Here is a 57,230-nt window from a genome sequence, read left to right as displayed (position 1 = left end):
ACGACCCAGCGGTGGACTCCGAGGCCGGAGGCGTGTTCGGCGCCGCGTCGGGCGATGACCGGGGGATCTCGAGCCGGCGGACCTTGTCGCGGTAGACATCGTGGTCGTAGCCGCGGGCGGCGTAGACCCGGCGGGGGCGGCGCAGGGGTCGGCCGCTCCTGCCGCGGATCGGCGGAACGGCCTGGATCAGCGGGATCAGCTGGGTGACGTCATCGCGGTTCCCACCGGTCAGGGTCACCGCCAGAGCGATGCCGTGCGCCTCGACCATCACGAGGTGTTCACTGCCGGCCTTGCCCCGGTCCACTGGGGAGCTCGAGTGCCGACCTACCGAGCCGGGTTGACCAACGGCATCGAGCGCCTCGGGAAGCAAGGTCGCTACACACCTGGCCTTCGGCGCCTCATCCTCCCTGGGCTGTGATGTCGGTGATCTCCACGGACACATTCGTGCCCGCCGAAGCAGTGCTGATCATGGAAGGCGTGTAGTTCAGGCTCGTCCGGTCCGACAGCTCGGCTGTCTCGATGACCGGGCCGGACTCGTCACCGTGGATCTCGTAAGTGATCTCGTACACGGCGTCCGGGTCGATCCCCTCACTGTCCCCCAGGTAGGTGAGGTCCGGCTCGACCGTCACATTGCAGCCGGCCGTCCCGAAACACTGCCGCTTCGTGGTTCTCAGCTCGATGGTGAAGCTGTCGGCGGTCACCTCGTCGTACGACGGCGTGGGGGTCGGTGTCTCCGTGGGGGTCGGTGTCTCCGTGGCGGCCGCCTCCGTGGCGCCGCCCGTCGGCTTGGCGGCCGCGGTCGGCTTACTGCCGTAGCTGGAGTGCATGACGATCATTCCGGTGCCGATGACCGCCGCGATGACGGCGGCGGCTGAAGCCGCGATGATCAGGTTGGTGCGGGACTTCTTCACCGGTGGTGTCGGGCTGTACGACGGCATCGGCGGAGAGGTGGCGTCGGTCATGGTTCCCCCCAGGGGCAGTTGTTCGGTTCGAGGGTGGGCGGCCGGGAATCCGGGGTCGCACCTACTGCCAGCCGCCGGTGAAGTCGCTGCTGAGCTGGGCGTCGCAGATGTTGTAGCCGCCCGACGCGTGCCCGGACTTCGTTTGCCCGTCCACGGTCACGCTGCAGTTGATGTCCCCCGAACCCTGCAGCTGGGCGTTCAGCGTGTAGTACATCGCCCCCTTCTTGAGGGGCAGGGTGGCCTCGAACTTGCCGTTCTTGAACACGCCCTTGCGGGTGTCGCTGTCGGAGCCGTAGTTGATGTCGAGACCACCGAGCGCTCCGGCCGGGGCGGTACCCCAGACTTTGAAGACGACGGTCTTCGGGGCGCCGGCCTTCTTGCTGCCGGCCTTGGCACCGGCGGCCGTCTTATTGCCGGTCGTGGACTTCGAGGCGCTGCTGCTGGAGTCGTTCGAGCCACTGCCGCTGACGGCCGCGGCGGCGATGCCGAGGACGACGGCCACGCCGACGAGGCCGAGACAGCCGAGACCGATGACCTTCCCTGCGCCGGGTCCCTTTTTCGGCGGCTGCGGCTGAAACGGCGGCTGCCCGTACGGCTGCTGGCCGTGGGGAGCCTGGCCGTAGGGCTGTTGCGAGCCAGCCCATCCGGGATACTGCGGCTGCTGGTTACTCACGGTCCCCCCAAGGTGTCTGCTGTCGAGAGCAAGATGTGTGACATATGAGGATGGAGTGCGGTTGCCGCTTACCTGCTGGATTCACCCCATCGTGGTAAAGGGTCTTGACGAGGTAGCGGGATCTGCCCGAACGCGTGGACTGCTGGGGAGATGGCGCCCTCGACGCCGGTGCGGTGTCCGTTGCGGCGGCGCCAGTGACCAGTGGCCGGTGCCCATCGTGCCGGGAAGGACCCCTGGCAGCCTCGCCATCAGTCCTCGCCGGAACGGATTCAGCACACACGGGGACGGGAAGTCCCGTGAAGACGTGAGAACTACGGAGGGGTGTTTTCCCAGGCCAGACGCCACGTAGTCGACGTTTCCGCAGGTCACAGTCCCGCCCGGGGAAAACTCCTAAAGCGGGTGTCGCAGGTTCGAATCCTGCCGGGGGCACCGAGAAATACCTGGTCAGAGGCCCTTCCGTTCGGTGGACGGAAGGGCCTTCGCATGGGCGGGACACGTGTCGGGCAAGCGTTCGCCCCGCCGGGGGCGCGGGTGATGATCTTTGTGGTAGCTTCGGCGTCGCCGTGCACCACTGCGCATTCGAGGAGGTGAGACCGATCAACACTGTGACGCGTCGGGGCTCCCTCCTTTGCATGGTCTAGGGAGCGCCCGCACCAGGCATTCCCGAAAGGCTTGAAACGCTGATGCGCTTCACCTCCCAGACGTCGTCGGACGGCGTCACCGAGCAGTTCTTCACCCTCGACGAGATCCCCGGCGTGCTGTGGACGCCGGAAGGCGCCTCAGGCACTCGTCCCCTGATCCTGTTGGGCCACGGCGGCCGGCAGCACAAAACGGCCCCCGGCACCGTGTCCCGTGGGCGCCGCTACGCCGCCGAGGGTTTCGCGGTCGTCGCGATCGACGCGCCCAACCACGGAGACCGGCCCCAGGACGAGGAGTTCGGTCGGATCGCGGCCAGGATGCGGGCCGGCATGGCCGCCGGTGAGAATCCGGGCGCGCTGGTCGCCGGCATGCACGGCTATCTGGCCTCTCAGGCCGTCGCGGACTGGCAGGCGGTCCTGACCGCGGTCCAGCGCCTCGACCAGGTCGGTGTCGGCCCGGTGGGCTACTGCGGCATGTCGATGGGCTGCGGACTCGGCATCCCGCTCATCGCCGCCGAGCCCCGGATCCGCGCCGCGGTGCTGGGCCTGCTGGGTGTGCAGGGGCTGGCCGAGGACGCCGCGCGGATCACCGTGCCGGTGCAGTTCCTGGTCCAGTGGGACGACCAGATGGTCCCCCGGGACCAGAGCCTGGCGTTGTACGACGCCCTGGCCTCGGCCGAGAAGACCCTGCACGCCAACCCCGGCAAGCACGGGGATGTGCCGTCGTTCGAAGTGGACAGCTCGCTGCGGTTCTTCGCCCGGCACCTGAGCTGACACAGGATCGCATCGTCCGGCGCGCCGGCCGGAGTTCGTTCCCGGCCGGCGGCCGGCACCGGCCGGGAGCTCCTCGACCAGGCGCCGGTCGCGAAGTCACACCCTCCGTACGGCAACGCCGGCGGCCGTGATCGCGCCGGTCTCCTCCTCCGGCGCGGCTTCGTCGGTCACCAGGGCGTGCAGCGCGGAGGCGGGGGCGACGAAGGCGAGTGCGGTGCGGGACAGCTTCGTGGAATCCGCTACGGCGATGACGCGGCGGGCGGAGGCGATGGCTGCGCGCTTGACCGCCGCGTCGTCCAGGTCGAAGGCGGTCAGGCCGTCGGCCGCGGTGAGTCCGCAGCAGCCGATGACCGCTGTGTCGAAGCGGAGCGCGGCCAGCGATGCCTGGGTCAGCGGGCCGGTGAGGGCCAGTTCCCCCGATCGTGGACGGCCGCCGGGCACCAGCAGGGTCACATCCGGTGCTCCGGTCAGCGCGTTCACCGCGTGCAGGGAGAGGGGTGCGACGGTCAGGCGGCGGTGCCGCAGCGCACGGGCCACCTCCAGGCAGGTGGTGCCGCTGTCGAGGACGACGGATTCCCCGTCCGCGATCAGATCCACGACCTCGGCGGCGATGCGCCGCTTGACCTCCGCCCCTTCCTGCGCCCGCAGCGCGAAGGGCGGTTCCTCGCCCCGCAGCAGCAGGCTCCTGGCTCCTCCTCGGTAGCGCTCCAACACGCCCTGATCCGCGAGGACTTCCAGGTCGCGGCGGATGGTCATCTCCGAGGCGCCGGTGAGCGCGGCCAGTTCCGCGACGCCGACACGGCCCGCCTCCCGTACGGCCTCGGTGATCTGCCTGAGTCGTTCTGCACCAGCCATGCTCCGATTGAACATCCATCGCGTTCGTAATGCAATCTTTCGCTCATAATCTATGTTCGTTATGTTCGTAGCGTGGATCGAAACCTACGAGCCGGCCGGCTGGCCACCTTCGCGTACTTCACCCTGAACGGTTTCCTCATGGGGATGTGGATCGTCCATGTCCCGGTCATCGAGCACCGCGTGGGGATCGGCCATGCCTTGCTCGGCTGGCTCCTCCTGCTGCTGGGCGCGGGAGCCTTCGCGGGAATGCAGGCCACCGGACCGCTCACCGACCGTCTCGGGGCCCGTACCGTCGTACCGCTCGGCGCGGCGCTGTGCAGTGCCGCTGTCGTCCTGCCCGGCCTGGCCACGAACGCCTGGACGCTGGGGGCGGCACTCCTCGTGCTCGGCGTCGGCAACGGCTGCCTGGATGTCAGCATGAACGCCCATGCCGTCCAGGTCGAGCATGGTTACCGGCGGCCCGTCATGTCCGCCTTCCACGCGGCCTTCTCCATCGGCGGCGTCCTCGCCGCGCTGGTGGGCGCTCGCACGCTCAGCTGGAACTGGAGCCCGGCGACGACTCTGGGCGCGGTGGCACTCGCCGGTCTGGCCGTCACCGCGCTCGCAGCCCCCGCGCTCCTGCGCCCCGCCGACGCCCGCCGCCCCGGGGCCGCCGCTGCCCCTGTCGTGAACACCCGCCACAGAACGCCCCGGCACGTATGGGCCCTGGCCACCCTGGCGCTGATGATCATGCTGTGCGAAGGCGTGGCCAACGACTGGAGCGCACTCCATCTGCGCACTGTGCTGGACGCGCCGGCCTCCACCGCCGCCCTCGCCTACGGCGCCTTCGCCACGACGATGACCCTTGGCCGTCTGGTTGCCGACCGGGTGGCCGCGCGCGTAGGACCGGTGGCCGTTCTCCGGCACGGCGCGTCCGTCGCCGCGCTCGGTCTGACCGCGGCGGCCCTCTCCCCCTGGATCCCCTTGGCCCTGATCGGTTGGGCCGTGTTCGGGGCCGGGCTCTCGGGGTGCGTACCCCAGCTCTTCAGCGCCGCCGGCCATACCGACCAGGGTGCCGCCGGTACCAACGTCTCCCGTGTCGCCGGCCTCGGATATCTCGGCATGCTCGCCGGGCCCGCCGTCATCGGACCGCTGACCCACGTGCTGCCCCTGAACCTGACTTTCTTCCTCCCCGTGCTGTGCTGCGTCATCGCCGCCGCGGCGGCCGGCATCGTCCGGCCGTCACGTCATGCCCCGGCTCGCCCGGAGGCCGAGGCCGTCCGCCCCTGGTAGGTGACCTGGTAGACGCACGACGCCGTCTCATCCGACGTGTCGCCGCCCGACGTGCAGGCGGCTTCGACCATCGTTTTTGGCGAAAAGCTCCTCAGACCCTGATCCTGCGCCCCCGGTACAGCCGCCCCCGGACGTCCGTGAACCGCAGGTCCAGGCCTAGGCCGTCGCGTTCGGCGTGGAGGTGGAGGTGGGGTTCGGAGGAGTTGCCGCTGTTGCCCACCTCGCCGAGGAGTTCGCCCGGCTCGACGACGTCGCCCGGCTTCACCGTCACCGAACCCGGGCGCAGGTGCGCCAGTTTGATGATCTCCCTGCCCGTGTCGAGGAAGACGTGGTTGCCGTAGAGGGGTTGGTAGCGGATCTCGCCCGGGCGCTGGTCGGGGATCGTCGTGGCCGCCGAGATCACGCGGCCGTGGCAGGGGGAGCGGACGGGGCGGCCGTAGGCGGCGTAGGCGGTCAGGTCGCGGTCGGGGCGGGTGCGGGTGCCGTGCGGGCCGAGGCCGACCAGGTCGAGGGCGGCGCGCTGTTCCGGGACTTTGACGTGGTGGTTGAGGGGGCGGCCGCCGCCCTGGATGACGTACCAGGTTCCTTCCAGGGGGAAGAGGAGCGGCTGGGAGACCGGGGTGCGCCAGTGGTGGAGGCGGGCGGCGGCCAGCAGGCACACGGCTCCGGCCAGGAGGGCCAGGGCCGTGCCGAGGGCCACGCTGAAGTGGCCCGTCGGGAGGGTGGGCAGGCGGTAGGCCGAGGCGAGGGCGGTGAGGGCGGCCGCCTCGGCCGTACGGCGGCGGGCGCGGGCGTGCTGTGCGGGGGCGCCGTAGCCCTCGGCGAAGACGAAGAAGGCCGCCAGGGTGGCCGCGCCCGCGCACCAGGAGGTGCGGTCTGCGGCCGTCCAGAGCGTGAAGACGTTCCAGAGGGCCAGGACGAGGACATAGGTCAGCCAGACGACCGGCGTGCGGAGGGGGCTGCGGCGGGCTGGAGGGGCGTAGGGGGCTCCTTCGAGGAGCAGGCCCGTGATCTCCTGCCCGTCGGGCGTCTGCCGGGCCCAGGCGCGGACGCTGCCCCGCGGGCCGGTGACGATCAGGCCGTCGGGGCTGTCCGTGACGGTGACGGGGGTTCCGGTACGGGCGAGCGTGGCCTCGACGATCTCTTCCATACGGGATGCGCCGACCGCTTCCGCGACGGCCGGCGCGAGGCGGGCCCTCTCAGCCGGGTCCGCCGCGAGGAAACGGGTCAGGGTGGCCGCCTCCGGTGGCTGAGCGGAGGACGAGGGCGGCGCAGCCTCGGGTGTCGGATCGTGCATGTGGCCCCCCGGTCGCAGGTCTGGCGGTGGTCGCGGCCGCGCGGTGCTCCTCGCGGCCGACTGGAAGACGATCAGAGGCGGCGCGGGGTTCGTCTCCCGGCACGATGAGCCGGCGCCGGTCTCTCCACAGATCCGGTTTCTCCACAGATCCGGTTTCTTTACGGATCCCTGACACCCCCGGCGCATCCATCGGCGCCCTCCGTGATGTCATCCCCGTTGTCCGGAACCGGATGGAAGTCGCGTCGGAGAATGGAGTGCCATGGAAGGCACCGTCGTCGCAGTGGTCGTCGTGGCCGCGTTGCTCCTGCTCGTGCTGAAGAGCGGCATGCGCGTCGTCAACCAGGTGGAGCGCGGGGTGGTGTTCCGGTGGGGCAAGGCCCTGCCCAGCCACCGGCAGCCGGGCATCACGTTCCTCATCCCGTTCGCCGACCGGATGCGCAAGGTGAACGTGCAGGTCGTGACCATGCCGGTGCCCACCCAGGAGGGCATCACCAAGGACAACGTGTCGGTGAAGGTCGACGCCGTCGTCTACTTCCGGGTGACCGACCCCGTGCGGGCTGCCATCGAGGTGCAGGACTACCACTTCGCCGTCGGGCAGGTCGCCCAGTCCTCCCTGCGCTCCATCATCGGCAAGAGCGACCTGGACGATCTGCTGAGCGACCGGGAGCGGCTGCACGAGGGGCTGGCCCTGATGATCGACAGTCCTGCCGCCGGGTGGGGTATCCACATCGACCGCGTCGAGATCAAGGACGTACAGCTCCCCGAGTCGCTGAAGCGGTCCATGTCGCGTCAGGCCGAGGCGGAGCGGGAGCGGCGGGCCCGGGTCATCACCGCGGACGGCGAGTTCCAGGCGGCGCAGCAGCTCGCCAACGCCTCGCGGATCATGTCCGACACCCCCGAGGCCATGCAGCTGCGTCTGCTCCAGACCGTCGTCGAGGTCGCCGCCGAGAAGAACTCCACGCTCGTGATGCCCTTCCCGGTGGAGCTGCTGCGCTACTTCGACCGGGCGACCAAGAAGCTCGACCAGGAGGTCGAGAAGAACCAGATCGAGAAGAACCAGATCGAGAAGAGCGCGCGGGCGGCCGATGGGCTCAAGGCCGGGATCGAGCAGATCGCGGCCGTGGCCGACAAGTTCGCTCCGGTGGCCGAGCTGCCGGGCCCGGAGTCCGCTCCCGCCGAGCAGCAGTAGCCGGCCTCGGCATCGGCGGCCCCGAGGCCGTAACCCGATCCCGTGACCCGGGCCCGTCACCCTCCGGAGTTAGCATCCGCTCATGACGACTACTGATCAGAACGGCTCCGTGCTGGACACCGAGATCGGGGCCCTCAAGGGTGGCTCCGCGAATCTGGCGCAGTACGCCGGCAAGAGCGTGCTCATCGTGAACGTGGCCTCCAAGTGCGGCCTGACCCCGCAGTACACGGGCCTGGAGAAGCTGCAGGAGCGGTACGCCGAGCAGGGCTTCACCGTGCTCGGCGTGCCCTGCAACCAGTTCCTCGGGCAGGAGCCCGGCACCGCCGAGGAGATCGCCGAGTTCTGCTCGGCGACGTACGGCGTGACCTTCCCGCTGACCGAGAAGGTCGAGGTGAACGGGGAGGGCCGGCACGCGCTGTACGAGCGCCTGGTGGGCTTCGCCGACGCCGAGGGGCACAGCGGGGACATCCGCTGGAACTTCGAGAAGTTCCTGATCGGCCGCGACGGGCAGGTCGTCGCGCGCTTCTCGCCGCAGACCGAGCCGCAGTCCGCCGAGGTCGTGGCGGCCATCGAGAAGCAGCTGGGCTAGCCGGTTGACCTTGCCCCAGGGGCAGGGCTGAGCGTCCTTGTCACCGGGCGGGAAGGACCGCCCGGTGACGGAGGATGGCAATCGTGAACGAGGAGCTGCTGACCATCGGCGCGTTCGCCGCGCGGGCCCGGCTCTCGGCCAAGGCGCTGCGGCTGTACGACCGCCTCGGCCTGCTCGCCCCGGCACACGTCGACGAGGCCAGCGGTTACCGCTACTACCGCGCCGACCAGGTGGAACGCGCCCGTCTGGTGGCCCTGCTGCGGCAGCTGGACATGCCGCTCGCCCGGATCGCCGAGGTGGTCGGGGCGCGGGGAACCGAGGCCGCGGACCTGCTCGCCGCCTACTGGGCGGACGTGGAGACCCGGGTGGCCGGGCAGCGCACCCTCGCCGAGTACCTCCGTGGACGACTGTCGGGGAGGAGCTCCGAGATGTACGACAAGTTCGTGGTCGAGACGGTGGACGTGCCCGCGCAGGTGGTGATCACCGAGACCCGGCACACACTCGCGGACGAGCTGCCGGCCTGGATCGGTGGATCGCTGACCCGGCTGCTGGAGGCGGCGCGGGAGTGCGGGGGCGTGGCGGGTGCGCCGTTCGTCGTCTACCACTCCGAGGTGTCGATGGAGAGTGACGGGCCCGCCGAGTCCTGTGTTCCGGTGGCGGACGAGGCGGCGGCCCGGGCGTGGGTGGAGGCGCACGGGCGGACCTGGGCGACCCGGGTGCGGGTGGAGCCGGCGGCCCGGCTGGCCTACACCCGGATCACCAAGGCCCAGGTGGCCCATCCGCAGATCCTCGCCGCCTTCGAGGCGGTGGAGCAGTGGATGGGCGGGCAGGGCCTGGAGATGGCCGGTCCCTGCCGCGAGGTGTACTTCGCGGACTGGGACGCGGCCGGGCCCGGGGATCCGGTGTGCGATGTGGCGTTCCCGGTGAAGTAGCCCCGGGCCGGGCGTTGCCGAGCCCCCTCGGCAAGGACGGCGACTCGTCGAGAGGGCTCTGCGGGGTGACGCGTGTGCAGTTGTCGTCGGACGTGTCTGCGAGGGAACGTCAGGGAGGGCTCCCTACGCCTTGACCGAGGCCACGAAGGCGTTCCACGCGTTGGCGGGGAAGGCCAGGATCGGGCCCTCGGTCACCTTGGAGTCGCGTACGGCGAGCTCCGCGGCGGTGGGCGACTTGACCTCGACGCAGGCGCCGTTGCCCGCGGAATAGGAAGACTTCATCCACGTCTCCGAAGCGCCCTGAATCAGTGCCATGTCCACTCCTGTTGCGAGTTGCTGGTGGTGCGGTTCACGCCAACCTTGTTCGTCTGATTGGCGTGATCGACGCTACCGGGCAACCGCCTCTGCCGGAGTAGTCGTTCACTCAAGCGGATGGCATATTCCAGGTGGGCCTTCCGCTGAATCGTAACCACGGTGTACGATCCGGCACTTCCTGTGGAGCAGGGCTCAATCGGCGTAGGATTTCGCCACGTCGGAGATGTATTGCCGGGATTGCTCCACATTGAGGGACTGTGCCCGCAAGTGCTCGTACATCACGGCGTACTTCTGCACGTCCTGCGCCTTCTCCAGGTACAGGTCGCTGGTGACGCCCTCCAGGTAGACCACACTGGAGTCGGCCGCGTCCGTGAACTCCAGGATCGCGTACTGCCCGTTGAGCCCCGGGTGCGCGCCCACCTCGAAGGGCAGCACCTGCACGGTGACGTGCGGCAGCTGGGACATCTCGATCAGGTGCTCCAGCTGCTCGCGCATCACCAGCTTGCTGCCGACGACCCGTTTCAGCGCCGCCTCGTCCAGCACCACCCACAGCCGCAGGGGGTTGCTCTCGGCGGTGATACGTTCCTGTCGGCGCATGCGCACCTGGACGCGCTTCTCGATCTCCGCGGTCGACGTCTCCGGCAACGCGCCCTGCACCAGGGCCTCCGCGTAGGCGCGGGTCTGCAACAGACCGGTCACCAGCTGGGGTTCGTACACCCGCAGCGACTCGGCGTCGGTCTCCAGGCCGATGTACACGCTGTACGGGATGTCCCCGAACGTGTGCCACCAGCCCTGCTGCCGCGAGTCCCGGGCCATCTCCATCAGCGAATCGACGATCCGCTGGTCCTCGACCTCGTACACCCCGCACAGATCGCGCACGTCGCGCTGACTGATGCTTCTGCGGCCGTTCTCCAGCCGACTGATCTTCGACTGCGACACGAGCAGCCGCTCCGCCACCTCTTCGGCCGTCATGCCCTTGAGCTCTCGGAGCCTGCGCAGCTCCTGGCCCAGCCGGCGTCGTCTGACGGTGGGATTGACATTGGACGCCACGGGACGTGCACCTCCGGCTGCCTGCCTGTACCTAACACTTTCCGTATCTGCTGTTGAGCAGACTGCCACCAAGGTGCTTTCTACCGCTGGGAAACAGTGGATATGCGGCGCGTACGCGTCAGTTCGGGCACGGATTTACGGGTCCGAACGCGGTTGAGCGGGGTGGTGAGACCACGAGGGTCTCACCACCCCGCTCGAACCAGCGGCTCCCGAACCGGTTCTTGGGGACTGACAGTGCGGCTCAGTGGGCCACGGCGCGCGCCATGGACCCGCGGTGCGGCTGCATCGGAACCCCGCGTGCGGGTTCCGCCGCAGCCCTGGCTCCGGGCCCCGCCTGGCGGCCGGCCGTGGCCGGACCGCGCCGCGGCTGGGCCGCCGCGCCGTTCTGTACGTCCATCACGGCATGCGCGACCAGCCCGCCCATGGGGTCGTGCCGGATCAGATCCCGCAACCGGGAACGCGAGGAGCGGCCCTCGTTCCCCGGATACAGATGCTTGCCGAGTCCGACGGCGTGCGCCAGGGCGGCGAGCGCCGCGGTCCGCGGGTCCGGCGGTACGCCGGTGCGGATCGCGGAATCCAGCCGGGCACGGATCTCCCGGCTGATCTCTGTGTCCGTCGCCTGGTAGCGAGTCGTCGGCAGCACCCCGCACATCTGTCCCGGTACGGCGGCAACCATGCCGCACCGTTCGAGATGCGAGAGGTAGATCTGACGCAGCCCCAGCCGGGGCCCGCCGATCCAGTGGACGGCGCGTACGGGAGCGCCACGCCTTCGCAGCAACTCCAACGCACTGTCCAAAGTCGGATCTCCAGTCGGCCGTGGTACCACCACGGCGATACGATCCCCGTCTGGGGCTATCCGTCCGGCCAGCGCCAGCTCCACTAGCTGCGCTCCGGCCAGACCGAGGTCGAGCGACTGCGGCTGTGCAGTGGTACCCGTGGCCGGGTCCAATGCCAGCAGCAGAAGCTCCTCCGGAAGTGTTCTGCGGCTCCTGCCCATCCATGCCTCCCCGCGTGGATGACAGACAGGGTGACCCCTCTCACATTGGTCTGTCGAGGGTGCGTGACCGGTTCGTGAGGGAACCGGTAGGTATGTCGTTCTCGTCTACCACAGGGGCCAAGCCCTCACACAGGACACTGGTACATGGTTCGGACAGGGCGCGCGCGTGGGCGTGCGGCGCACGAGGAGGCATCGGTGGCGGGCGAGTCCCCCGACAGGTCGAAGCAGCACGAGTCGTCGGCGGAACCGACGCCGGGGAGCGCGGGTACGGTTCCCGAGCCCCGCGATCCGCGCCTCGCGGTGTCCCGCGAAAAGGATTCCGCGAGCGCCGCGGTGGACACGGCGACGAAGGTCCTCTCGATCCGCGACGCGAAGCCTGCCGCCGACTCCGAGGACGACGACAGCGCCCTGCGCGAGGCAGTCTCGGCCTGGGTCCGCTCGGCCGACACCCCCGAAGACCCCGAGCAGGAGGCCGAGTCCGACCAGCCGGAGACGGCAGAGGCTGAGGCAGAGGCTGAGGCAGAGGCTGAGGCGGACACGGAGACCGAGCCGGAGTCGGAGGCCAAGGCGGAGCCTGACGCCGAGTCGGCCGAGGACGCGAGCGCGGAGGCAAAGGCCGACGCAGCGTCGGAGCCGGACGAGGACGACGACGCGGAGGCAAAGGCCGACGCAGGGGCGGAGCCGGCCGAGGGCGCGAGCGCGGACACGAAGGCTGACGCCGCGTCGGACGAGGACACCGAGGACGAGCCGAAGGCTGACGTCGCGCCCGAGGAAGCCGACGCAGACGCGAAGGCTGACACCGAGGACGCCGACGCAGACGCTGACGCCGAGGGCGAGGCAAAGCCCGCTGCCGAGGACAAGGCAGAGGCCGCCGACGAGGACCCGGAGGCCGCCGACGGCGAGGACACCCCACAGGGGCCACCCGCACCCGACAACGAGACCCGCACGGGTGGTGCGGGTGGGAACGAGACCGCCGACGGCGAAGCCGAGGCGAAGGACGCCGACAAGGACCCGCAAGCCGCCGCACCCGCCGAAGCGCCGCAGGCACCCCGCACGGGTGGGAACGCGGACGCCGAAGGCGAAGCCGAGGCGAAGGGGGTTGATCAGCCGACCACCCTCATCAAGGCCGTCCGCCCCAAGAAGCCCGCGGTGGACCAGCCCACCACCGCCCTCAAGCTCGGCGGCAGCAAGTTCGTCCCGCTGAAGACAGACACCACCGCCCCCACCACCGCCCTCCCCCAGGTCGGCCCCGAGCGCACCACCCAGCAGCCCCTCCCGCCCAAGCCCCCGCTGGACCTGCTGGCCGAGCTGACGAACACGCCCCGCCCCCCGGAGACCCCGGTCCGCACGCTCGTGCGCCGGGTCAAGATCTGGACCCCGCTGGCCCTCCTCCTGGCGGTCATCTTTGCGGTCGTACAGGCCGTCCGCCCGCTCCCCCAGCCCACCCTCGACCTCACCGCGAAGGACACCTACACCTTCGAGGGCGGCAAGGCCGACATCCCGTGGCCGTCCACCGGCCAGGCCGCCCTGGACGTCCAGGGCATCGGCACGTTCGGCTCCTCCGGCACCCAGAAGCCCGTACCGATCGCGAGCGTCGCGAAGGTCATGACGGCGTACCTGATCCTGCGCGAGCACCCGCTCAAGAGCGGCGAGGACGGCCCGAAGATCAAGATCGACAAGCCCGCCGAGGAGCAGTCGGACGCCGGCCAGGAGTCCACCGTCCCGGTCACCGCCGGTGACAAGATCTCCGAGCGCGAGGCCCTGGAGGCCATCCTCCTGCCCTCCGCCAACAACGTGGCCCGGCTGCTCGCCCGCTGGGACTCGGGTTCGGAGAAGGCGTTCGTGACGAAGATGAACGCCACCGCGAAGAAGCTCGGCATGACCAACACCACGTACACCGACCCCTCGGGCCTGACGGACTCGACGGTCAGCACGGCCGTGGACCAGGTCAAGCTGGCCAAGGCGGCGATGCAGCAGCCCGCCTTCCGCGAGGTCGCGGCGATGATGTCGTACGACGACTACAAGGGCGTCAACCACTCCAACTACAACCGCCTGGTCGGCCACAACAACGTCGTCGGCATCAAGACCGGCACCACCACCTCCGCCCTCGGCAACCTCGTCTTCGCGGCGAAGCAGGAGGTCGGTGGCGAGACGCGCACCATCATCGGCGCCGTGATGCGCCAGCCCGCCGGCGGCTTCGACAACACCATCATCAGCGGCGTCCTGGACGCGGGCGACAAGCTGATCCGGTCCGCGCAGGGCGCGCTGAAGTCCGCGACGATCCTGAAGAAGGGCGATGTCGTCGGGTACGTCGACGACGGGCTCGGCGGCCGTACGCCGGTCGTGGCGACGAAGGACGTCACGGCGGCCGGCTGGGCCGGTCTGAAGGTGAAGCTGTCCTTCACCTCGGATGTCGTACCGCACACCGCGAAGGCCGGCACCAAGGTCGGTTCGCTCACCGTGGGTGACGGTTCGGCCGGTGCGGTGACCGTGCCGGTGGCGCTGCAGAAGGCCCTGACCGAACCCGGCTTCACGGACAAGCTGACCCGCCTCGGCTGAGCCGTACGCCCGCTGCACCACTCCCCCACCCCGCCGACGGAGCCCCGCGGCGGGGTGCGTGCTAGCGTCACGAATCGGGGCAGGTCGCCGGTCCACGGGACGGGGCCGCGAACTGGACGAGAAGCGGCCGGTAACACCGAGGGACGCGGCCGAGAACAGAAGACGGGACACGGGGAGTGCCTTCAGGTGGCCACAACCGAGCCGACACGCGCGGACGACGCCGATCCGGACCCGGGATCCGGCCCACGAATACGCCTGTCCACGGCTGACACGGACAGTCATCACCAGGACCACACCGACAGCCACGGGGACAGCCGCGCGGACAGCCAGGCGTACGGCCGCACGGACGACCACACGGACGGCCGTGCAGACGACCACGCGGACGGCCGTACGACCGCGCCTCAGGGCCGGCTCGGCCGTCTCCTCGTCGCCGTCGAGCCCCTCCGGCAGCGGTTCCTGCTGCACCCCGTGCTGTCGTTCACCGCTCTGGCCGGCCTTCTGCACATCATCTGGTTCTTCACGTTCGCGAACAGTGGCGGCGATCTCGCGGCCCAGGACGCCTGGGCGGAGTTCGTCGGCCGGCACCCGGACTCGGCGTACAACCTCGCCTGGTACGGGGGCATGCACCCGGTGTCGTACAGCGTGGTGTCGCCGTATCTGATGTCGGTCCTCGGCGTCCGTACGACGATGATGATCGCCGGGACGGTCTCGGCGGGCCTGCTGACGCTGGTCCTCATCCGCAGCCGGGCGGTGAAGAACCCGCTGTGGGCCTCGCTCGCCGGGGTCTTCGCCTTCCTCTGCAACGCGGTGTCGGGCCGGGTGACCTTCGGGCTCGGCACGATGTTCGCGCTCGGCGCGGTCGCTGCCGTCTTCTGCTGGCCCTACCGGTGGCGGTACAAACGCTGGGCGAAGGCCCTGGTCGCCGCCCCCCTGGCGGCGCTCGCCACGATGTCCTCGCCGGTCGCGGGGCTGTTCGTGGGCCTGGTCGCGGCCGCGCTGTTCCTGCAGAAGCGGCGGCCCGGCGCGTGGGCGCTGGGGCTCGCACCCGCGGCGGTGGTCGGCGTCTCGGCGTGGCTGTTCCCGTTCTCCGGCACCCAGCCGATGACGATCGGCTCGGTGATACTGCCCCTGCTGTACGGCCTGCTGATCCTGTTCCTCGTCCCCAAGGAGTGGATCACGGTACGGCTGACGGCCGCCGTCTACAGCCTCGGCGTCGTCCTGGTGTGGCTGATCAGCTCGCAGATCGGCTCGAACATCTCGCGGCTGCCGATGCTGTTCGCGGGTGCGGCGCTGATCGCCGCGCTGCCCTACACGGTGCCGCGCTCGCGCAAGTGGTACGTGACCGTGCTGGCGTTCCTGGGCTCCGTCGGCTGGATCGGCTTCAAGTCGGTCGACGACATCATGCACACGACCCCGGCCGCCTCCTGGGCCCGTGAGCTGGCCCCGCTGGTCAACCAGTTGCAGAACGTCGGCGCGGAGAAGGGCAGGGTCGAGGTGGTCCCGGCGCGCTCGCACCGCGAGGCCTCCGCGCTCGCGCCCTACGTCAACCTGGCCCGCGGCTGGAACCGGCAGGCCGACATGGAGCGCAACCCGCTCTTCTACGACGACACGCTCAACTCGGCGAACTACCACGAGTGGCTGCAGCGGTGGGCCGTGCACTTCGTCGTGCTGCCGAAGGACAACCCGGACGGGGACGGCGGCGAGCGCGAGCGGCAGCTGCTGCGGCGCGGGATGCCGTATCTGAAGCAGATCTGGGGCGATGCCAACTGGCAGCTGTTCCGGGTGACCGATCCGGCGCCGCTCGCCGAGCCGAACGCGGTGGTGCAGCGGGCCGAGCAGGGCGAGATGACGCTGGACGTGCGCAAGGCGGGGCGGATCCTGATCAAGATCCCGTACTCGCCTTGGCTGAGCATCGTCGACGGGCAGGGCAAGAGCCTGAAGCCTCCCCAGAAAGCCTCGGGCGGGACGACGTACGACAACGTCAACGGGTGCCTGATGGAGACGCCGGAGGACTCCGAGGGCGACAAGTGGACGATGCTGGTGGCGCCGAAGGCCGGGACGTATCACTTGGCTGCGCCCTATCAGCTGCCGCGCGGTACGCCCTGCCCCGACGAGCTGAAGTGAGCCTCTGGGGGCTCCGCCACCAGACCCCCGTTTCCCACCCGCCCACCGGTCTCGGTCAGCTGCGAAGCTCTGTTACGTACCTGTCCGTGCCCGGGATCGTCGGGATGAACGGGGCCACCAGTTCCACCCGGCCCAACCCGGACTCGGTCACCTGCTCGTCCAGGTCCGTGAAACGTCCCTCCCAGCACTCCCTGGGGTCCGTCTCCAGGAACCACAGCAGGGTCAGGCGGGTGTCGACGCCCTCGACCTGCTTGACGTAGGTCATGCGGTCGCCGGGGAGGGGGGTCGGGCGGAAGAGCGTGACCATCGCGGCCGGGGAGCCTGTCAGGCGGCGGGGCAGATGGCGGGTGCGCAGCCACTCCAGCAGTTCGGCCCGCCGCTCCGCCGACTCCGCGTCGATCACCTCGACCACCAGCCCCGCGTACGGATGGTCGAGGGCGTGGAAGTCCCTCGGGCCCGCCGCGCCGTCCCGGTACACGGTCGCCTCGTGGTCCTGGAAGGCCGTGAAGACGTGGGTGCGGTCCTGATAGACGCGGGCGTCGCGGTTGAGGCGTTTGTTGATGGCGACCGTCCACTTCATGTGGTCGTCGTAGCGGCCGTCGGTGATCCAGTACGTGGAGATGTAGCAGCCGGCGGTGACGGGCTGGGCGATGGCCGACTTCTCCGGGTAGCGGAGCAGCTGCAGGTCCCGGGTGGCCACCCAGCGGCGGCCGGCGTACATCCAGGGCATGGCCATGGCGCCGGCGTAGTAGTGGTCGTCCTCGTACCAGCGGTTGTAGGCGTACTCGTGGCCGGGGTGCGGCTCGACCATGGTGATCAGGGCGTGGCCGGGGTGGACGCCGTACGGGCCCACGGCGGCCAGTTCGGCGTACACCTCGCTGCGTGTCTCCTCGGACATGAACGCTCCTCCCCTTCCGTCCTCCTCCGCTCGCCCATACTCTGACGCTCCGTCAGATAAAGCGCCAGGGTTCGGGAGGCTCCCATGTCGTTGCTCGCGGGCAGGACCGTCGTCGTCTCCGGGGTCGGGGCCGGGCTCGGCCATCAGGTGGCCGCCGCCGTCGTGCGGGACGGGGGGAACGCCGTCCTGGGCGCACGCACCGAGGCGAACCTCGCCAAGAGCGCGGCCGAGATCGATCCGGACGGCGGGCGCACGGCGTACCGGGCGACCGACATCACCGACGAGGGGCAGTGCGAGGCGCTGGCCGCACTGGCGCGGGAGCGCTTCGGCTCGGTCGACGCGGTGGTGCACGTGGCCGCCTGGGACTCCTACTTCGGCGGGGTCGAGGACGCGGACTTCGCGACCTGGCAGTCGGTCATCGACGTGAACCTGCTGGGGACGCTGCGGATGACGCGGGCGTGCCTGCCGGCCCTGAAGGCGGCGGGCGGCGGGTCCGTGGTCTTCGTCGGAACACAGTCGGCGGTCGCCGCGCCCTCGCAGGTGAAGCAGGCCGCGTACGCCGCGTCGAAGGGGGCGCTGACGAGTGCCATGTACTCGCTGGCACGGGAGCTGGGGCCCCATCGGATCCGGGTCAACACCGTGCTACCGGGGTGGATGTGGGGGCCGCCGGTCCAGGCGTACGTCCAGTTCACCGCGCACACCGAAGGGGTGCCGGAGGCGGAGGTGCTGGGGCGGCTGACGGAACGGATGGCGCTGCCGGAGCTGGCGACGGACGGGGACGTGGCCGACGCGGCGGTGTTCCTGGCCTCGGACCGGGCAAAGTCCATCACGGGACAGTCGTTGCTGGTCAACGCAGGTGAGCTGATGCGCTAGCGTTCACATGGATGAACGAAGGTCACCTCTCAGAACATTTTTACTTTGACTTGACCTTACGCTCGCTTGTCGTGTTCACGCGACCGCACCCACGATCGGGCACATGAACAGTCTCGACTGGGCCGTGCTGATCGGCTACTTCGGTGTGATGGTCGCGATCGGGCTCTGGTCGCACAAGCGCGTGGACAACGTCAGCGACTTCTTCACCGCCGGCGGCAAGATGCCCTGGTGGCTGTCCGGCATCTCGCACCACATGTCGGGCTACAGCGCGGTGATGTTCACGGGGTACGCGGGAATCGCCTACACCTACGGCGTCACCTCGTTCATCACCTGGTCCTTCCCGATCGCGCTCGGCATCGCCATCGGCTCCAAGCTGTTCGCGCCGCGCATCAACCGGCTGCGGTCCCGGCTGCATGTGGCCTCGCCGCTGGAGTACCTGAAGAACCGCTACAACCTGCCCACGCAGCAGGCGCTCGCCTGGTCGGGCATGCTGCTGAAGATCGTGGACGTGGGCGCCAAGTGGGCCGCGATCGCGACCCTGTTGTCGGTGTTCACGGGTGTGTCGCTGAACCAGGGCATCCTCATCACCGGCGCGATCACCGCCGTCTACTGCACGATCGGCGGCCTGTGGGCGGACGCGCTGACCGAACTCGGCCAGTTCGTCATCCAGTTGCTGGCCGGGGTCTCGATGTTCGTCGCGGTCGTGGTGAAGCTGAGCGACAAGAACATCGGCTTCCTCGGCGCCTGGGACGAGCCCGCGCTGCACGGCCACGGCAAGCCCCTGGTCGGCCCGTACGGCACCGTCTTCCTGCTCGCGTTCCTGTTCATCAAGCTCTTCGAGTACAACGGCGGCATGCTCAACCAGGCCCAGCGCTACATGGCGACGGGCAGCGCGCACGAGGCCGAGCGCTCGGCGCGGCTGTCGTCGATCCTGTGGCTGATCTGGCCGGTGGTTCTGTTCTTCCCGATGTGGATGTCCCCGCTCCTCGTCCACGCGCAGAAGCCGGACGGGTCCGACTCCTACGCGCTGATGACGGAACAGCTGCTGCCGCACGGCCTGTTGGGCCTGGTGATCGTCGGCTTCTTCTCGCACACGATGGCCATGTGCTCCTCCGACGCGAACGCGATCGCCGCGGTGTTCACCCGTGACGTGGCGCCGGTGCTGTCGGCGAGGGCGCGGGCGTGGGGTGAGCGGTCGGGCCTGATCGCGGCCCGGGTGACCACGGTCGTCTTCCTCGGTCTGTCCATGGCGGTGGCGACCCAGGTCAACTCCCCCGCCTTCAAGGACATCATCACGGTCGTCATCAAGTGGGTGGCCGGTCTGATGGGTCCGATCGCGATCCCGATGATGCTGGGTCTGCTCCGCCCGTTCCGCCGCTCCGGGCCGACGGCGGCGCTCACCAGCTGGGCGGCGGGTCTGCTGGCCTTCTGGCTGGTCAACTACCCCATCAACTGGAACGTCGACGGCGGAGTCCCGCTCCAGTACCAGGTCTCGATCCCGCTGGCGGTCTCCCTGGTCCTGTACATCCTGATCGGCTTCCTGAAGCCCGAGGACACCCCGGAGCGGCTGGCGATCATCGAGAAGGTCAACACGGACGGAGACGCTGCGCTGGCTGTGCCGGTGCCTGCGGGTGCGGGGGACGATGTGGTGGGGGCGCCGTAGGGGTTGCTGCGGGAGGTTGGGTGCGGGTGCGTGGGAACTGCCACCGGGCAAGTACTCAGCTCACGCGCGCGGGTAACGCGCCAGCCACCCCGGGGACGACCCCGCAGGTCCATGCAACGCAGGCCCCTGGGTCATCTCCATCGCGAAGTCGTCGGACAGTTCCAGAATCGTCGGCCGCCCTTCCAACTCGGCCAGCCAGGCCGGGGGAAGGGCGGTCTCACCGTGAAGGGCGCCCAGCAGCCCACCGGTCAACGCACCCGCCGCCGCCGACGGACCGCCCTGGTTGATCGCGAGGCACAGGCCGTGGCGTACGTCCTCCCCCACCAGCGCGCAGTAGACGGCCGCGGCCAGCAGACCGTCCGCCGTGCCGTCTCCGGCGAGTTCCTCCACCCGGGACGGGCCGGGCAGGCCCTGCCGTACCGCGCCGAGTGCGTGCTGGAGGGCGTCGGAGACGGGCTGGTGGCCGGGGCGGGCGGCGAGCAGGGCGAGGGCCCGCTGCACGGCGCCGTCCAGGCTCTCCCCGCGGGCGAGGGCGTGCACGATGACGGCGTACGCGCCCGCCGAGAGGTAGGCGATGGGGTGGCCGTGGGTCTGGGCGGCGCACTCCACGGCCAGCTGGATGACCAGTTGGGGTTCCCAGCCGACCAGGAGGCCGAAGGGGGCGGAGCGGGCCACGGCCTCAGGGCCCAGTTCGCCGGGGTTCTTCGGGATCTCCAGCGTGCCCATGGTCTCGTCGCCGAGGCCGACGAGCAGGGCCCGGGTCGGGTCCCGGCGGGCGTACAGCCACTCCTCGCGCGCCAGCCAGCCGTCGTCCTTGCGGCGCTCGTCCGGCCCCCAGTCCCGCTGGGTGGCCGCCCACCGCAGATACGCGCGGTGCACATCGGTCGGCGGATGCCAGGCGCCGGTGTCGCGGCGCACCTGGGCGCGGATCAGCCCGTCCACCGTGAAGAGGGTGAGCTGGGTGTGGTGGGTGACCGTACCGCGCCGCCCGTGGCCGAAGGCCAGGTCGAGCAGTCCTTCCCCGCCGTACACGGAACGGATCTCGTCCAGGGCGAGCGCGTCGGCAGGACCGCCGAGCGCGTCGCCGACGGCCACGCCGAGCAGGGTGCCGCGCACCCGGCTGCGGAAGTCCTGCTGCTCGGCGCGGCCCCAGACGGCAACGGATGTCGCACTCACTCAGACCTCCTCACGGCACCGTCCGTACGTACGACGCCCAGCACTGTAATCGACCTGGGACGGTCGGTTCACGGGGGCAAATCGGCACCGCCTGGTCATTCCCGCACAGCTGTGAGCGCTTCGACCCCGTCCAGAATCCGGTCGAGGCCGAAGTCGAGCGGGTCGGTGCCGGCCGGGTCGAAGGCGCCCTCGGCGACCGCCTTGGTGAGAGCCGGGAAGCGGTCGGCGTGCCGGGCCAGCAGGTCGCCGGTGAGCCGGTTCCACTCCCGGTCGTGTTCCTCGTCGTGGTCGCGGAGCTGCTGGGCCTGGTTGCGGACGAGCCCGACCAGGAGCAGGAACACCTGGTGCCGCTGCGCCCCGCCCAGTCCCGTCGGCTCCAGGGCGGCGAGCGCCGCGTCCAGCCAGCGCAGCTGCCGGGGCCCCATGACCTGGCGGCGCATCGCGGTGGCGGTGAGCAGCCAGGGATGGTCCGCGTAGACCCGCGCGCACTGCCTGGTCCATTCCCGCGCCCCCGCCCGCCAGTCGCCCTCCGGGACCCCCGACAGATCCGGCCCCTCGGCGAGCACGGCTTCCACCATCAGCTCGACGAGTTCGTTCTTCCCCGGGACGTACCGGTACAACGCCATGGCCGAGACCCCGAACCCGCCGGCCACCTTGCTCATGGAGACGGCGTCCAGCCCCTCCGCGTCGGCCAGCTCGACGGCTGCCGCGGCGATCCGCTGCGGGGACAGCTTCGGCTTGGGCCCGCGGGTGGGCTGCTCCTGCTCGCCCCACAGCAGCGCGAGGGTCGCCCGCGGGTCGCGCGGCTTGTCCTGCTCCTTGTTCCGGGCGGCCATCCGGCTCCTCCCCTTCGTCCCGGCGAAGCCCGTTGACTCCGCCCACCAACTGTATATACCGTAAACACAACTGCTGACGGCATAAACAGTTTAGGGGGAACACTCATGCTGCTCACCTACCGCGCCCTCAAGCGCGCGTCGCTGGCGAAGAAGTTGCGCATCACCACGCCGAACGGCATCGACGAGTCGTCGTACGTCCGCATCGGCGGCGTCGACCAGTGGATCTCCATCCGCGGCGAGGACCTGTCCAACCCGGTGATCCTGGAGATCCACGGCGGCCCCGGCGCCTCCAACCTGATCTTCATCCCGCGCACCCGCGCCTGGGAGCGGCACTTCACGATCGTGCGCTGGGACATGCGGGGCGCGGGCCGGACGTTCGCGGCGGGCGGCCCGGCCGGCCAGGGCGAGATGACGCTCGACCGCGTCTACCAGGACGCCCTCGAGGTGACCGAGTACGTCCGCGAGCGCCTGGGTGTCGCCAGGCTCCTCCTCCTCGCCAACAGCTTCGGCACGGTCACCGGCCTCCGCCTGGCCCGCAACCACCCCGAGCTGTACTCGGCGTACGTCGGCACCGACCAGAACGTCATCGACGGCGGCCGCGACACCTCGTCGTACGAGGCCCTGCTGGCCCGGCTGGAGAAGGCGGGCAAGAAGAAGGAGCTGGCGAAGACGGTGGCCATGGGCCCGGACCGGACGGCCTGGTCCGCGCCCGAGTGGGCGGACCACGCGAAGATCGTGACCACCACCGACCCGCTCACCTACGACACGATGAAGACGGTCGTGATCCGCTCCCTCTGGTTCTCCCCGTTCCACACCCTGCGGGGCCTGCGCACGTACCTGAAGGGCATGAGCTTCTCCGAACAACTGGGCCCGCAGGCGATGACGATCGACGAGCGCGCCGAGGGCACGTCCTTCCGCCTCCCCTTCTTCATCTTCCAGGGCGACACCGACGTCCTCACCCCACCGGAGCCGGCCCACCGCTTCTACGAGCAGGTCACGGCCCCCGTGAAGGACTTCGCCCTCATCAGGAACGCCAGCCACTTCGCGTCGTTCCGGCACCCGGACCAGTTCCTGGACCTGATGCTGAGCAAGGTGCGGCCGGTGGTCTCGGAATGAGTTCGGCCCAGACCTCGCCGCTCACTCCGCGTAACGCGCCCGCATCGCGTCCCGGGCCGCGACCACCCTCGCCAGCCGGGGCGCGAGCCTGGCCCGGTCGATGCCAGGGCTGTGGAGCAGGATGTCGAGGCAGTCGGCCAAGCTCGCCTTGTAAGGCCAGTCGTACAGGGTCAGCACGCGGTGCAGCCATGTGTCCAGTTCGGACCAGGCCTGAAGAGCCGCGCTGATCGCGGCCTCCATGGAGGCGTGTGCCTGCGGGGAGTAGGCATCCGGCTGCCGTGCCTCGTGGGCCAGTCTCATCCACAAAGGACGGGCGGCGGTCGTGCCCTCTTCCCCGCTCACCGCCAGGGCCAGGTGCCACAGGCCCCATAGCTTGTCGGTCGCCAGCTCCTCTTCGGCCGCCCGCCGGGCAAGGGACCAGTTCCCCATGAGCAGGTGTACGGCACATCGTGTCGCGGCCGTGTCCGCCTCGGCCAGCGCTCTGTCGAACCGGCCGCTCAACTGGTGCACATAGACCAACTGCCGGTTCGCCCAGGCGGGATCACCACCCAGCGTGACGTACCGCTCCAGGTCCACCCGTGCCTGTTCCAGCCGACCGACGCTCATGTCGCTCTGAATCTTGTTCGCCAGGGCCCACGCACCCTCGTAGTCCAGTTCCACCGCGCGGTAGGCGTCAGCGAGCGCTCTGTCGTACCTGCCTCGGCGGTGATACGCCTTGGAACGGTGCACCAGGGCCCATGGATAGTCCGGAGCGAGGCTCAGCGCGCGGTCCAGGTCCGCCAGCGCCTCCTCGTCGCGGCCCTGTTTGCCGTACAGGGCACCCCTGCTGGCATACACCGAGGCGTAGGCGTCGTCGACGTCGATGGCCCGCTGGTAGTCGGCGAGCGCCTCCCTCACGCGGCCGACGGCGCTGAGCGCGTCGCCCCGCTCGCACAGCACCCAAGGCGCCTCCGGGGTGAGGGTCACCGCCCGATCGAGGTCGGCGAGCTGCTGCTCGCGTTCACCACGTGACCGCCGAAGCCGGGCCCGGCGGACGAGGCCCCAGACGAAGTCCGGGTCGATCTCCAGCGCCCGGTCCAGATCCGCGAGCGCTGCGTCGTACCGGCCGAGCGTGTGGTGGGTGACACCCCGCGCGGCCCAGGCGCCCCGCAGCGTCGGGTCGAGTTCGATCGCCCGGTCCAGATCCCGCAGGGCGGCGTCGTAGCGCGCGCACATCCGGTGGTAGTCGCCGCGGGACGCGAGGTAGCGGGCGTTGTCGGGCTCCAGGCCGAGCACGTGGTCCAGGTCCGCGACAGCCCCTTCGAAGTCCCGCAGTTCGGCGCGGACGAAAGCACGGCCGTGGCGGGCGAAGATCAGCTCGGAGTCGAGGGCAACGGCCCGGTCGTACTCGGACACCGCACGCTCGTGCTCCTCGGCCACCCGGAATATGTTGCCCCGGACGGCGTGCGCGATGGCCCGGGACGTGGAGTCGAGGGCGGCACGGTCGAGCAGCAGGCCCAGCGCGGGGGCGGCGGTCGGGGCCTCAAGGGCGTGCAGCAGTTCCCGGCCCCAGCCCGTCACCGCCTCGGCGTGGGTGTCCGCTCCGGCCTCCACCAGCATCCGTGCCCAGCGGCGGGCCTCCTCCTCCCCCCGGCCGCAGGCCCGCACCACGCCCCCGAGCGCGAACGGCAGCGCGGCCCGCTCCCCCGCACACAGCCGGTGATACGCCTCGGCCAGCCGGAGTTCCCGCCACTCCTCGTCCGCCCAGGGATCGCCCAGGCCCCCCTCCCGCTCCGCCCGCCACCCCCCGAAGGTCTCCGCCAGCCGCCCGTGCCGTTCCGCCCACCGGCGCGGTGAGCGTCGGCGCTGCATGCGGAGCATCGGCGCCCGTACGACATCGTGGTACTGCACCCGCTCCCCGTGCTCGCTGACGAACGGCATCCCCCGCAGCCAGTCGTACAGGGCCTCGGCCTCCTCCTCGGCGCAGTCCACCACCGCCCGGAACACGTCCGCGTCCAGTCGCCGGGGCAGCGCGCAGGCCAGGGCCGCCGCCCGCCGGACCGCATCCGGCTCCCACTTCAGGAACCGCTCCACGGCCGTGGCGCTCGGGTCCCCCACGTCGTCCGGGTCGGCCGGGCGGGCCTCGGCGAGGGTGGAGACGAGGACGGGCAGGCCGCCGGTGAGGCGGAGCACCTCCTCCACCACCGGCTCGGCCACGACCCCCCTGTCCGCCAGCAGGCCCCGCGCCTCCGCCTCGGTGAACGGGCTGAGCGGTATGTCGGTCATGAAGTCCGCGAAGCCGCCCCAGCGGGCCGTGTCGAAGGGGCGTTGGCCGGCGGTGACGACGATGACGTCGGCGGGGAGGGCGCCGTAGCGGTCGGTGGTCATCAGCTCGTGCAGCCAGCCGTCCAGATACGGGCCGGTGCGCTCGTACGTGTCGAAGAACAGCACCAGCCACGGGACCGACGAGGTGATGTCCGACAGTTCGTCCAGCAGCCGGGGCGTCAGGACTCGCTCCGGTGCCAGCACCAGCTGCACGTCCTCCTGGTTGCGGAACCGCGCGCTCAGCCTCGCCTTCAAACGCGCTGCTCCCTCGGTGAGTTGGCCCGCGTCCACGGCTCCCACGAACGCGCCCGCCCCGGGGACCAGCGCCCCGAGGCCCGCCATGCCGAGCCGTACCGCAGTCGTGGCGAGCGGGGACGGGCCCTCGGGGGCAGGCTCCAGGGTCGCGACCTCGGCCTCCGCTTCATGCCGCCGGTCCCGGTACGCGGCGAGCATCTCCTCCAGCCTTTTCAACCGCCGCCCCTGCTTGGCGAGTTGGTGACTGATCGCCGCCATCGCCTCCGGCACGCTTCCCGCGCCCTCGTCGACGTACGCCGTCAGCGCCCCGCGCTCCCGCGCGAGCTGCTCCAACTCCCTGACCAGGAACGTCTTTCCGACACCGGCGTTGCCGTGCACATGGAACAGGAAGCGGTGGCGTTCATCCTCGGGCGGAAGGTCCAAGTTGGCCCGGAACGCCGCCCGTTCGTCGCTGCGCCCGACGAACCCCGCCCGCCTGCGCCGCCCGATCAGCTCCTGCATCGACGGCCGTGCCTGCGACATGCGCACACCCTCCCCGCGATCCCCCCTTCATTCTGGCTCAATGCGCGTGGGAGGAGGCGGCGTTCGTCGGGGAGAATCCAGCCATGACCACCACCCCCACACGCCACACGGGCCTCAGGCTCGCCGCCGGCGTCCTCACCGGCATACTCGCTCTCTACATCGCCCTCGTCGCCCTCGGGAACATCACCGACTTCGGGACGAACCAGCAGTTCGTGCGGCATGTGCTCGCGATGGACACGACCTTCAAGGACGACGACCTGATGTGGCGTGCGATCACCAGCACCGCGCTTCAGGACACCGCGTACGTCGCGATCATCGTGTGGGAGACCGTCGCCGCGCTCGTCCTGATCTGGGGCACCTGGCTGTGGGCGCGGCGGGACGTCGACCGTGCCCGGCGGTTCTCCACCTACGGGCTGCTGATGCTCGTCCTGCTCTTCGGTGCCGGGTTCATCGCCATCGGCGGTGAGTGGTTCTCCATGTGGCAGTCGAAGACCTGGAACGGGCTGGACGCGGCGACCCGGGTGTTCCTGCTCAGCGGGGTGGCGTTGATCGTCAACCAGCTGCCGGGCGGGAACGGGCAGCGGGACGCTAGCTGACGACGGCCACCCTCGTGCCCTGATCGCCGAAGGACCACAGGGCGGCACCGTCTTCCTTGTGCATGCGGATGCCGCCCAGCTTCTGGCCGTTCGAGGGCGGCGGTGAGGCGCCGTCGAGGGCGTTGGAGAAGGCCACGTTCACGCCGGACACCTTGGTGAAGTACATGACGTGCTCGATCTCGACGCCGTCCGAGCCCTTGAGGGACTGGGTGCGCAGGGTGATCGAGTAGCGGCCGGGCTGCGGGCTCACCGTGCCCGGCCACACCGTGAACGTGCGGCTCGCCTTGCCGGTGGCGTCCACCAGCCACACGCGCTTCTCGCCGAGGGAGTACACGATCCGGCGGCCCGTGCCGGACTCCTCCGGCAGCGCGGGCGGCCCCGACGGCTTCGGGGAGGCGGACGCGTGCGCGCCCGCCGACGCCGAGGGGGCCGGGCGGGCCACCGCGGCCGTGGGATGCGGCCCGTGGTCCGCCTGGACGGCCAGGGCGACGACAACCGCGATCGCCCCCGTCGTCAGACCGGAGACCCAGGCCCACGAGGGCAGTCGGGCAGCCACGGGTACGCATCTCCTCCGCTACGGGTCCCCCTTCTCAGCGCAGGGGTCGGATCATCGTACTCAGTCCAGGACCGGCAGCAGATCCGGCAGGTGGCCGTCGGAGGCCTCCGCCGCCCGCTGCCGCTCCTCGGACACCGGGCCGTAGAGCGTGGTGCGGGGCCGCGCCGGGCGGCCGACCGCCTCGGCCACCGCCACCAGGTCCCTGATCGACTTGTACGAGCCGTACGACGAGCCCGCCATGCGGGAGATCGTCTCCTCCATCAGGGTGCCGCCCAGGTCGTTCGCCCCGGAGCGGAGCATTTCCGCCGCACCTTCCGCGCCCAGTTTGACCCAACTTGTCTGGATGTTCGGGATGTAGGGGTGCAGCAGGAGCCTGGCCATCGCCGTCACCGCCCTGTTGTCCCGCGTGGACGGGCCGGGGCGGGCGATGCCCGCCAGGTACACCGGCGCGTTCGTGTGGATGAAGGGGAGCGTCACGAACTCCGTGAAGCCGCCCGTCCGCTGCTGGATCCCGGCCAGCGTGCGCAGGTGGCCCAGCCAGTGGCGGGGCTGGTCGACATGGCCGTACATCATCGTCGAGGAGGAACGGATGCCCAGCTCGTGGGCTGTCGTGATCACCTCGATCCAGGTGGCCGTGGGCAGCTTGCCCTTGGTCAGCACCCAGCGGACCTCGTCGTCCAGGATCTCCGCCGCCGTACCGGGGATGGAGTCCAGGCCCGCCTCCTTGGCGGCGGCCAGCCACTCCCGGATCGACATCCCCGTCCTGGTCGCGCCGTTCACCACCTCCATCGGGGAGAAGGCGTGCACATGCATGCCGGGGACGCGGTCCTTCACCGCCTTCGCGATGTCGAAGTACGCCGTCCCGGGCAGGTCGGGGTGGATGCCGCCCTGCATGCACACCTCGACCGCGCCCACGTCCCACGCCTGCTGGGCCCGGTCCGCCACCTGCTCCAGCGACAGGGTGTAGGCGTCCGCGTCCGTCCTGCGCTGCGCGAAGGCGCAGAAGCGGCAGCCCGTGTAACAGACGTTGGTGAAGTTGATGTTGCGGGTGACGATGTACGTCACGTCGTCGCCGACTGCCGACTTGCGTACGTCGTCCGCCACCCGGCACAGCGCGTCCAGCGCCGGGCCGTCCGCGTGGAACAGGGCCAGGGCCTCGGCGTCCGTCAGTTTCGTCGGGTCGTCTGCGGCCGTGCGCAGCGCCTGCCGTACGTCCGTGTCGATGCGCTCCGGCGCCATGCCGGGAGCCGCCGCCTCGCGCAGCGCCTCCCAGTCGCCGTACACCTCGTCGAAGTCGTCGCGCCGGTCGGCCGTACGGCCCTCGGTGTCGATCGTGCGGTGCAGGTCCGTGCGGCCGCTGGGCACGAAGGCCTCCTCCGGCTCCTGCCACGGGTGCCCCTCGACCACCGCGTCCGGGAGGGCGAGGCCGGTCTCCGGGTCGGCGAGCGCGTCCACGTGCGGGCGCAGGCGCGGATCCAGCCAGGGCTCACCGCGGCGGACGAACTCCGGGTACACACACAGGCGTTCGCGCAGCTCGAAGCCGGCGGCACGGGAACGCTCGGTGAGTTCCTCGATCATCGGCCAGGGGCGTTCCGGGTTGACGTGGTCGATGGTCAGCGGGGACACCCCGCCCCAGTCGTCGATGCCGGCGCCGATCAGCCGCTCGTACTCGTCGTCCACGAGGTTCGGCGGGGCCTGGAGACAGGCGCTCGGGCCCATGATGTGCCGGGCCACGGCCACCGTGGCGACCAGGTCGTCCAGTTCGGCGTCCGGCATGCCGCGCATCGCCGTGTCCGGCTTGGCGCGGAAGTTCTGGATGATCAGCTCCTGGATGCCGTGGTAGGCCCGGGAGACCTTGCGGAGGGCGAAGAGGGACTCCGCGCGCTCCTCGTACGTCTCACCGATGCCGATGAGCAGGCCGGAGGTGAAGGGCACCGAGGAACGGCCCGCGTCCTCCAGCACCCGCAGCCGTACGGCCGGTTCCTTGTCCGGGGAGCCGTAGTGCGGGCCGCCGGGCTCGGACCAGAGCCGGGTGGCCGTCGTCTCCAGCATCATGCCCATGGAGGGAGCCACCGGCTTCAGCCGCTGGAAGTCCGTCCACGACATCACGCCCGGGTTGAGGTGGGGCAGCAGGCCCGTCTCCTCCAGGATGCGGATCGAGATGGCGCGGACGTAGGCGATGGTGTCGTCGTAGCCGTGCGCGTCCAGCCACTCGCGCGCTTCCGGCCAGCGGTCCTCCGGCTTGTCGCCGAGGGTGATCAGGGCTTCCTTGCAACCGAGGGCCGCGCCCTTGCGCGCGACGTCGAGGACCTCGTCGGGGGACATGAACATCCCGTGGCCCGCGCGGCGCAGCTTGCCGGGGACGGTGACGAAGGTGCAGTAGTGACACTTGTCCCGGCACAGCCGGGTCAGGGGGATGAAGACGCTCTTCGAGTAGGTGATGACACCGGGCCGGCCCGCTGCCTGAAGGCCCGCGTCACGCACCCGGGCGGCGGACGCGGCGAGGTCGGTGAGGGCCTCGCCGCGCGCCTGGAGAAGCACCGCCGCCTCGGAGACGTCGAGGGCGACGCCGTCCCGGGCACGTTTGAGGGCGCGACGCATGGAGTTCTCGGTCGGGCCGGTCCCGGAGGTCGCGGAAGTCGTCATTCCTTGAGCATAAGCATGGGGCTCCGCCGGTTCAGCGGGGTCCTGGGGCGTGCGGTGCGTGGAACGGTGCGGGTGCGTTGTGGCTTGTCGCGCCCACGCGGCGGAGCCGCACATTGATACTGTCCCGCGCCCCTGGGTGGGCTTACGTTGGGGGTGTGACGACGTTGCGCGGCACCATCGCCCCCGGCTCACCGGATTACGTCTACCTGCCCTTCGAAGTTCCCCCTGGCATCCGCGAGTTGCACGTCTCTTACACCTACGACCGGCCCCCCGTCCCACCCGGCACCCCCGGCAACGCCCTGGACATCGGGCTCTTCGACCAGCGTGGCATCGAAGCGGGCTTCAGGGGCTGGTCGGGCGGTGCGCGTACGGAGTTCTTCGTGCGGGGTGATGAGGCGACGCCCGGGTATCTCCCCGGGCCGCTCGACCCCGGGACCTGGCACATCGTGCTGGGGCCGTACACGGTCGCGCCGCAGGGGCTGTCGTACGAGGTGACCGTCACGCTCGTCGAAGGGGAGCCGGGTGGGACGCCGCGGCCGGTGTATCCGGCCGACCGGGCGGTGGGCCGGGGCCGGGCCTGGTACCGGGGTGACTGTCATCTCCACTCCTGGCACTCCGACGGGCGCCGCACCCCGGCCGAGATCGGGGCGCTGGCCCGGGCGGCCGGGCTGGACTTCATCAACAGTTCCGAGCACAACACGACGTCCTCCCATGCCCACTGGGCCGACGTGGCGGGCGACGACCTGCTCGTGCTGCTGGGCGAGGAGGTCACCACGAGGAACGGCCATGTACTGGCCCTCGGGACCGAGCCGGGGACGTTCGTCGACTGGCGGTACCGGGCCCGGGACGGGCGCTTCGGGCGCTTCGCCCGCCGGATCCGGGAGGCCGGCGGGCTGGTCGTACCGGCCCATCCGCATGCCACGTGCGTCGGGTGCGGCTGGAAGTTCGGGTTCGGGGAGGCCGACGCGGTCGAGGTGTGGAACGGGCCGTACACGCCCGACGACGAGGTGACCCTGGCCGCCTGGGACGCCCAGCTCGTCGCGTCCGTGCGGGAGAGGGGGAAAGGGCGGCAGTGGCTTCCGGCCATGGGCAACAGCGACGCCCACCGCGACCCGGACGCGGTCGGTATGCCCCAGACGGTCGTCCTCGCCGAGGACCTCACGCGGGCGGCGATCCAGCAGGGCCTGCGCGCAGGGCGGTCGTACGTGGCCGAGTCGCGGCACGTGACGCTCTCTCTCAGCGTTGCCGGGGGCGACCGGGAGGCCGGCATCGGCGAGCGGCTGGCGGTGCCGGACGACACCCCGGTGACGGTCCGGCTGGAGGTCTCCGGCGCTCCGCGCTGCTCCGTCCGCTTCGTCACCGACCAGGGCACCCTGTTCACCAGCGAGCCGCTGCCGGTCTCCGGATCGGGCGTGGTCGAGTGGCGCACGACACCGGCGTACGCGGCCTACGTCCGGGCGGAGGTGCGCCACGAGACGGCCCTCGGCCCGGTGCCGGGGGCGATGGCCGCGTTCACCAACCCCGTCTTCCTCGGGGCTACTTGATCTGGGCGGCCGCCCACTCGGCCCACTCCCGGCGCATCGCGTTGAAGCGCAGGCCGTACTCCAGGGCGATGCGGCCGTAGACGGAGAGGTTGTCGTCGTCCCAGTCGATGGCCTCGTCGAGCTGTCTCAGCTGCTCGTGCTCGTGCGCGGACAGCTCGACCAGCTCGGTCAGATAGGCGCGGGCCTGCTCGGGGCGCAGCACGCCGAGGAAGAAGACGCGCAGGAGCAGGTCGCTGCGGGTGTTGCGCACGGGCTTGGTCTCGGTCAGCCAGTGGCGCAGCTCGGCCATCCCCGCGTCGGCGAGGGCGTACTCCTTGCGGCCGCGCGGTCCCTCGGCGGCCACCGTGATCAGCCCGGAGCCCGCCAGCTTGGTCAGCTCGGTGTAGATCTGGCTCTGCGTCGCCGGCCAGACGTTGGCCAGCGAGGTCTCGAACCGCTTCAGCAGGTCGTACCCGCTGGCGGGGCGCTCCGAGAGCAGGCCGAGCAGTGCGTGTCTGAGGCTCATGACCCCCACTCTACATTCCACTGTTGACATGTCGCGAGGTGACCTTCTACTTTTGACATGTCAGACCAGGAAGCAAGAGACCGTCAAGCACCAAAGACCGCCGACCACCAGAGACCACCGAGACAAGAGATCATCGGAAACGGGGAGTCCCATGTCGTACCTGCGCACGTTCCTGCCGTGGATCGTCTTCGCCGTCTTCCCCTCCGGGGACTGGCAGTGGGGCGCTCTGGCCGCCCTGCTGGTCGCCGTCGCGATCATCGCCAAGGAGAAGCAGTCCGGCACCGGATTTGACGCACTCATCATCGAATCCGGCTCGGCGGCCTTCTTCGCCGTCCTCGCGGCCATCGCCTTCGCCGACCCGCACTCGGGCGTGCACGACTACTCCGCGGCGCTCTCCTCCGGCACCCTCGCCGTCATCGCCGGCGTCTCGCTGGCCATCGGGCGGCCGTTCACCCTGGGCATCGCCAAGCGCAGCACCCCGCCCGAGTTCTGGGGTCTGAAGCCGTTCATCCGGACCAACGTCGTCATCACCGCCGTATGGACCGCCGCGTTCGTGGCGACCGCCGTCGCCCTCGCCCTGGTGGCCCACGCGGGGCACGCCCACTCGACCCCCGCCACGGTGATCCAGATCGCCGGCTTCGCCGTCCCGATGGTCTTCACCGTCCGCTACGTCGCCCACGTCCAGGCCAAGGCCGGACAGGTCGCCCGGTGAAGCACCTCAGCGGCAACTACGCCCCGGTCACCGAGGAACTCACCGCGCACGACCTGCCGGTGACCGGCACGATCCCGCCCGAGCTGGCCGGCTGGTACCTGCGCAACGGCCCGAACCCGGCCGACGCCGCCTCCGGGCACTGGTTCTTCGGCGACGGCATGGTGCACGGCGTCCGCCTCGACGGCGGGCGGGCCGTCTCCTACCGCAACCGCTGGGTACGCACCACCCGGTTCACCGACGGGACCCGGATGTACGACGACCAGGGCCGGCGGGACCTCACCTCCGGCCCGGCCAACACCCATGTGGTCCGGCACGCCGGCCGCACCCTCGCCCTGGTCGAGACGGCCCTGCCCTACGAGCTGACCCGCGACCTCGACACCCTGGGCCCCTACGACTTCGACGGCCGGCTGGGGACCGCGATGACCGCCCACCCGAAGACCTGCCCGGCCACCGGCGAACTGCACTTCTTCGGCTACGGCATGGCGGAGCCCACCCACCTCACCTACCACCGGGCCGACGCCAAGGGCGAGTTGGTGATCAGCAGGACCATCGAGGTGCCCGGTCCGACCATGCTGCACGACTTCGCGCTCACCGCCGAGCACGTCGTCTTCATGGACCTGCCCGTCGTCTTCGACCTCGAACTCGCCCTGACCGGCGGGACGATGCCCTACAGCTGGGACGACGGCTACGGCGCCCGGCTCGGCGTCCTGCGCCGCGACGACCCGTACGGCGCGGTCCGCTGGTTCGACGTGGACCCCTGCTACGTCTTCCACTCGCTCAACGCCCATGACGCCCCGGACGGCACCCTCGTGCTGCACGTCATGCGCTACCCGGAGATGTGGCGTCGCACCGCCGACGGCAGCTCCGCGCCACAGCGGGCCGTCCTGTGGAAGTGGACCATCGACCCGGCCACCGGCACGGTCCGCGAGGAGCAGATCGACGACCGTCCGGGCGAGTTCCCCCGCGTCGACGACCGCCTGACCGGCCTCGACTCCCTCCACGGGCACGTGACCTGCGGCACCTCACTGGTCCGCTACGACCTGACGACCGGTGCCGTCACCGCGCACGACTTCGGTCCCGGCCGCACCCCCGGGGAGGCCGCGTTCGCCCCGGCCGACGACGTGCCCGGCGGCCCCGGCTGGCTGCTGACGTACGTCCACGACGCCGCCACCGACCGCAGCGACCTGGTCGTCCTGGACGCCGGGGACCTGGCCGCCGACCCGGTCGCCACGGTCCACCTGCCGGCGCGGGTGCCGTTCGGCTTCCACGGCAACTGGCTGGCCGACCGGATCTAGGGGGTGCCGGGTGTGTCCTTGCCCAGGGTGCGGGCATCGCGGCGCAGGCCCAGGATTTCGGCGACCGTGTCCAGCCAGCGGGCGGTGCGTGCCTCGCCCTCCGGGGTGTCGGCGAGCTGCGCGGCCGTCTCCAGCCAGTCGCGCAGCAGTTCGGACGCCTCGCGGGAGGGCAGCGGCTCGGGCAGCTCAGCGGCGTAGCTCAGGCCGCCGGCGCGGACGATCTCGGCGACGTAGGCCACCGAACGCGGCACCACGCCGAGCCGGTCCAGGGTGACGGCGGCGGCGATGGCACCGTCACCGAACAGCACGGTGCGGAAGGCGTCCTGGGTGAGGCCGTAGCGGAGCAGCACGGCCACGTCCACGGTTGCGAGGATCTCGTCGTCGGTGCGGGATGCGGAGGGCATGGGGAACGCTTCCGGTTCTCGGGTGGGGCGGGTCAGCGGACCGTGATCGTGTAGACGAAAAACGCGGGCAGGTCGTCCGGTGTGCCGGTGGCCGTCGGGAACGGGCTCATCGTGGTCGTACCAGGGGCCGTCGCGTTCGGGAACGGAGCCGCCGACTCGGTGCCGCTGTGGCAGCTGGCCATGGGGCAGTGCAGGAGCTTCACCGTGGCCTTGCCGGACTTGAGCGCCGTGAAGTCGAAGTACTGGGTGCCGTCGCCGGAACCGATGGAGTCGCTGCCACCGCCCTCCTCCTCTTCCCGCTTGCCCCGGTACTTCAGGATGTTCGCGTCCGGCCGGGGCTCGGCCAGATACCAGTTCTGCCCGAGCGCGGGATTCGCCGGCACCTTCAGGGTGAACTCGTCCCCCGAGTCCACCGTGACGGCACGCTTCTCGGTGCCGTACTCGTCGGCTCCGCCCGCACCACCGCAGCCGGTCAGGACGAGGGCTCCGGCTGCCGCGGCGGCCAGGGAGGTCAGTACGGTGCGCATGTTCACGGTTGCTCAGCCCTGCTGGATGTAGACGGTGTCGACGTTGCCCTTGTGCGCGGCCGAGTAACGGTCGTCCGCGGCCGCGCTGAGGTCTCCGCTGATGAAGTCCTCTTCGCTGACCCAGGTGGTGACGCCCCAGGGGTTGTAGATCTGGAGCTTGTCCCCCTCCTGGCCGATGATCATCATGCTGTGACCGTGCCGGTCGTTGTTCTCGTCGTACCGCTCGATGTTGATGGGTACGGGCTTGCCCTCGGCGACGGACTTCTCGATGTCGGGCAGAACGTTGCGCCGGTCGTCCTCGCTGCCCATGCCCTGGGCCTCGTAGTGGTCGCCGGTGTGCGGGCTCAGCTCCTTGTTGGAGATCTCCTCCTGCCCTTCCTTGTCCATGCCGTCCGGATGCTCGTCCCACCACCAGCCGGCGTTGTCGCCGTCGCCCTCCTCGTGCATGCGGAGCTGTTCGTCGGTCAGGCGCTTGCGGAAGTGCTCCGGGTCGTCGTCCGTGCCGTCGGGGCCGCCGGTCAGCTCCAGGGCGTACACGGGGTCCACGATGGCACGCGCGGTGACCGTGGAGGAGGGCACGCAGGTCTCGCCGTCCTGGTCCCACAGCTTGCCCTTGAAGGCCTGCCTCTCCTGCCCCGTTGCCGACGGGCCGTTGGTCGTCGTGACCGGTGCCAGGTGCTGCTGCAGCCACACCGCGTCCTTGCCGTGGATCTTGCGCCCGAACGTCTCCACCTCGTCGACGGAGTAGCCCGCGGCGAGGGTCTTCATCAGGTACGCCTTCTCCTGCGGCGTCGAGGCGTCGAGCAGGAGCTTCTCCATCCGGGCCCGGTCGGCGGGCGAGAGCTTCTCCATGGCTCGGCCGGAGCGTTCGAGGTCGTTGGCGGTGAGGATCTCGTTCAGCTCGGGGTCGCCGCCCGTGTTGCTGGTGTCGGCCAGCATCAGCCGGTCGACCGCGGACAGCTCGTCGGTCTTCATCTTGCCGGCGCGGGCCTCGGCGGCCCACTTGTTCAGCTCGCGGGCGGCATGGCGTGCGGCGTCGTCGGCGGTGACGGCGGCGTCGTGGAGCAGCTTCACGCCGGCGCAGGCCACGGCGCGGGCCTTCAGCCGCTCCGACTCCTCCTCGTCGTCCTCGTGCAAGTCGTCGAAGAAACCGTCCTTGCCGCCCAGCATGCCGCGCGCCTCGCGCAGCTTGGCGCGGCCGTCGCCGTCGTCCTTCTGTGCGACCTTGAGCCAGTCGGCCAGGTTCAGCAGGGCGTTGCCGCCGCCCCGGAGCGCCTCGGACATCTGCACGGCGGACCGCGAGGCGGCGGAGATCGCGTCGGAGGCGAGGACGCTGGTGTCGCCGACCCACACGTCCGGCAGGCCCTTGCGGGCCACCTTGTCGACCCGCTCGGAGACGCCGAGGGCGTCGTCGGCCTGGCCCCGGTATTGCTTGCCCAGCGTCTCCAGGGTGGCCGGGTCGCCCACCGGGGCGGACACGGCGAGCGCGGAGTCGATCGCGTCGATCAGGTCGTTCTTGCTGTCGGCCGCGGCGATGTCGTCGCTCAGCCCGGCCAGCCGCTTGCGGCGGTCGGTGGTGGATTCCGTCATCGGGCGGTCCTCAGTAGCTCGCCAGGGCCGAGGGACGCTCGGCGTACGCGGGCATGGTGCTGACGGTGCCGTCGCCGACCCGGACACGGGCGGCCTGCGTCGAGACGAGGCCGTCGCTGCCGCCGTAGGCGCCCTTGGACGCACGGATCTTGTCCGCGAGTTCGTGCAGCGCGTCCGTGAGCGTCTTGGCGTCCGCCTCCCAGGCCGTGGCGTACGCATCGAACGCCGGCCCGGAGTCGGAACCCCCCCAGCACGTCCTGCATGTAGCAGGCTGTGGGGTCGATCGCCTTGGCGATCTTCCCGGCATCGGTGCCCGCGCCGTCCAGTTCGTTGGCCTGGCCAGTCATGCCGGACTTGACCTGGTAGCCGTCCGAAGACGCGCCCATCACTGCCCCCCGTTGCAGTCGATCACGATCGCGAGGGAGGCTAACACGCGCCAGTCGTACGCCTGTCCACGCACCACACGCCCTCCACAGAGCTGCCGCAGCACCCGCGCGAGGCATGCGGCCGGATACCGTTCCCAGAGGAGAGCAGGAGAGTCAGAGAGATGTCACGCAAGTCCGCCGACCTCAAGCACCGGATCGTCACCCGCTTCCAGCGCCATGTGGCCAACCCGCTCAACCGGCGTATTCCGGCCCAGACGATCCTGGAGACCACGGGCCGCACGTCCGGCCTGCCCCGGCCGACGCCGGTGGGCGGGCGCCGGGTCGGCGACTCCTTCTGGATCGTCTCGGAGTTCGGCTTCAAGTCGCAGTACGTCCGCAACATCCAGGCCGACCCGCACGTCCGCATCCGCATCCGCGGCCGCTGGCACCACGGCACCGCCCACCTCCTCCCCGAGGACGACGCCGTGACCCGCCTGCGCAGCCTGCCCCGCTTCAACAGCGCGGCGGTACGGGCGTTCGGCACGGACCTGCTGACGGTGCGGGTGGACCTGACGGACTGAGTCCTCGGCTCACCCCGGCCACACGATCGCCTGCACCTCGCTGTACGCGTGCAGGGCGTAGGAGCCCACGTCCCGGCCGACTCCGCTCTTCTTGAAGCCGCCGAAGGGCGCCTCCATGTTGCGGCCGACCGTGTTGACGCCGACACCGCCGGCCCGCAGTCGCCGGGCCACCCGGAAGGCCCGGGCCACGTCGCCCGACCAGACGTAGTCGATGAGGCCGTAGTCCGAGTCGTTCGCGAGGGCCACGCCCTCGTCCTCGTCGTCGAAGGGGATCACCGCCACCACCGGCCCGAAGATCTCCTCCCGGGCCACCCGCATGTCGTTCGCGCAGTCGGCCAGGAGGGTGGGGGTGATGTAGAAGCCCCGTTCCAGGGGCGGGCGTTCGCCGCCGACGACCACCGTCGCGCCTTCCTTGCGCCCCAGATCGACGTACGACTCCACGCGCGCCCGGTGCTCGGCGGAGATGAGCGGACCCACGACCGTGTCCGGCTCCCTGGGGTCGCCCACCTTCAACCGGCCCGCGTAAGCCGCGAGTTGCTCGACGAGGCGGTCGTACACACCCCGCTGGGCCAGCACCCGGGTCGGGGCGGTGCAGATCTGGCCGCTGTAGAAGGAGAACGTCGTACCGATCCCGGCCACGGCCGAGGCGAGGTCGGCATCGTCGAAGACGACCGCCGCCCCCTTTCCGCCCAGCTCCATCAGCTGGCGCTTCATGTCCCGCCCGCACACCTCGGCGATCCGCCGGCCGACGGCCGTGGACCCGGTGAAGCTCACCATGTCGACGTCGTCCGACTCCACCGCCGCCTCGCCCACGGCCACCGAGCGCCCGGAGACGACGTTCACGACCCCCGGCGGCACCCCGGCCGCCTCCAGGGCCTCCGCCATCCGGTAGACGGAAAGGGGGTCCTGCGGGGCCGGCTTCACGACCACCGTGTTGCCCATGGCCAGGGCCGGGGCGACCTTGCCTGCCGGGTTGGCCCACGGGTTGTTGTACGAGGTGATGCAGGTGACGACCCCGACGGGCTGCCGTACCGCCAGCGCGCCCATCACCCCCGCCTTCCCCATCGGCCCTGCCTCGTTGATCTGCGGGGCGATCGCCCACTCGGCGGGCTCCACCGTGGCGTACCGGCGGAAGCGGGCCGCGGCCACCCCGACCTGCATCGCCCGGGCCGTCCCCGTCGTCGCCCCGGTCTCGGCCCGCGCCAGCTCGGCGTACGGGACGAGCCGGCCGCGGATGATCTCCGCGGCCCGCGCGAGTATCGCCGCCCGCTCCTCCGGCTTCGTCCGCGACCACGCCCCGAACGCCTCCCGGGCCGCGGCACAGGCCGCGTGGACCTGCTCCTCCGAGGCCTCCGGCGCCTGCCCCACCGTCTCCTCGGTGGCCGGGTCGGTCACCGGGTAGTACCCGGCGTCCGGCTCCACCCACTCCCCGCCGGCGAACAGCCGCTGCCCCTCGCTCACCTGGTGCTCACCGTCCCGGTGTCCCGCCCGGACCGCAGCACCCGGCCCGGTACGGCCCCGCTCACCACGTCGTCCCGGATCGCCTCGACCCCGTTGACCCACACCGCCCGCACCCCGAGCGCCCTGGAGTCCAGCCGCGGACTGTCACCCGGCAGGTCGTGCACCAGGGTGGCCTGACCGGCGTCGATCCGCTCCGGGTCGAAGAGGACCAGGTCCGCATGCCAACCCTCCCGCACCCGACCCCGCTCCCGCAGCCCGAAGAGCCGCGCCGGGTCGTCGGTCAGCATCTTCACGGCCTGCTCCAGACCGACCAGCTTCCGGCCGCGCAGACAGTCCCCGAGGAACCGGGTGGTGTACGGCGCCCCGCACATCCGGTCCAGGTGCGCACCCGCGTCCGAGCCGCCGAGCAACACGTCCTCGTGCTGCCAGGTCTCGGCGCGCAGGGCCCAGGAGGCGGGGTCGTTGTCGGTGGGCATCGGCCACAGGACCGTACGGAGACCGTCGTTGGCGCAGATCTCCACCAGGCAGGTGAAGGCGTCCTGACCGCGCTCGGCCGCGATGTCCCGGACCACCCGTCCGGTCAGCCCGCGGTTGGCCTCGCTGTACGTGTCCCCGATGACGTACCGCCCGAAGTTCGCGAGCCGCCGGAAGACACCCGCCTCCTTCGACTCGGCCCGCCGCAGCATCTCCTTCCGGACGGCCGGGTCCCGCAGCCTGGCGATCCTCTCCGGCACCGGCAGACCGAGGATCGGCCCCCACCCGGGGATGAGGTTGAGGGCACAGAAGGTGCCCAGGGACATGTTCATCGGGGTCAGGATCGGCATGGTGAGCGCCACGACCCGCCCACCGGCCTTCCGCGCCCGCTCACTCGCGCCGAGCTGCCGCGGCACCCGCTCCGGGACGGCCGCGTCGACGGTGAGGACGTTCCAGTTGAGCGGCCGCCCCGCCGCCGCGCTCATCTCCACGAACAGATCGATCTCGGCATCGCTGAACTGGTCCAGACAGCCGGCGACGATCGCCTCGATCTGGGTGCCCTCGTGCTCCCCGACGGCCCGGGCCAGCGCCAGCAGCTCGTCCGGCCGCGCGTGCCGGGAGGCCACGGGCTGTCCGTCACCGTCGGAGTGCGTGCTGGACTGGGTGGTGGACAGCCCCCAGGCCCCCGCGTCCATGGCCTCGTGGAACAGCCGCAGCATCTGCTCCAGCTGCTCGGCGCTCGGCTGCCCGCCGATGGCCTCCGGCCCCATCACATACCGCCGGAGCGCACAGTGCCCCACCATGAACCCGGCGTTGACCGCGATCCGCCCCTCCAGGGCGTCCAGATACTCCCCGAAGCCGCTCCAGCTCCAGGGCGCCCCCTCCTCCAGTGCGACCAGGGACATGCCCTCCACCTTGGACATCATCCGGCGGGTGTAGTCGGCGTCCTCGGGCCGGTCGGGATGCAGCGGCGCGAGCGTGAAGCCGCAGTTCCCGGCCGCGACGGTCGTGACCCCGTGATTGAGCGAGGGCGTGGCGTACGGGTCCCAGAAGAGCTGGGCGTCGTAGTGGGTGTGGGGATCGACGAAGCCGGGGGCGAGGACGAGGCCGTGCGCGTCCTCGCTGGTGCGGGAACCTTCGGTGATCTCGCCGATGACGGCGATACGGCCGCCTCGTATGCCGACGTCGGCGGTGTAGGCGGGCGCGCCGGTGCCATCCACGACGGTGGCGCCCTTGATCAGGTGGTCCAACATGCCAGGAGCCCCCTCATACCGCCTGACGGAACCGCGACGTCCGATGCACCGGATCCGTGTCGATCTTCGGAATCACGTGCTCCCCGATCAGCCGAATCGTCTGCAGCGTCTCCTCCTTCGGCACCCCCACCGGCAACCCGAAGCTCAGCTGATCGGCGCCGGCCTGCTCCCACCGCTTGCACTGCCGCAGCACCTCGTCCGGATCCCCGCAGATCAGCAGCTCCTCCTCGATGAGCAGCTCCACGAACTCCGGCGTGTACTGGGGCAGCGTCTCCGGCCAGACAGGGAACCCCTCGGGCCGCGGGAACGTGTCGTGGTACCGAAAGACCAGCGAGGGCAGATAGTGCAGCCCACCGTTGACGGCGATCTCGATCGCCTCGGCGTGCGTGGGCGCGCAGATCGCCGTGGTCGTCACCATCACGTTGTCGTTCACGAAGTCCCCGACGGGCTCCGCGTTCACGACCGCCGTCTTGTACTGCTCCAGCACCCATTCCATGTCGGACACCTTCTGGATGCTGAAGCCGAGCACGCCGAGCCCCTTCTTCGCGGCCATGGCGTACGAGGGCGGCGACCCGGCCGCGTACCACATCGCCGGATGCGACTTCCCGTACGGCTTCGGCAGGACCTTCCTCGGCGGCAGCTGCCAGTGCTTGCCCTGGAAGCCCACGTACTCGTCCTGGAGCCACATCTTCGGGAACTCGGCGATGGTCTCCTCCCAGATCTCCTTCGTGTAGTTCATGTCGGTGATGCCGGGCAGGAAGCCGAGGATCTCGTGGCTGCCGGCGCCCCGCCCGCTGCCGAACTCGAAGCGCCCCTCGCTGAGGTGGTCCAGCATGGCGACCTTCTCGGCCACCTTCACCGGGTGGTTGACCTGGGCGAGCGGGTTGAAGATGCCCGATCCCAGATGAATCCGTTCCGTCGCGTGGGCGAGGTAGCCGAGGAAGACGTCGTTGGCGGAGAGGTGCGAGTACTCCTCGAGGAAGTGGTGCTCGGAGGCCCAGGCGTACTTGAAGCCGGACCTGTCCGCCTGGATGACGTACTCGGTCTCCTCCATCAGTGCCTTGTGCTCGGCCAGCGGGTCGGTCTCGGCTCGCTTGCCCACGTATCCCTGTACAAAGAGCCCGAATTCCACGGCGGTTCACCGTCCTCGGTTCATGGTTTCTGACACAGCGTCAGTTTTGTGCGACTGTTGCACCACCCGCACGGAGGGTCAATACCTGACGGTCAGTCAGATGACGCTGACCCCCGCCAGCCACCCCCCGTCGATCACGAACGGCTGCCCGGTGATGTACGAGGAGTCGTCCGAGGTGAGGAACAGGGCGAGCCGGGCCACCTCCTCCGGCTGACCGACCCGGCCGAGCGGCACGAGCTTGCGGTACAGCTCGTCCAGGGCCCGGCTCATCTCCTCCGGGTCCGCGTCCGGATCCAGCCGGGCCGGGTTCGACATCGCCGTGTCGATGGCGCCCGGACAGATGGCGTTGACCCGGATCCGCCGGCCCGCCAGCTCCAGCGCGGCCACCCGGGTCAGCCCGAGCACGGCGTGCTTGGTGGCCGCGTACGTGCCCACGGCCGCCATCCCGGTGAGCGCCGTGTAGGAGGCGGTGTTGACGATGGTCCCGCCGTCCGCCATCTCCGGCACGACGGCCTTCATGCCCAGGAAGCAGCCGACCTGGTTGACCTGCACGACCTGCATGAACTCGTCCAGCGGGGTGTCCACCAGCGCGTTGAAGCGCAGGATGCCCGCGTTGTTGACCAGCCCGTCGATGCGCCCGTACGCCTGCTTCACGGCCGTGACGGCCTCCCGCCACCCCTCCTCCGTGCCCACGTCGAGATGGACGTAGAGGGCCCCTATCTCCTTGGCGAGCGCCTCCCCCTGGTCGTCCAGCACATCGGCTACGACCACCCGCGCGCCCTCCGCCCGGAAGAGCCGCGCCTCCTGCTCGCCCTGTCCGCGTGCCGCCCCGGTGACGATGACGACCCGCCCGTCCAGCTTGCCCATGCCTGCTCCTCAGTCCAGCCGGGGCGCGACCTCCGCCCCGAACACGCCGATCTGGTCGATGAGTTCGCTGCGGCTCCGGCTGCGGAACCGCACCTGGATCTGGTGCACGCCCAGCGCGCGGTACGCCCGCAGCGACTCGGCGATCTCCTCCGGCGCGCCGGCGAGGGTGCGCCGCCCAAGGTGCCAGTCGGCGGGTCCGACGTACAGCGGCTCGGTGATGGCGCCGACGGTGAAGGGAGCCTCGATGCCCGCCTGTTCCCGCAGGGCCTTGAGGCGGTCGATCTGCGCGGGCAGCCGATCCCGTGGATCGCCCTGCGGCAGCCAGCCGTCCCCCTTCAGCGCGGCCCGGCGGACGGCCGCGGGCGAGGAGCCGCCGACCCAGATCGGCACATGTTCCTGCGTGGGCCGGGGCCGCTGCCCCAGGTCGGCGAAGTCGTACAGCTTGCCGTGGTGCTCGGGGAACTCCTCGGGCCCGAGGGCCGCCCGCAGCGCGTCGACGGCCTCGTCCAGCACGGCCCCGCGCCGCTCGAAGTCCACCTGGAGGACCTCGAACTCCTCGCGCACATGCCCCGCGCCCACGCCGAGGATCAGCCGCCCCCCGGAGAGGTGATCGAGGGTGGCGTACTGCTTGGCGCTGAGCAGGGGATGCCGAAGGCCCACGACGGCGACGTGGCTGAGCAGCCGGACCCGCTCGGTCACGGCGGCGAGATGGGCGAGGGTGGCGACCGGGTCGTACCAGACCGTGCTCATCGCCGGGGCCAGCCGGCGCGGGATGGCCACGTGGTCGCAGCAGGCGAGGTAGTCGAACCCGGCCCGGTCCACGGCCCGCGCGATCTCGACCAGGTCGGCGGGCCCGGCGGTGGCCTCCCAGCCCTCCGTGTAGAGGGTGCTCTGGGACTGCACGGGCAGCTGGATGCCGTAGGCGAGACTCACGCCGGCCCCTTCCACAGCCCGTCCGCCGTCAGCCCCAGCAGGTCGATGGCGTTCCCCCGCACGATCCGCTCGACCACGTCCGGCGACAGATGCCCCATCTGTGCCTCGCCGACCTCGCGGGACTTGGGCCAGGTGGAGTCGGAGTGGGGGTAGTCGGTCTCGTACAGGACGTTGCCGACGCCTATGGAGTCGAGGTTGCGGAGCCCGAAGGCGTCGTCGAAGAAGCAGCCGTAGACGTGGTCGGCGAAGGTCTCGGACGGGGGCCGGTGGACCTTGTCGGCGACGCCTCCCCAGCCGCGGTTCTCCTCCCACACCACGTCGGCGCGCTCCAGGATGTACGGGATCCAGCCGATCTGGCCCTCCGCGTACATCACCTTCAGGTTCGGATAACGCTCGAACTTGCCGCTCATCAGCCAGTCCACCATCGAGAAGCAGCAGTTGGCGAAGGTGATGGTGGAGCCGACGGCGGGCGGGGCGTCCTCGGAGGTGGAGGGCATCCGGCTGCTGGAGCCGATGTGCATCGCGACGACCGTGCCGGTCTCGTCGCAGGCCGCGAGGAGCGGATCCCAGTCGTCGCCGTGGATCGACGGCAGGCCCAGGTACGGGGGTATCTCGGAGAAGGCGACGGCCCGGACGCCACGGGCGGCGTTCCGCCGGACCTCCCGTGCGGCGAGGTGGGCGTCCCACAGGGGGATCAGCGTGAGCGGTATGAGCCGCCCCCGCGCCGCCGGCCCGCACCACTCCTCCACCATCCAGTCGTTGTAGGCGCGCACGCAGAGCAGGGCGAGGTCCCGGTCCCGGGCCTCGGTGAAGGTCTGCCCGCAGAAGCGGGGGAAGGTGGGGAAGCACAGGGCGGACTGGACGTGATTGACGTCCATGTCGGCGAGCCGCTGCGCGACGTCGTACGACCCCGCCCTCATCTGCTCGTACGTGATGACTTCGAGCTTGATCTCGTCCCTGTCGTACCCGACGGCGGTGTCGAGCCGGGTGAGGGGCCGGTGCAGATCCTCGTAGACCCACCAGTCGCCGATCGGACCGTCGTCCCCCGGTCGGCCCATGACGGGCTTGAACCGCCCGCCCAGGAAGGTCATTTCCTTCAGCGGGGCGCGGACTATGCGTGGCCCGGTGTCCAGGTACTTCTTCGGGAGCCGGTCCTGCCAGACGTTCGCGGGCTCCACGGTGTGGTCGTCGACGGAGATGATCCGAGGAAAATCGCTCCGGATGTGCTGGGTGCTCTGGGTCTCCATGGCGCTCACGGTAGCGCCGATCTGACGGTCCGTCAGCTAGTGAGGCGGCCCTACCGTGTGCGAAGACCATGTGAGGGCCTTGTGTACTCAGGTGTACCGGTCTGTGATCGGCGTCTCCCACGGCTGACGGAACCGCCCTGAACAAGGCAAACTGACGGGGTTGTTCGTGATGCCTAGGGGGGCGAACGCATGGACGGTGGGCCGCGAGTGCCTGAGCAGCGGCGTCCCGGCTCCGCGGCCAACGCGGAGCCGGCGGCGTTGCGCTTCGGCGTGCTCGGTCCGGTGCGGGCCTGGCGCGGCGGGGAGCCGCTGAACACCGGCTCCCCACAGCAACGCGCCCTGCTCGCCGCCCTGCTGCTGCGCGAGGGCCGTACGGCGACGGCGGCGGAGCTGATCGACGCCCTCTGGGGCAACGAGCCCCCGTCACAGGCGCTGGCGGCACTGCGGACGTACGCGTCCCGTCTCCGGAAGATCCTGGACCCCGGGGTCCTGGCGAGCGAGTCCGGCGGCTACGCGGTGCGTTCGCTGGGCGAGGGCGCCCTGGACCTGGCGGTGGCGCAGGACCTGGCGGCGGAGGCGGAGAAGTCCCGGAACGCCGGGGATCTGTGCCATGCGCGGGAGGTACTGAACCGCGCCCTGGCCCTGTGGGACGGCGAGCCCCTGGCCGGAGTCCCCGGCCCCTACGCCGACGCCCAACGAGTCCGCCTGGAGGAGTGGCGCCTCCAACTGCTTGAATCCCGCCTGGACATGGACCTGGAGCAGGGCTGCCACGCCGAGGCCGTCTCCGAACTGACGGCCCTGACGGCCGCGCACCCGCTCCGGGAGAGGTTCCGCGAGCTGCTGATGCTGGCCCTGTACCGCAGCGGCCGCCAGGCGGAGGCCCTCGCCGTGTACGCGGACACGCGGCGCCTGCTGGCGGAGGAGCTGGGCGTGGACCCGCGCCCCGGCCTACGGGAACTGCAGCAACGCATCCTCCAGGCGGACCCGGCCCTGGCGGAACCCTCCGCCCCGGCGGCCGAGCCCGCCGTGGTCCCGGTGCGCCCGGCCCAGCTCCCCGCCTCCGTCCCGGACTTCACGGGGCGTGCCGCTTTCGTGGGCGAGCTGAGCGAGGTGCTGGCGTCGGCGTCGGAGGCGTCGGCGGCGGGCCGGGTGATGGCGGTCTCGGCGCTGGCCGGGATCGGGGGCGTCGGCAAGACGACCCTGGCGGTCCACGTCGCCCACAGGGCGCGTCCCGCCTTCCCCGACGGGCAGCTGTACGTCGACCTGCAGGGGGCGGGGCCGCGCCCTGCCGAGCCGGAGACCGTCCTGGGCTCGTTCCTGAGGGCCCTGGGCACGGCGGACTCGGCGATCCCCGACTCGCTGGAGGAGCGCGCGGCCCTGTACCGCTCGGTCCTGGACGGCCGCCGGGTGCTCGTCCTGCTGGACAACGCGAAGGACGCGGCACAGGTACGGCCCCTGCTGCCCGGCACGGAGGGCTGTGCGGCCCTGGTGACGTCCCGGGTACGGATGGTCGACCTGGCCGGGGCCCACCTGGTGGACCTCGATGTCATGTCCCCCGACGAGGCCCTCGCCCTCTTCACGAAGATCGTGGGCGAGGAGCGGGTGGCGGCGGAGCGGGAGGCGGCGCTGGACGTGGTGGCGGCGTGCGGCTTCCTTCCCCTGGCGATCCGCATCGCGGCATCCCGCCTGGCGGCGCGGCGCACGTGGACGGTGTCGGTGCTGGCGGCGAAGCTCGCCGACGAACGGCGCCGACTGGACGAACTCCAGGCGGGCGACCTGGCGGTCAAGGCCACCTTCGAGCTGGGGTACGGGCAACTGGAGCCGGCCCAGGCTCGGGCGTTCCGCCTGCTGGGGTTGGCCGACGGCCCGGACATGTCCCTGGCTGCGGCCGCGGCGGTCCTGGATCTGCCCGCGGAGGAGACGGAGGACCTGCTGGAGTCCCTCGTCGACACGTCTCTGCTGGAGTCCGCGGCGCCGGGGCGCTACCGCTTCCATGACCTGGTCCGGCTCTACGCGCGCGCTTGCGCGGAGAGGGACGAGCAGGCGCCTGGTGAGCGGGAGGCTGCGATGTCTCGGTTGCTGGACTTTTATCTGGCTACGGCGGCGGGGGTTTATGCGATTGAGCGGCCGGGGGATCGGTTGGTGGATCATCTGGAGCCGACCGACTATCCGGGGTTGGTCTTCGAGGACCGGCATCGGGCTCGAGACTGGTTGTATGCCGAGGCGGTCTGCCTGCTTGCGTGCGTACGTCAGTCAACCCGGCCCGATCAGCTGAGGCGGGCCGTGGACCTGTTGTGGGCAGCCATCGACCTCGCCGAATCGGGAGCCAACTCCAAGGAGTACGAGGCAACCGGAACCGCCGTCCGAACGGCCGCACGGAGCCGCGGTGACGAGCGCGCCGAGGCCCGCGCCCTGGTCACGCTGGCCAACGGCCACCACATGTCCGGCCGCTTCGAACTGGCGGATCAAGAGGCCGCCGAGGCCGTGCGGCTGGCGGAAGTGGCGGACGATCCCCTTCCCCAGTGCTGGGCATCCAACATGCTCGGGGTCATCGCGCTGTACCAAAGCCGGTATGACGTCGGCGAGGGCCATCTGACGCGGGCCATAGAGAGTTTCCGTTCCTCTGGAGACCGGCCCGGTGAGGCCAGCGCCTTGTGCAACCTCTCGCGGATACACCTGGCAACGGGCCGTACCGTGAGCGCGGTGTCCCTGGCCCAGCAGGGGACGGACATGTACGACGACATGGGCCACGCCTTCAAGGGCGCCAACGGGCGCTATGCGCTGGGGCTCGCGCTCACCCAGAGCGGTCAGCTCGAACTGGCCGCCGAACGCCTGGAAGAGGCCCGCGACCTGTTCCGCGACAGCCGACAGCGGCTCTGGGAGGGCATGACCCTCTTCCGCCTCGCAGAGGTCGACCTCGCCGCCCGGCGTCTGGCGCAGGCCGCCACCAACGCGGAGTCGGCGCTGACCCTCCTCCGTGGAATCGGCGGCGAGTGGCGGCGCGGAAACGTACTCACGGCGCTCGGCCGGGCGTTGAGCGGCATCGGGCAGAGCGGTCGTGCTCAGGTCTGCCTGCAGGAGGCGCTGGCCATCTTCGAGGCGCTGGGTGCACCGGAAGCCGATGAGGTAAGGGCTCTGCTCAAGCCGCTCACGTTGGCCTGAGAGCGGGATCCTGCACGTTCATCGTTCGTTTATCGCCGGACGGCACTCTGAGTCGTGTCGTTCCGCCGCGTCGGGGGGCAGACGGGACGTCATATGGGCGCACCTTAAGGTGTACCGGCCCATAAGTGCCCGCTCGGTGGACTCGGGGGAGCTGCCGAGCGGGCCTTTCTGACCTATCGCACAGAGCATCAGGGGAGCAGTCATGAGCGACGCCAAGAAGACGACGCAGACGGAGACCTCGGCCACCGAGGTGACCACGCTGAACACGCACGCCACCAGCGAGCCGCTGAAGCCGACCACCCTGGCGGCGGGCGAGGACACCGGCGTGGCCACCCCGGACAACACCCACGCCACCGACGAGAAGGCCTGACCAGACCTTTAACCCGACGGGGATCGGCCGCGGCGGCGCGGAGGGGGAGCCGCCGCGGCCGAGGTGTGTCCAGGTCAGGCGTTGTCCACAGGGGAACGCCTTGGGGGACCTCGCCGAGGGCGGCGTGCTGCTCACCTCGCGGGCGCTGCGGGCCGGATGGTCTCGGGGCTCCCTCTTCCGAGCACTCGCCTCGGAGGGTTGGACCCAGGTCCGGTCCGGCGTCTGGGTCGAGCCTGGGAGCGCCGTCGACGTCACCTTACGGCCGCCCCCCTGTGGGGAGGGGTAGGGGCATGCCGGACCGTGACCGACGGGGCGGTCGGGCGGCGGGCCCGTGACCCGGTCGGCCAGTGGGGCGGTCAGCCCGTGGGGCCCATCGCCGGTCGGGCGGCGGCGATGTCCCATCTGCCCGCCCCATCCGGCTGCCCCACCAGCCCCATCCGGTTTCATCCGCCCCGCCCAAGCGCTCTGCCCCACCCCATCCATCCACCGGCCGCAAGCCGCCACCCCACCGCCACGCCCCACCCAACTTCCACGCCCCACCCCCCTCACCACCCCCGCAACTCCCCCTTCACCACCTTCCCGCTCGCGTTCCTCGGCAGCTCACCCACGAACTCCACCGCCCTCGGCACCTTGTAGTTCGCCATCTCCCTGCGGGACCAGGCGATCAGGTCGTCGGAGGTGAGTACCGACCCCGGTCTGCGCACGACGTACGCCTTGCCGACCTCGCCCAGTCGTGCGTCGGGTACGCCGATCACCGCCACGTCGGCCACATCCGGGTGGAGGGCGAGGAGTTGCTCTATCTCCGCCGGGTACGCGTTGAAGCCACCGACGATGAACATGTCCTTGAGGCGGTCCGTGATGCGGAGGTTGCCGGACGGGTCGAGGACACCGATGTCGCCGGTGCTCAGCCAGCCGTCCGGGGAGATCGCCTCCGCCGTCGCGGTCGGGTCCTCGTAGTAGCCGCGCATGATGTTGAAGCCCCGGGCCTGGACCTCCCCGGGTGTGCCGGGCGCCACCGGGGCGCCCCCCGCGTCGACCACCCTCACCTCCGTCCCGGGGATCGCCCGGCCGGAGGTGGAGGCGATCACCGTCGGGTCGTCGCCGCGCCGGCACATCGTCACGATGCCGCTCGCCTCCGAGAGGCCGTACGCCGTCAGCACCGTCCCCACGCCCAGTTCGCCGCGCAGGCGTTCCACCAGGCGCAACGGCACCACCGCCGCCCCGGTCACCACGAGCCTCAGCGCCGAGAGGTCGTGGGCGTCCCGGGCGGGGTGGTCCAGCAGGGACTGGTGGAGGGTCGGCGGGCCCGGCAGGACCGACACCCGTTCCGCCGCTATGTTCGCCAGCGCCGTGTCCACGTTGAACACCGGCTGCGGGATCATCGTCGCCCCGCGCATCAGGCACGCGATCACCCCGGCCTTGTAGCCGAAGGTGTGGAAGAAGGGGTTGATGATCAGGTAGCGGTCCGTGGTGCGCAGGCCGGCCAGGTCGGCCCAGATCTCGTACGCCGTCAGCGTCTGTTCGTGGGTGATCATCGCGCCCTTGGGGCGGCCCGTCGTGCCCGAGGTGAAGATGATGTCCGACAGACACCGGCCGTCCAGCTTGCCTGCCCGGTCCCGCACTTCGGTCTCCCCCACGCCCTCCCCTCCCGCCAGGAAGTCCTTCCAGGTGCGGAAGTCCTGGGGGGCGTCGTCCGACAGCACCACCACCTGTTCCAGTGCCGGCAGCCCGGGGAGCGGGTGGCCCGCACCATCGGGCGTCCCCGCCGCCCGACGCAGCGACGCCACGTACGACGTGCCGAGGAACGTGCCCGTCACGAACAGCAGCCTCGCCCCGCTGCGGCGCAGCACGTCCGCCGCCTCCGTGCCCTTGAAGCGGGTGTTGAGCGGGACCAGGACCGCGCCCGCCGACACCGCGCCCAGTGCCGCGACGATCCAGTCCAGGGAGTTGGGGGCCCAGACCGCCACCCGGTCGCCCACCCGCACGCCGCTCGCGATACAGGCCGCCGCCGCGCGCTCCACGCGGGCGCCCAGTTCCGCGTACGTGATCCTCGTGCGGCCCTCGACCACCGCCTCGGTGTCCGCGTACCGCTCGGCCGACCATCGCACCAGACCCGGGATGGTGCCCCAGTCACTCATAGCAGCCCCCTACGCCGTAGCTGACTGACCGTCAGATTAGCTGTAACCTGACGGACTGTCAGCAGAGGAAAGGTGGGTGCACCATGGCAGGAACGGGGCTGAAAGATGCCACCGCCATCGTCGGGATCGGGCAGACCTCCTTCGCCAAGCACCTGCCGGAGGATGAGAAGACCCTCGCCTGCCGGGCCGTGCTCGCCGCCCTCGACGACGCCGGGATCTCGCCCGGCGAGGTCGACGCCCTCGCCTCCTTCACCATGGAGGAGACCGACGAGGTGGAGCTGGCGAAGGCGGTCGGGTTCGGTGATCTCACCTTCTTCAGCAAGGTCGGGTACGGAGGGGGCGGCTCCTGCGCGACCGTCGCGCACCTCGCCGCCGCCATCGCCGCCGGGCAGGCCACCGTCGGGGTCGCCTGGCGGTCGCGGAAGCGTGGCAGCGGGCCCCGGCCCTGGACCAACACCGCCGTTCAGCTCCCCACCCCGGCCCAGTGGACCCGGCCCTTCGGGCTGCTCCGGCCCGCCGACGAGATCGCCATGCTCACCCGCCGCTACATGCACGAGTACGGCGCCACCCGCGATCACCTGTTCAATGTCGCCCTCGCCTGCCGGAACCGGGCCAACCAGAATCCCGCCGCCGTGATGTACGAGCGGCCACTGACCCGCGAGATGTACATGACCTCCCGGTGGATCAGCGAGCCCCTGTGCCTCTTCGACAACTGCCTGGAGACGGACGGGGCGTTGGCCTGCGTCGTCGTCAGCAGGGAGCGCGCCCGGGACTGCGCCAAGAAGCCCGTCTACGTGCACTCCGCCGCCCAGGGTCTGCCCGCCCAGCACCACGGCATGGTCAACTACTGGAACGACGACCCCCTCACCGGCCCGGCCTGGACCGCCGCCCGGCATCTGTGGAAGCACGCGGACTTCACGCCGGAGGATGTCGACGTGGCGCAGATCTACGACGCGTTCACGGCCCTGATACCGCTCTCGCTGGAGGGGTACGGGTTCTGCGGACGGGGCGAGGGCGGGGCCTTCACCGAGCAGGGCGCCCTGGAGATCGGGGGGCGGCTGCCCCTCAACACCGGGGGCGGTGGGCTCTCCGAGGCCTATGTGCACGGCTTCAACCTCATCAACGAAGGGGTGAAGCAGCTGCGCGGCACCAGTACCGCGCAGGTTCCGGGGGCCGCCACCTGTCTGGTCACCGCCGGGGAAGGTGTCCCCACCTCCGCGCTTCTCCTGAGGAGTTGAGACAGCCGTGCTGACCCCCGTCACCGACACCGACGGCGCCCCTTTCTGGGAGTACGCCGCCCGTGGCGAGCTGCGCGTCCAGGCCTGCGCCGACTGCGGCGAGCCCCGCTTCCCGCCCCGGCCCTGCTGCCCGCACTGCCAGTCCTTCGCGAGCGAGTGGCGGGCGGTCTCGGGGCGCGGGCGTGTGTGGTCGTACGTGGTGCCGCATCCGCCGCTGCTGCCCGAGTACGCGGAGCAGGCGCCGTACAACGTGGTCGTCGTGGAGCTGGAGGACGCGCCCCGGATTCGGCTGGTCGGGAATCTGGTCGCCCGGGCAGGGGCGCTTCTCGACTCCCTTGATCCGCAGCGCATCAGAATCGGCGCCCGGGTTCAGGTGGTCTTCTCCGACGGGCTTCCGCAGTGGGTGCCGGCGTGAACGCCGTCCGGCTCTCCGTCGACAAGGACACCGGCGTCGCCGTCGTCACCCTGAACCGGCCCGAGCGGCTCAACGCCGTCGATCTCGACATGGTCCGGGAACTCGCCGGAGTCTGGCGGGAGTTGCGGTTCGACGACTCCGTGCGGGCCGTTGTCCTGACGGGGGCCGGGGAGCGGGCCTTCTGTACCGGGATCGACCGGGACTTCGTGGTGCCGCAGCCCTCGTCGCCGTACATGCAGGACGATCCACTGCTCGGCATCGGGCCGAAGGCGAACGACCTGTGGAAGCCGGTCGTGGCCGCCGTGCGCGGGATGGCCTGCGGTGGGGCCTTCTATCTGCTGGGCGAGAGCGAGTTCGTCGTCGCGGACACCACGGCTTCCTTCTTCGATCCGCACACCACGTACGGCATGGTCAGCGCCTACGAGTCGGTGCTCATGGCCCAGCGGATGCCGTACGGGGAGGTGGCCCGGATGATGCTCATGGGCACCGCCGAGCGGATCTCCGCCCGGCGGGCCCACGAGATCGGGCTCGTGTCCGAACTGGCCGAGCCGGGCGGGGCGTTGGAGGCGGCCGTACGCTGTGCCGCCGTCATCGCCGGGTATCCGACGAAGGGCGTTCAGGGGACGGTACGGGCCCTGTGGGCGGCCAAGGACGCGGCGCGTGCGCAGGCGTTCGCGCAGGCGCCGCATCTCATCGCGCTCGGGAATCTGCCGGCCGAGCGGCAGGCGGAGCTGTTCGAGGGGCGGCCGCGGGAGTACCGGGTGCGTTAGGGCCTGACCTGGGCCTCAGGGTGCGCCTCGCAGTGGTCGACCTTCAGCAGGAGGCGCTCACCGACCGTCACTCGGGTGGTCGCCTTGCCCTTCGCGGGCACCGTGACCGTGTAGGAGGCGTTGTCGAGGATCTCGGTACCTTCGTCGTCGTAGAAGGTGACCCGGGCCTGGAACTCGGCCTCGCGGTTGTTCGGGTTCGTGATCTCGACCGTCGCATACGGCTTCTTCTCGGTCGCACAGCTGATCAGCTTCGCCGTCCCGTCCTCCAGCCGCTTGCTGCTACCACCGGAAGGGGTGGAGGTGGCCCGGCGGGTCGGGCGCCTGGTGTAGTAACCCCCGCTGGTGCCGCCACTCGTACTCGTACCGCTGCTGCCGTAGCTGTCGTCGTCCGAGTCGTCGTACGACCCGCTCCCCGACGTGGACGACGAGCTGTCGTGGTCCTGGTGGGAGCTGCTGCACCCGCCCCCGCCTCCGCTCCCGTGGCGGCTGTGGTGCCGGCCGGTCGAGAAGCCGGTGAGGCTGAGCACCACGAGGGTCAGTACGGCCGTGAACTTGAGTGCGCGCGTCCGTGTTTGCATGTGCATGCCATCACCTTAGCGACCGGTGGCACCACCTGGCGGGTGCTCGGTGCCGGGGGTAGCGTCAGGCGTGAGACGGCCGCCGTCTGGAGCCCTTCCGTGTAGCCGGTACGACGGCCGTCACTTCGGCGCGATTCAGGCGGTCCGCGCCGTCCCCGTCCCCTTCTCCGCGTCGAGCGCGTACACGCAGCGGTCCTTGCTGCACGCGTACACCACTCCGTCCTTGACGACCGGGGAGCCGGTGATCTCGCCGCCCGTGGCCAGCTTCCACCGGAGTCGGCCGTCGTCGGCCTTCAGGGTGTAGAGGAGATGGTCGGTGGAGCCGAAGTGGATGCGGCCCTCGGCCACCGCGGGGGCGCCCACGACGTCGCCGCCGGCCTGGAAGCGCCACTTGGGGGTGCCGGTGACCGCGTCCAGGGTGTACAGCCCCTTGCCGCTGCCGACGTGGACATGGCCGGCGGCGACCAGGACCGGCTCGATGGAGGAGCGGGCCTCGGTGGCGATGCGCCAGCGGTCGCGGCCGTCGGTGGCGTCCAGGGCGTAGACCGTGCCCAGGTAGTCGGCGAGGTAGATGCCGCCGCCGGTGACGGCCGGGCCCGGGGCGAAGGCGGGCGGGCAGAGGAAGACCGCCGGGGCCTCGAAGTGCCAGCGCACCATGCCGCTCGCCACGTCGATGGCGAGGACGCGGGTGCCGGCGGAGACGTAGACGTAGCCGTCGGGGGCCGGGGTGATGCGGACCGGGACGCCGCCGCAGGAGGCCGCGTCGCCGATGGGGTACGACCAGCGCTCCTCGCCGGTGCGGGCCTCCAGGGCGCGCAGCCGGGCGTCCTGCCAGACGTAGACGGTGCCGTCGTGGACGGCGGGGCCGGCCTCGGGGGACTCGAAGTCGGTCTGGCAGCCGGTGATCTCCCACAGCTTCTGACCGCCGGAGGCCTCCCAGGCCTGGACGCCGCCGCCGCGGGTGCCGGTGACGACCGTGCCCCGGTCGGCGTGCAGGGAGTACACCCAGGCGTCCGTGGACAGCCGCCACAGGTCGGCGCCCTCGCGGGCCTCCAGGGCGAACAGGGTGGGGCCGTCGGAGGCGTGGATACGGCCGTCCGCCACAGCCATCGACCAGGCGACGTCCCTCGTCTTGAAGCGGCGCCGGCCCGTGCCCACGTCCAGGGCGTGCACCTCGAAAGAGGTGACGTAGACGAGGTCGCCGTCGACGGACGGGGTGCCCCAGACGTCGTTGGACATCCGGAAGCGCCAGGGGCGCCAGCCGCTCGCGGTCTCCGGGGGCGCGGGCGGGGCGGGCGGTACGGCAGGGCCTACGGCAGAGTCTGTGCCGTTCACGCCGGGGCGGGGGCGGGACCAGCTGGCGACCAGGCCGGCCTCCGGCGGGGGCGCCTTGACGGCGGCGGCGCGGGCGTCGGCGACCCGGGGGCCGGGGCCGATGGGCACCTGGGCGCCGGCCAGCCGGACGGGGCCGGTGTCGGGTGCGCCCACCGCGCCCGCCGTACCCACCGCGCCGAACGGTGCGGGGGACGGGACGGCGGGGTCGTAGGAGGGTGGCGGGGGTACGGCCCCTCGGCCGCCGCTGCGGGGGCCGGCTGCGGTGGGGGCCGGCTTGGCGGCGGGGCGGCCGCCGCGGCGGGACTCGATGAGGGCGACGGCCTTCTCCGGCAGCCAGGCGGAGGCGGTTCCGCTGTCGTCGGAGCCGGAGCCGAAGAGGTGCGGGGCGAGCTGGGCCTGGAGGTCGGCAGGGCTGGGGCGGCCGGGGGCCTCCATCTGCATACAGACCTCGATGAGCGGGCGCAGCTCGTCGGGCAGCCCGGTGAGGTCCGGGCCCTCGCGCAGCAGCATGAAGACCGTCTCGACCGGGTTGGCGCCGTGGAAGGGCGGGTGGCCGGTGGCCGCGAAGACCAGCATGGAGCCGAGGGAGAAGACGTCGCTGGCGCCGGTGACGCTGCGGGAGTCCTTGGCCTGCTCGGGGGACATGTAGGCGGGGGTGCCGACGGCGACGTTCGTCATCGTCAGGCGGGTGTTCGAGACGCCGGAGGCGATGCCGAAGTCGATCACCCGGGGGCCGTCCTCGACCACCAGGACGTTGGAGGGCTTCAGGTCGCGGTGGACCAGCCCGGCACCGTGGATGGACTGCAGGGCCTCGGCCACGCCCGCCGCCAGCCAGCGCACCGCCTGGGCCGGGAGCGGCCCGCACTCGTTCACTATCTCCTCTAGGGAGGGTGCGGGGACGTAGGCCGTGGCGAGCCAGGGCACGGCGGCGCGCGGGTCGGCGTCGACGACGGCCGCCGTGTAGAAGCCGGAGACCGCCCGGGCCGCCTCCACCTCACGGGTGAAGCGGACCCGGAAGAGCTGGTCCTCGGCCAGCTCGGTGCGGACCGTCTTGATCGCCACGCGCCGGCCGGATGCCGAGCGTGCCAGATAGACCAGCCCCATGCCGCCGGCCCCCAGCCGGCCCAGCACCTCGAACGGCCCGATCCGCCGCGGATCGTGCTGCGTCAGCTGATCCACCACTTGCCTGCCACCTCCCCGTACGAGCCGCGCCACCCACATATGTACGCGACCGAAGTGCAGCGTCTCACCACCGCACCGCCATGGCGGCACGCACCCTGATTCTTCCTGGCCGGGCGGCTGGTTGCGAACCCGGTGATGAATCGGGGTGTCTCGTGCCGAATAGGGTCATTTCATCGCCGTAGTGCCTGCCTCGGCGCCTGCCTCACCGCTGCAGTACCGCGAACGACGCCCCCTGATTGTCGGTGACGACGGCCACTCGTCCGTACGACGTCTCGAAGGGTGGCACCTGGACCCGCCCGCCGAGCCGCTGTACGGCCCCGACGGCGTCGTCCAGGTGCGTGACCCGGAAGTGAGTGACGAAGTGCGGGGGCATCTCGACCGGGAAGACCTCGGAGACGTCCGCGCGGCCGAAGTCGGGCTCGGCGCCGGCACCGAACAGCGCGTCATGGAAGAGGGCGCCGTAGAAGGTGTTGGCGGCGGCGGTGTCGCGGGTGTACAGCTCGACCCAGACGAAGGTGTTCGGCTCGTGCCGCCGCCCGAAGCCGGGGTGGCTGCCCGCCTGCCACAGGCCGAACACCGCGCCCTGGGGGTCCGCGGCGAGGGCGGCGGTGCCGAGGTCGCCCACCGGGAAGGGGGCCATGACCACCTGCCCGCCGGCCTCGGCGATCCGCCGGCCGAGGGCCGCGGCGTCCGGGGTGGCGAAGGACACCGTCCAGACGGTGGGCATCCGGCCGTCCATCTTGGGGGCGAGCGAGGCGACGGGCTCGTCGTCCAGCAGGGCCCACACCGAGGAGCCCAGAGCCTCCTCGAAGGTCCACCCGAAAAGCTCACCGTAGAACCGCTTGCCCGCCTCGACGTCGGCAAGCTGGGCGTCCACCCAGCAGGGAACGCCCTCTCCGTACACCGATGCCCTGTTTTCGGCCATGTCGCCAAAGTAACCGCGCCGCGCGCACCCCGCAGACCAGCCACACCACCCCCGATGCACCCATGCACCCCATTTGCAGTCGGCCGAATCGCGCTCCGATCACCCCTCGGTAAGCTGACGGCATGACAGGACAAGTGCGTACCGTCGACGGCCGCGTGGCCGGCCGGCGTGGGCAGGCGACCCGGCAGAAGCTGCTCGACTGCCTCAGCGAGATGCTCAGCTCCTCCCCCTACCGGGACGTCAAGGTCATCGATGTCGCCCGGAAGGCGGGAACTTCGCCCGCGACCTTCTACCAGTACTTCCCGGACGTCGAAGGCGCCGTCCTGGAGATCGCCGAGCAAATGGCCGCCGAGGGCGCCGGGTTGACCGCGCTGCTGGAGGGGCGGAGCTGGGCCGGCAAGGCCGGGTGGCAGACCGCGCAGGAACTCGTGGACGGCTTCCTGGAGTTCTGGCGGAAGAACGACGCGATCCTGCGCGTGGTCGACCTCGGCGCCGCCGAGGGGGACAAACGGTTCTACAAGATCCGTATGAAGATCCTGAACTCGGTGAACAACTCCCTC

The 57,230-nt window shown here is 70.9% G+C and carries 49 protein-coding genes and 1 pseudogene (2 of these 50 cut by a window edge); 21 read left to right on the top strand and 29 right to left on the bottom strand.

Going from position 1 to position 57,230, the window contains the following annotated elements; translation table 11 throughout:
• The 3 genes and pseudogenes from CRP49_RS16465 to CRP49_RS16455 form a co-directional block, all read right to left on the bottom strand.
• Positions 1-310, bottom strand: a pseudogene (locus tag CRP49_RS16465) (transposase) (its annotated part extends 142 nt beyond the left edge of the window); the annotation flags it as partial.
• A gap of 88 nt (positions 311-398) precedes the next feature.
• Complete coding sequence (locus CRP49_RS16460) at positions 399-962, bottom strand: hypothetical protein (RefSeq protein ID WP_097254042.1); 564 nt, start codon at positions 960-962, stop codon at positions 399-401.
• Between the two features lie 61 nt (positions 963-1,023).
• On the bottom strand, positions 1,024-1,635 hold the full coding sequence (locus tag CRP49_RS16455) for a hypothetical protein (RefSeq protein WP_097254041.1): 612 nt from the start codon (positions 1,633-1,635) through the stop codon (positions 1,024-1,026).
• Positions 1,636-2,318: 683 nt separating this feature from the next.
• Here CRP49_RS16455 and CRP49_RS16450 point away from each other — a divergent pair.
• Entirely contained in the window at positions 2,319-3,047 is a 729-nt protein-coding gene (locus tag CRP49_RS16450; protein WP_097254040.1) for a dienelactone hydrolase family protein, read from the top strand.
• 96 nt (positions 3,048-3,143) lie between these two features.
• Here CRP49_RS16450 and CRP49_RS16445 read toward each other — a convergent pair whose 3' ends face one another.
• Positions 3,144-3,902, bottom strand: a complete 759-nt coding sequence (locus CRP49_RS16445) for a DeoR/GlpR family DNA-binding transcription regulator (protein ID WP_097254039.1) — start codon at positions 3,900-3,902, stop codon at positions 3,144-3,146.
• 72 nt (positions 3,903-3,974) lie between these two features.
• On the opposite strand from CRP49_RS16445, the gene CRP49_RS16440 reads away from it, so the two are divergent.
• The gene (locus CRP49_RS16440) at positions 3,975-5,174 is read left to right on the top strand and encodes an MFS transporter (protein ID WP_097254038.1); all 1,200 of its coding nucleotides are present in this window, start codon (positions 3,975-3,977) and stop codon (positions 5,172-5,174) included.
• A gap of 91 nt (positions 5,175-5,265) precedes the next feature.
• Here CRP49_RS16440 and CRP49_RS16435 read toward each other — a convergent pair whose 3' ends face one another.
• Positions 5,266-6,471: a M23 family metallopeptidase gene (locus tag CRP49_RS16435; RefSeq protein WP_179851643.1), complete on the bottom strand. Its 1,206-nt coding sequence runs from the start codon at positions 6,469-6,471 to the stop codon at positions 5,266-5,268.
• Between the two features lie 259 nt (positions 6,472-6,730).
• Here CRP49_RS16435 and CRP49_RS16430 point away from each other — a divergent pair, with 259 nt between their 5' ends.
• The 3 genes from CRP49_RS16430 (at position 6,731) to CRP49_RS16420 (ending at position 9,181) form a co-directional block, all read left to right on the top strand.
• Positions 6,731-7,660, top strand: coding sequence for a slipin family protein (locus CRP49_RS16430; protein ID WP_097254036.1), 930 nt, complete (start codon positions 6,731-6,733; stop codon positions 7,658-7,660).
• Between the two features lie 82 nt (positions 7,661-7,742).
• Entirely contained in the window at positions 7,743-8,249 is a 507-nt protein-coding gene (locus CRP49_RS16425) for a glutathione peroxidase (protein ID WP_097254035.1), read from the top strand.
• Positions 8,250-8,323: 74 nt separating this feature from the next.
• Positions 8,324-9,181, top strand: a complete 858-nt coding sequence (locus tag CRP49_RS16420) for a MerR family transcriptional regulator (protein WP_097254034.1) — start codon at positions 8,324-8,326, stop codon at positions 9,179-9,181.
• 123 nt (positions 9,182-9,304) lie between these two features.
• Here the strand turns inward: CRP49_RS16420 and CRP49_RS16415 are convergent, their stop codons facing one another.
• The 3 genes from CRP49_RS16415 to CRP49_RS16405 form a co-directional block, all read right to left on the bottom strand.
• Positions 9,305-9,496, bottom strand: coding sequence for a DUF397 domain-containing protein (locus tag CRP49_RS16415; RefSeq protein WP_097254033.1), 192 nt, complete (start codon positions 9,494-9,496; stop codon positions 9,305-9,307).
• A 192-nt stretch (positions 9,497-9,688) separates the two neighbouring features.
• A complete protein-coding gene (locus tag CRP49_RS16410; RefSeq protein WP_097254032.1) occupies positions 9,689-10,546 on the bottom strand; it encodes a helix-turn-helix transcriptional regulator in 858 nt (285 codons plus the stop codon).
• 241 nt (positions 10,547-10,787) lie between these two features.
• On the bottom strand, positions 10,788-11,543 hold the full coding sequence (locus tag CRP49_RS16405) for a GPP34 family phosphoprotein (RefSeq protein WP_097254031.1): 756 nt from the start codon (positions 11,541-11,543) through the stop codon (positions 10,788-10,790).
• Positions 11,544-11,738: 195 nt separating this feature from the next.
• Between CRP49_RS16405 and CRP49_RS16400 the strand changes: the two genes are divergently transcribed.
• Positions 11,739-14,102 carry a D-alanyl-D-alanine carboxypeptidase gene (locus CRP49_RS16400; protein ID WP_179851642.1) on the top strand — a complete coding sequence of 788 codons (2,364 nt, stop codon included), beginning with the start codon at positions 11,739-11,741 and terminating at the stop codon, positions 14,100-14,102.
• Positions 14,103-14,288: 186 nt separating this feature from the next.
• Positions 14,289-16,226: an MFS transporter gene (locus tag CRP49_RS16395; protein WP_179851641.1), complete on the top strand. Its 1,938-nt coding sequence runs from the start codon at positions 14,289-14,291 to the stop codon at positions 16,224-16,226.
• Positions 16,227-16,281: 55 nt separating this feature from the next.
• On the opposite strand, the gene CRP49_RS16390 is transcribed toward CRP49_RS16395, so the two are convergent.
• Positions 16,282-17,124, bottom strand: coding sequence for a hypothetical protein (locus CRP49_RS16390; protein ID WP_097254029.1), 843 nt, complete (start codon positions 17,122-17,124; stop codon positions 16,282-16,284).
• Positions 17,125-17,208: 84 nt separating this feature from the next.
• Between CRP49_RS16390 and CRP49_RS16385 the strand changes: the two genes are divergently transcribed.
• Both CRP49_RS16385 and CRP49_RS16380 read left to right on the top strand, forming a co-directional pair.
• On the top strand, positions 17,209-17,997 hold the full coding sequence (locus CRP49_RS16385; RefSeq protein ID WP_097254028.1) for an SDR family oxidoreductase: 789 nt from the start codon (positions 17,209-17,211) through the stop codon (positions 17,995-17,997).
• Positions 17,998-18,100: 103 nt separating this feature from the next.
• The gene (locus tag CRP49_RS16380; protein ID WP_097254027.1) at positions 18,101-19,660 is read left to right on the top strand and encodes a sodium:solute symporter family protein; all 1,560 of its coding nucleotides are present in this window, start codon (positions 18,101-18,103) and stop codon (positions 19,658-19,660) included.
• Positions 19,661-19,720: 60 nt separating this feature from the next.
• On the opposite strand, the gene CRP49_RS16375 is transcribed toward CRP49_RS16380, so the two are convergent.
• A complete protein-coding gene (locus CRP49_RS16375; RefSeq protein ID WP_097254026.1) occupies positions 19,721-20,836 on the bottom strand; it encodes an ADP-ribosylglycohydrolase family protein in 1,116 nt (371 codons plus the stop codon).
• A 95-nt stretch (positions 20,837-20,931) separates the two neighbouring features.
• Positions 20,932-21,672, bottom strand: a complete 741-nt coding sequence (locus tag CRP49_RS16370) for a TetR/AcrR family transcriptional regulator (RefSeq protein ID WP_097254025.1) — start codon at positions 21,670-21,672, stop codon at positions 20,932-20,934.
• A gap of 105 nt (positions 21,673-21,777) precedes the next feature.
• Between CRP49_RS16370 and CRP49_RS16365 the strand changes: the two genes are divergently transcribed.
• Positions 21,778-22,788, top strand: coding sequence for an alpha/beta fold hydrolase (locus tag CRP49_RS16365; protein WP_097254024.1), 1,011 nt, complete (start codon positions 21,778-21,780; stop codon positions 22,786-22,788).
• A 21-nt stretch (positions 22,789-22,809) separates the two neighbouring features.
• Here the strand turns inward: CRP49_RS16365 and CRP49_RS16360 are convergent, their stop codons facing one another.
• Complete coding sequence (locus CRP49_RS16360) at positions 22,810-25,869, bottom strand: ATP-binding protein (protein ID WP_097254023.1); 3,060 nt, start codon at positions 25,867-25,869, stop codon at positions 22,810-22,812.
• Between the two features lie 83 nt (positions 25,870-25,952).
• Between CRP49_RS16360 and CRP49_RS16355 the strand changes: the two genes are divergently transcribed.
• The gene (locus CRP49_RS16355) at positions 25,953-26,465 is read left to right on the top strand and encodes a DUF2165 domain-containing protein (RefSeq protein ID WP_097254022.1); all 513 of its coding nucleotides are present in this window, start codon (positions 25,953-25,955) and stop codon (positions 26,463-26,465) included.
• Here CRP49_RS16355 and CRP49_RS16350 read toward each other — a convergent pair.
• Both CRP49_RS16350 and CRP49_RS16345 read right to left on the bottom strand, forming a co-directional pair.
• Positions 26,458-27,021: a hypothetical protein gene (locus CRP49_RS16350; protein ID WP_097254021.1), complete on the bottom strand. Its 564-nt coding sequence runs from the start codon at positions 27,019-27,021 to the stop codon at positions 26,458-26,460. The genes CRP49_RS16355 and CRP49_RS16350 overlap by 8 nt on opposite strands.
• A gap of 60 nt (positions 27,022-27,081) precedes the next feature.
• Positions 27,082-29,667, bottom strand: coding sequence for a bifunctional FO biosynthesis protein CofGH (locus tag CRP49_RS16345; protein WP_097254020.1), 2,586 nt, complete (start codon positions 29,665-29,667; stop codon positions 27,082-27,084).
• Between the two features lie 155 nt (positions 29,668-29,822).
• On the opposite strand from CRP49_RS16345, the gene CRP49_RS16340 reads away from it, so the two are divergent.
• Complete coding sequence (locus CRP49_RS16340; protein WP_097254019.1) at positions 29,823-31,211, top strand: CehA/McbA family metallohydrolase; 1,389 nt, start codon at positions 29,823-29,825, stop codon at positions 31,209-31,211.
• On the opposite strand, the gene CRP49_RS16335 is transcribed toward CRP49_RS16340, so the two are convergent.
• On the bottom strand, positions 31,204-31,716 hold the full coding sequence (locus tag CRP49_RS16335) for a PadR family transcriptional regulator (RefSeq protein ID WP_097254018.1): 513 nt from the start codon (positions 31,714-31,716) through the stop codon (positions 31,204-31,206). The two genes, CRP49_RS16340 and CRP49_RS16335, sit on opposite strands and share 8 nt — an antisense overlap.
• A 151-nt stretch (positions 31,717-31,867) precedes the next feature.
• Between CRP49_RS16335 and CRP49_RS47475 the strand changes: the two genes are divergently transcribed.
• Entirely contained in the window at positions 31,868-32,428 is a 561-nt protein-coding gene (locus tag CRP49_RS47475) for a hypothetical protein (protein ID WP_218892963.1), read from the top strand.
• Entirely contained in the window at positions 32,425-33,723 is a 1,299-nt protein-coding gene (locus tag CRP49_RS16330; protein WP_218892962.1) for a carotenoid oxygenase family protein, read from the top strand. Before CRP49_RS47475 ends, CRP49_RS16330 begins: the two co-directional genes overlap by 4 nt.
• Here the strand turns inward: CRP49_RS16330 and CRP49_RS16325 are convergent.
• The 4 genes from CRP49_RS16325 to CRP49_RS16310 are packed head-to-tail and all read right to left on the bottom strand — an operon-like array spanning position 33,720 to position 36,551.
• Positions 33,720-34,127, bottom strand: a complete 408-nt coding sequence (locus CRP49_RS16325; RefSeq protein WP_097254016.1) for a hypothetical protein — start codon at positions 34,125-34,127, stop codon at positions 33,720-33,722. The two genes, CRP49_RS16330 and CRP49_RS16325, sit on opposite strands and share 4 nt — an antisense overlap.
• Before the next feature lie 32 nt (positions 34,128-34,159).
• Positions 34,160-34,654, bottom strand: a complete 495-nt coding sequence (locus CRP49_RS16320; RefSeq protein WP_143669991.1) for a protease inhibitor I42 family protein — start codon at positions 34,652-34,654, stop codon at positions 34,160-34,162.
• A gap of 12 nt (positions 34,655-34,666) precedes the next feature.
• Positions 34,667-36,244: a peptidoglycan-binding protein gene (locus tag CRP49_RS16315; RefSeq protein ID WP_097254014.1), complete on the bottom strand. Its 1,578-nt coding sequence runs from the start codon at positions 36,242-36,244 to the stop codon at positions 34,667-34,669.
• 10 nt (positions 36,245-36,254) lie between these two features.
• Complete coding sequence (locus tag CRP49_RS16310; RefSeq protein WP_097254013.1) at positions 36,255-36,551, bottom strand: hypothetical protein; 297 nt, start codon at positions 36,549-36,551, stop codon at positions 36,255-36,257.
• 240 nt (positions 36,552-36,791) lie between these two features.
• Here CRP49_RS16310 and CRP49_RS16305 point away from each other — a divergent pair, with 240 nt between their 5' ends.
• The gene (locus tag CRP49_RS16305; RefSeq protein WP_097254012.1) at positions 36,792-37,190 is read left to right on the top strand and encodes a nitroreductase/quinone reductase family protein; all 399 of its coding nucleotides are present in this window, start codon (positions 36,792-36,794) and stop codon (positions 37,188-37,190) included.
• 9 nt (positions 37,191-37,199) lie between these two features.
• Here CRP49_RS16305 and CRP49_RS16300 read toward each other — a convergent pair whose 3' ends face one another.
• The 6 genes from CRP49_RS16300 to CRP49_RS16275 all read right to left on the bottom strand — a co-directional run bounded on the left by CRP49_RS16300 (position 37,200) and on the right by CRP49_RS16275 (position 44,557).
• Positions 37,200-38,651 (bottom strand): aldehyde dehydrogenase family protein, encoded by a 1,452-nt coding sequence (locus CRP49_RS16300; RefSeq protein ID WP_097254011.1) that lies wholly within the window; start codon positions 38,649-38,651, stop codon positions 37,200-37,202.
• On the bottom strand, positions 38,648-40,378 hold the full coding sequence (locus CRP49_RS16295; RefSeq protein WP_097254010.1) for an amidohydrolase family protein: 1,731 nt from the start codon (positions 40,376-40,378) through the stop codon (positions 38,648-38,650). The genes CRP49_RS16300 and CRP49_RS16295 overlap by 4 nt, the downstream gene beginning before the upstream one ends.
• Before the next feature lie 13 nt (positions 40,379-40,391).
• The gene (locus CRP49_RS16290; RefSeq protein ID WP_097254009.1) at positions 40,392-41,510 is read right to left on the bottom strand and encodes an LLM class flavin-dependent oxidoreductase; all 1,119 of its coding nucleotides are present in this window, start codon (positions 41,508-41,510) and stop codon (positions 40,392-40,394) included.
• 96 nt (positions 41,511-41,606) lie between these two features.
• Positions 41,607-42,377, bottom strand: coding sequence for an SDR family NAD(P)-dependent oxidoreductase (locus tag CRP49_RS16285; RefSeq protein WP_097254008.1), 771 nt, complete (start codon positions 42,375-42,377; stop codon positions 41,607-41,609).
• Between the two features lie 9 nt (positions 42,378-42,386).
• Positions 42,387-43,310, bottom strand: a complete 924-nt coding sequence (locus tag CRP49_RS16280; RefSeq protein ID WP_257033419.1) for an LLM class F420-dependent oxidoreductase — start codon at positions 43,308-43,310, stop codon at positions 42,387-42,389.
• Positions 43,307-44,557, bottom strand: coding sequence for an amidohydrolase family protein (locus tag CRP49_RS16275; protein ID WP_097254006.1), 1,251 nt, complete (start codon positions 44,555-44,557; stop codon positions 43,307-43,309). The genes CRP49_RS16280 and CRP49_RS16275 overlap by 4 nt, the downstream gene beginning before the upstream one ends.
• Before the next feature lie 189 nt (positions 44,558-44,746).
• On the opposite strand from CRP49_RS16275, the gene CRP49_RS16265 reads away from it, so the two are divergent.
• Entirely contained in the window at positions 44,747-47,719 is a 2,973-nt protein-coding gene (locus CRP49_RS16265; RefSeq protein ID WP_097254005.1) for a BTAD domain-containing putative transcriptional regulator, read from the top strand.
• A gap of 202 nt (positions 47,720-47,921) precedes the next feature.
• On the top strand, positions 47,922-48,089 hold the full coding sequence (locus tag CRP49_RS46850) for a hypothetical protein (RefSeq protein WP_179851640.1): 168 nt from the start codon (positions 47,922-47,924) through the stop codon (positions 48,087-48,089).
• 545 nt (positions 48,090-48,634) lie between these two features.
• Here CRP49_RS46850 and CRP49_RS16260 read toward each other — a convergent pair.
• Entirely contained in the window at positions 48,635-50,227 is a 1,593-nt protein-coding gene (locus tag CRP49_RS16260) for a FadD3 family acyl-CoA ligase (protein WP_097254004.1), read from the bottom strand.
• Between the two features lie 83 nt (positions 50,228-50,310).
• Between CRP49_RS16260 and CRP49_RS16255 the strand changes: the two genes are divergently transcribed.
• From CRP49_RS16255 to CRP49_RS16245, 3 genes are read left to right on the top strand one after another with little or no spacing between them, the layout of a single operon-like run.
• A complete protein-coding gene (locus tag CRP49_RS16255; RefSeq protein ID WP_097254003.1) occupies positions 50,311-51,465 on the top strand; it encodes a lipid-transfer protein in 1,155 nt (384 codons plus the stop codon).
• Positions 51,466-51,472: 7 nt separating this feature from the next.
• Entirely contained in the window at positions 51,473-51,880 is a 408-nt protein-coding gene (locus tag CRP49_RS16250) for a Zn-ribbon domain-containing OB-fold protein (protein ID WP_097254002.1), read from the top strand.
• Positions 51,877-52,650: an enoyl-CoA hydratase/isomerase family protein gene (locus tag CRP49_RS16245; RefSeq protein ID WP_097257393.1), complete on the top strand. Its 774-nt coding sequence runs from the start codon at positions 51,877-51,879 to the stop codon at positions 52,648-52,650. Before CRP49_RS16250 ends, CRP49_RS16245 begins: the two co-directional genes overlap by 4 nt.
• Here CRP49_RS16245 and CRP49_RS16240 read toward each other — a convergent pair.
• The 3 genes from CRP49_RS16240 to CRP49_RS16225 all read right to left on the bottom strand — a co-directional run bounded on the left by CRP49_RS16240 (position 52,647) and on the right by CRP49_RS16225 (position 56,670).
• Positions 52,647-53,228 carry a hypothetical protein gene (locus CRP49_RS16240; RefSeq protein WP_097257392.1) on the bottom strand — a complete coding sequence of 194 codons (582 nt, stop codon included), beginning with the start codon at positions 53,226-53,228 and terminating at the stop codon, positions 52,647-52,649. The two genes, CRP49_RS16245 and CRP49_RS16240, sit on opposite strands and share 4 nt — an antisense overlap.
• Positions 53,229-53,363: 135 nt before the next feature.
• Positions 53,364-55,745: a PQQ-binding-like beta-propeller repeat protein gene (locus tag CRP49_RS16235; protein ID WP_097254001.1), complete on the bottom strand. Its 2,382-nt coding sequence runs from the start codon at positions 55,743-55,745 to the stop codon at positions 53,364-53,366.
• 202 nt (positions 55,746-55,947) lie between these two features.
• Entirely contained in the window at positions 55,948-56,670 is a 723-nt protein-coding gene (locus CRP49_RS16225; RefSeq protein WP_179851639.1) for a VOC family protein, read from the bottom strand.
• A 134-nt stretch (positions 56,671-56,804) separates the two neighbouring features.
• Here CRP49_RS16225 and CRP49_RS16220 point away from each other — a divergent pair, with 134 nt between their 5' ends.
• Positions 56,805-57,230 carry the 5' portion of a TetR family transcriptional regulator gene (locus tag CRP49_RS16220; protein ID WP_094217255.1) on the top strand. The gene runs 210 nt beyond the window's last position, so only the first 426 of its 636 coding nucleotides appear in the window; the start codon lies at positions 56,805-56,807; the stop codon falls past the right edge of the window.

The sequence above is a fragment of the Streptomyces sp. Ag109_G2-15 genome (assembly GCF_900215565.1).
In the GTDB taxonomy this organism is placed as follows: Bacteria; Actinomycetota; Actinomycetes; order Streptomycetales; family Streptomycetaceae; genus Streptomyces; species Streptomyces diastatochromogenes.
Note: the sequence above shows the minus strand (reverse complement) of the source record. Positions and strands in the feature narration are given on the sequence as shown.

Coding starts and splice junctions, on each gene's coding strand:
- CRP49_RS16295 (WP_097254010.1), bottom strand. CDS start 40,378: ATGTTGGACCACCTGATCAAGGGCGCCACCGTCGTGGATGGCACCGGC.
- CRP49_RS16430 (WP_097254036.1), top strand. CDS start 6,731: ATGGAAGGCACCGTCGTCGCAGTGGTCGTCGTGGCCGCGTTGCTCCTG.
- CRP49_RS16390 (WP_097254029.1), bottom strand. CDS start 17,124: ATGTCCGAGGAGACACGCAGCGAGGTGTACGCCGAACTGGCCGCCGTG.
- CRP49_RS16420 (WP_097254034.1), top strand. CDS start 8,324: ATGGCAATCGTGAACGAGGAGCTGCTGACCATCGGCGCGTTCGCCGCG.
- CRP49_RS16345 (WP_097254020.1), bottom strand. CDS start 29,667: ATGACGACTTCCGCGACCTCCGGGACCGGCCCGACCGAGAACTCCATG.
- CRP49_RS16260 (WP_097254004.1), bottom strand. CDS start 50,227: ATGAGTGACTGGGGCACCATCCCGGGTCTGGTGCGATGGTCGGCCGAG.
- CRP49_RS16360 (WP_097254023.1), bottom strand. CDS start 25,869: ATGTCGCAGGCACGGCCGTCGATGCAGGAGCTGATCGGGCGGCGCAGG.
- CRP49_RS16460 (WP_097254042.1), bottom strand. CDS start 962: ATGACCGACGCCACCTCTCCGCCGATGCCGTCGTACAGCCCGACACCA.
- CRP49_RS16425 (WP_097254035.1), top strand. CDS start 7,743: ATGACGACTACTGATCAGAACGGCTCCGTGCTGGACACCGAGATCGGG.
- CRP49_RS16365 (WP_097254024.1), top strand. CDS start 21,778: ATGCTGCTCACCTACCGCGCCCTCAAGCGCGCGTCGCTGGCGAAGAAG.
- CRP49_RS47475 (WP_218892963.1), top strand. CDS start 31,868: ATGTCGTACCTGCGCACGTTCCTGCCGTGGATCGTCTTCGCCGTCTTC.
- CRP49_RS16445 (WP_097254039.1), bottom strand. CDS start 3,902: ATGGCTGGTGCAGAACGACTCAGGCAGATCACCGAGGCCGTACGGGAG.
- CRP49_RS16315 (WP_097254014.1), bottom strand. CDS start 36,244: ATGACGGAATCCACCACCGACCGCCGCAAGCGGCTGGCCGGGCTGAGC.
- CRP49_RS16225 (WP_179851639.1), bottom strand. CDS start 56,670: ATGGCCGAAAACAGGGCATCGGTGTACGGAGAGGGCGTTCCCTGCTGG.
- CRP49_RS16285 (WP_097254008.1), bottom strand. CDS start 42,377: ATGGGCAAGCTGGACGGGCGGGTCGTCATCGTCACCGGGGCGGCACGC.
- CRP49_RS16370 (WP_097254025.1), bottom strand. CDS start 21,672: ATGGCCGCCCGGAACAAGGAGCAGGACAAGCCGCGCGACCCGCGGGCG.
- CRP49_RS16355 (WP_097254022.1), top strand. CDS start 25,953: ATGACCACCACCCCCACACGCCACACGGGCCTCAGGCTCGCCGCCGGC.
- CRP49_RS16275 (WP_097254006.1), bottom strand. CDS start 44,557: ATGGAGACCCAGAGCACCCAGCACATCCGGAGCGATTTTCCTCGGATC.
- CRP49_RS16325 (WP_097254016.1), bottom strand. CDS start 34,127: ATGCCCTCCGCATCCCGCACCGACGACGAGATCCTCGCAACCGTGGAC.
- CRP49_RS16320 (WP_143669991.1), bottom strand. CDS start 34,654: ATGCGCACCGTACTGACCTCCCTGGCCGCCGCGGCAGCCGGAGCCCTC.
- CRP49_RS16450 (WP_097254040.1), top strand. CDS start 2,319: ATGCGCTTCACCTCCCAGACGTCGTCGGACGGCGTCACCGAGCAGTTC.
- CRP49_RS16305 (WP_097254012.1), top strand. CDS start 36,792: ATGTCACGCAAGTCCGCCGACCTCAAGCACCGGATCGTCACCCGCTTC.
- CRP49_RS16380 (WP_097254027.1), top strand. CDS start 18,101: ATGAACAGTCTCGACTGGGCCGTGCTGATCGGCTACTTCGGTGTGATG.
- CRP49_RS16255 (WP_097254003.1), top strand. CDS start 50,311: ATGGCAGGAACGGGGCTGAAAGATGCCACCGCCATCGTCGGGATCGGG.
- CRP49_RS16240 (WP_097257392.1), bottom strand. CDS start 53,228: ATGCAAACACGGACGCGCGCACTCAAGTTCACGGCCGTACTGACCCTC.
- CRP49_RS46850 (WP_179851640.1), top strand. CDS start 47,922: ATGAGCGACGCCAAGAAGACGACGCAGACGGAGACCTCGGCCACCGAG.
- CRP49_RS16385 (WP_097254028.1), top strand. CDS start 17,209: ATGTCGTTGCTCGCGGGCAGGACCGTCGTCGTCTCCGGGGTCGGGGCC.
- CRP49_RS16405 (WP_097254031.1), bottom strand. CDS start 11,543: ATGGGCAGGAGCCGCAGAACACTTCCGGAGGAGCTTCTGCTGCTGGCA.
- CRP49_RS16415 (WP_097254033.1), bottom strand. CDS start 9,496: ATGGCACTGATTCAGGGCGCTTCGGAGACGTGGATGAAGTCTTCCTAT.
- CRP49_RS16310 (WP_097254013.1), bottom strand. CDS start 36,551: ATGCCGGGAAGATCGCCAAGGCGATCGACCCCACAGCCTGCTACATGC.
- CRP49_RS16435 (WP_179851643.1), bottom strand. CDS start 6,471: ATGCACGATCCGACACCCGAGGCTGCGCCGCCCTCGTCCTCCGCTCAG.
- CRP49_RS16335 (WP_097254018.1), bottom strand. CDS start 31,716: ATGAGCCTCAGACACGCACTGCTCGGCCTGCTCTCGGAGCGCCCCGCC.
- CRP49_RS16265 (WP_097254005.1), top strand. CDS start 44,747: ATGGACGGTGGGCCGCGAGTGCCTGAGCAGCGGCGTCCCGGCTCCGCG.